Here is a 57,671-nt window from a genome sequence, read left to right as displayed (position 1 = left end):
AAACCTGACGTGGAGCAGATTAAACCGCCATCTTCAATATCAGAGAAGTTACTTCCTGACGCAAGTTTGATGACCATCAACGCTACTCCGGACGGAAAATTTTATTTCCAGCCAGTAGAGAATGCATCAGAGAGATTACAGCTTTTAGACAAAATGGGCCAAAAGTATAATATTACTTTTGACAACAAACAAAAAGCATCATTTCAGAAAGTACAAGCTATTGGGGTTCCTATGAACCAACTGAAAAGCTATCTCGATTTGTCAGATGAGGAACAGAAAAATTTCAAGAGTCCTAAAGGGATTCCTATGGATAGTACAAATAAGCAGTTAGTTGACTGGGTACAGCAGAGTTTGAGCGTAAATCCTGATTACAAATTAGCAATCAAGGGTGATGTTACGACTCAGTATCCTAAAGTTAAAAGCCTATTTGAAGGTTTAAGAGATATTGATTTTCTTAAATTCTGGTTGATTACATCACAAGAGGGTAAACAATAATATATCATTAGAAATGGCAGAAGTACAAGTACAGGAAAAAGGCGGCAAAGGCGGCAAGGTACGTTCCAAGAAGCAGAATACCAGAGTCGATATGACTCCTATGGTGGACTTGGGTTTTCTATTGATTACCTTCTTTATGTTCACAACCACATTTAGCAAACCGAATGTAATGGATTTGGGTCTTCCGGCTAAACCGAAAGATGAAAAACAAAAACCACCTCCAACAGAGATTAAACTTTCTAACTCAATTTCTTTATTATTGGGTAAAGACAATAGGATTTTTTGGCATCAGCAGGATAATACTTCTTTAACTGATCAGAATCTTAATGAAACTTCTTTCGATAGAGAAGGGATTAGAAAAGTAATTGAGCAGGCAAAAGCAAACGCGGCAGATAAAACTAAATTTACTGTTATTATCAAACCGACTGACGATGCTGTATATAAGAACTTTGTAGATATTCTTGACGAAATGGCAATTACTAAAAGTGAGCAATACGGGGTAACCGATGTGAAGCCTTGGGAACAAGCTATTTATAATAAGAAGGTTGGTAACTCTGGAGCTCCTGCAGCACCAGCAACAAAGTAATTTAACCATAAAATTGTAAAAATCTATGGCAGATGAAAATGTATACAATCAAAATCTTACTTTAGACGAGATTGTATTTGAAAATAGAAACAAGGAATATGGTGCCTACGATCTTAGACATCAGTATCCGAGACTTCTGACAAAATCATTTATTGTTGGAACGGCATTATTCCTGGTTGCGGCATTGTCTCCTTTTATTTATCTTACCATTAAGAGACTTACTGAACCGCCTAAGCAAGAAGTGAAGGCAGACTTGGTAGAAATTCTTCAGGAAGATAAAATTATTGAGCAGCCAAAAGAAGAAGAACCACCTCCACCACCTCCACCTCCAAAAGAAGAGGAGAAAATTGAGGTCATCCAGAACGTGGTTCCTGAGCCTGTAAAAGCTCCGAAAATTGAAACTCCACCACCACCGATTTCTAAGCAGTTGGAAACAACAACTGGTTTGAACAATCAGGAGGGGGTTAAAGCTCCGGCTTATACGCCACCGCCGCCACCACCATCTACAGGTACTAAAGCTAGTACTGTGGAAGTAAAAGCGAATAATCCTAACGAGATCTACAAAGATGTAGACCAGTCTGCAGAATATCCTGGAGGTATGGGTGCATTAAGAAAGTTCTTAGGAGATAACTTCGATACTTCTCTAATGGAAGGAGGTGAAGGTACGCTTAAAGCTAAGCTTAAGTTCGTTGTAGAAAAAGACGGAACTGTTTCTGGAGTTACCATTGAAGAGAAATCTCCAAATGGCGACTTCAACAGTGAAGCGATTCGTGTAGTTAAGAAACTTAAAAAGTGGACTCCAGCGAAAAGAAATGGAGAAAGCGTTAGATCTTACTATAGCGTTCCATTTACTATGAACTTTGAATAATTAGACTTATTTATTCATAATATAAATAAAAAGAGAGGCATATGCTTCTCTTTTTATTTTTTTTGTATTTTTGTTACATGATGTTCAATTGGTTATCCCTGGTTACGGGATTGTTTTATATCGTTTTAGGAATTGTAGTCATTATCTATAAATTCTTTTTTACAATTTTGGAACCTGCTATTGCCTATGCAATGGGAACTGTTCTGATTATTTATGGAATATTCAGGATCTACAGGGCGCTTTCAAAAATTAAAAAATCAAAGAATGAAGAATAGTTTTAAGATTGTAGTTGTTTTTATTCTGAGTATAATGCTCATCAACTGCAAAAAGGAAGAGAAATCTCCGTCTTACAATAAAGGTGACCTTACAATTTATACTGACGAATCTTTTCAAAGTGTTACAGAAGCATTAGCCGACGGCTACATGATCAACTACCCGGAAACACGTATTAAAGTGGCTACACAAAAAGAGGATTTAGGACTTCTTGACCTCCTGAATGGGAAGGCAAAGGTTATTGTAATGTCTAGAAACCTGACTACAGAAGAAGTGAAAACTTACGAAGAAAGAACCGATTTAAAGTTTTTACCTTCAAAGTTTGCTGCTGATGCTGTTGTCTTTGTGGTTCCTAAAAACTCTCCAAAAGAAAATATTTCAATGAATGAGATTAATGAGGGAATGCTATCTGAGAACAAGAATTTTATTTTTGATGGTACGAATTCCAGTAACTTGAATTTTGTTGCTGAAAAGCTGAAAAAACAGCCGAAAGATCTTAAGTTTTCAATTATTCCCGGGAATAAGAAAATCATAGAAGAATTAGCTCAGTATCCGGATAAAATTGGAGTAGTGGGGTTAAATACCTTTAGCCGTCCCTACGACAAAGCCTCTGAAAAGTTAAGAGAAATGGTTAAGGTGCTTCCTGTTGTACAAAATGGAAAACAATATACGCCTGATTTTGAAAATCTTCGTTCAATGGAATACCCATTTACAAGAGTTCTTTATTTTCTGGCTAACGAAGGTAATTTTAACATTGCTAATGGCTTTATGAGATTTTCATGTACTCATTTAGGACAGAAAATTGTTCAGAAAGAAGGTTTACAGCCTTACAACGTATACCGTAGAGAGGTGCAGATGCGTTAAAAATTATTAAATTCGCAATATAGCTTCGCAAAAAGTGTTATTTTGGTCTGAAAATTGTGTATAATATAACTCAAATATTAGAAATTTAAAATGAAAGATATAATGAATATGAATGTAAAGAAGATTGCTTTTGGAGCAGCTGTGGTATTTTTTGCCGGTTTTACCTCTGCACAAACACTGCAGGATGGTATCAACAGTATAGACAGTGATAAATTTGCTCAGGCAAAAACTAATTTCACTGATATGATCACTAAAGAGCCTACTGCTGAGAACTACTTCTATTTAGGAAATACTTTCTTAAGACAGGGTGAGCCAGATTATGCTAAAGCTATTGAAAGCTTTAATAAAGGGATTGCTGCTGACGGAAAGAGTTATCTTAACAAGATTGGTTTAGCTGCTGTAAAATTAAGTAAAGGTGATAAAAGTGCTATCGCTGAAATCCAAAAAGCAGTTACTGATTCCAGAGAAAAAGATGCTGAAGTTCTATTCAGAGCTGCTGAAGCATTAACTTTATTTGAAAAAAACAGTTCTCCGGATCTTGCTATTCAGTTCCTGACCAAGGCTATTGAAAAAGCAGAGAGAAAGGGTGTGCCTGCACATTATTATTATACATTAGGAGATGCCTACAGATTGAAGAGAATGCCGGGAGAAGCAATGTCAGCGTATGATAAAGCTTTACCATTAGCTAAAAATAAGGCATCTGTTTATACAAGAATGGCAACTTTATGGATGGCCGCTCAACAATGGCAGCAGGCTAAGCAGAATATTGATAAAGCTATTGCTGTAGATGCTACTTATGCTCCTGCTTATAAAGCATTAGCTTCTTACGATATCAGATATCAGCAAAATGCTAAGGCTACGCAAGACCTTATCAACTATACAAAATATGCTGATGAAGATCCATATACTCAATTGGAAATTGCTAAATTATATTTCACTAATGAAGATTATGTAAACTCTAAAACAGTATTGGATAAAATCTTTGATAAAATTGAAGATCCTATCAAATTCAAATTAAGAGCGTATCAGTCTTATGCTGATGGAAATTATGCTGAAGCAAAACAGAATATGGATACTTTTGTTTCTCAGGCAGAAAAAACCAGAGTATTACCTGCAGATCAAGGTTTACAGGGACTTATTGCTGCAGGATTGGCAAAAACAGAAACTGATGCTGCTAAAAAAGCTGCTTTAACTACTGAATCTCAGCAAAAAATTGCAATTGCAAAAGCTGCTAAAGATGAGACCATGAAGTGGGATCTTGAATTAGCTAACATTGCCGGAGGTGGAGGTGCTTCACAGGCAGAAGCGGATAAAGGACCAACTAATCCAACTATTGAAGGCTTGAAAAAGCAAGTTGCAGCTAATGCTCAGGATTCTGATGCTTTATTTAAATTAGCGACCGCTTATCAGGATGCTAAAAACTGGAATGGAGCAATTCTTACTTGGCAAAAAATGAGTGCACTTCTTCCGGATTGGGCACCAGCTTACTACAGCCAGGGGTATTCTTACCAACAGGCAGGAAATAATGAAGCGGCAAAAATTGCTTATGAGAAATTTATTTCTACTGTAAAACCTGCTGACCAGGAAGCTAACAAGCAGACTCTGGCTTATGCTTACTTTGCTGTAGCTTATATGAATAAAGATACTGATCTGGCAAAAGCTAAAGATTATGTAGCAAAATCTTTACAGCTGGATCCTACTTACCAGGATGCTGTAAAATTAAATGCAGAAATCAATAAGTAATTTAAAATTTAAATTATAGATATTAAAACTTCCCATTCGTAATGTTTGGGGAGTTTTTGTTTTAAACCTTATATTTGGAGATATGAAAACTGATATACTTGCTTTTGGAGCACATCCTGATGATGTAGAATTAGGATGTGGCGGAACTATTGCTAAAATGGTTTCTGAAGGAAAAAAATGTGTTGTCGTAGATCTTACAAGAGGAGAACTCGGAACAAGAGGTACAGATGAAACAAGAAAAGCGGAAGCTGCAGATGCTGCCAATATTTTAGGTCTTTCCGCCAGAGAGAATCTCGGAATGAAAGATGGCTTTCTTGTCAATTCTGAAGAATATCAGATGAGGATTGTAAAAATGATCCGCAAATACCGCCCGGAAATCGTCTTAGCGAATGCAATTGATGACAGACATCCGGACCATGCAAAAGGAGCAAAATTAGTGTCGGATGCGTGCTTTTTGTCTGGGCTTAGAAAAATTGAAACAGTAGAGGAGGGTGAGATTCAGGAAGTATGGAGACCCAAGCATATTTTTCATTATATTCAATGGAAAGATATCAAACCGGAATTTGTAATTGATATCTCAGAACATCTTGATAAAAAACTGGCAGCCTGTATGGCATATAAAACCCAGTTTTATGATCCCGCTTCCAAGGAGCCTGAAACTCCAATTACGACAAAGGACTTTTATGAGAGTTTAACTTACCGTGCACAGGATTTAGGGCGTTTATCGGGAGTGGCTTATGCTGAGGGATTTACGTCTGAGAAGTTAATTGCAATGAAAAATTTTGAAGGAATTGTTTGGTAATTAAAAAATCTTTCCTATATTTGCACTCACAAAACGGTGATTGTAGCTCAGTTGGTTAGAGCGTCGGATTGTGGTTCCGAAGGTCGGGGGTTCGAGACCCCTCATTCACCCAAGAAAAGTACACTTTTTAAAAGTGTACTTTTTTATTTTATACCTGTTTCTAAGGTTCAATGAGAGTGTTTTTTTCTTTTTTCTTAGAATATTTTTCCCACAATTCCTTCATATTCTTCACATCAGCGCTTAAAAAGGGTATTACTGTTATGGAGTCGCTGCTTTTAGCGGGCTAATAATATAAGTAAGTAATAGATCAGGTGCAAAAGTTGGGGGTAATATAAACTTACATCAATACCCTTCTCTTTGATGTAAAGTTCTATTTTTATTACGCTTGATTTTAAGTGAGCCAAGAATGAATCGATTAAAAATCGATTTGACGAAGCTAACTTTTTTATATCGTTTATTCAGCGACAAAAGCAGCCTTTCATTATTACTCCTTTGTGTAAATAAAGGTTATAAAGCAATCCGCATTTAAAAATTTCCCTCTGCTTTTCTTGATATTCATCATAAAATCTCAAATTGATCCAATAGCACTACAAAATTTCCCTATATTTATTCACACTAAGTTCAAATATGGAAATAAAGGTCACTGTAAAGCAGTTGGGGAAAAAACACCCTGTTCTTTCGGAACAAAAAATTGAGATCAGCTACAAAGATTCAAATATTACATTAGAGCATTTATTACAACTGATTGTTCAGCAGCAAGTGGAGGCATTCAATGCAAAATCATTTGAGCTGGAAGATCAAGATGATACTAAAATTCCTCGGGATAATTATCTCAATATTCTTACAGATACCGGAAAAGCAGGTTTTGGAAGTATTTATAACTTAAAAAAGGCTGATGTATACAAAGCCCAGGAAAATGCTATTCAGGCTTTTGAGGATGGAATGTTTGCTGTATTTTATAATGATAAGCAGCTCGAAGACCTTTCTCAAACCATAGACTTAAGCACACCTTATACCTTTACTTTCATCAGACTTACATTTCTGGCGGGAAGTTACTGGTAATCTATTATACTAAAACATCAAAAACATGGAAATCAACGAAAAGTTAGAATCGAAAAAGGTTATAACAAATTATTATGAAAAAGTAAGAAAAGACCTGATAGAACAGTCAGAGAATGGCGTGTCTACTCACATTTTTCCGGATAGACCGTTACTTAAGAAGGAAGTAGCCGAATTAGGCTTATTGCTGAGTGGAAAACCTAATTCTTATGAGATTGTAACTTTAGGCTCTAAAACTGCCGAAAAACTTAAAGGACATATAAAATCGGATCTCTGGGAAGATCAGGACTATTATAATTTATTGGTTTATTTCTTTGGGGATAATGCAGACCTTGTGAAGCATGTATGGAATAAAATGCCCTATAAAATGTATCAGACGGGGTATTACCGCCGTTCGTTTCGGGCACCTCATCGTGAAGAATATATAGTACTGAATCAGATCAATTTAATAAGAGGGCTTTTACGTCTTCCGCAGCGGAATGCTTATGATCATGAATTTTATGACCTTTCATTAGAAGAACAGATTATATATGACAATGAAGTATCTAATAACAGCAGTCAGTTCTATATATGGTCGGCAGCTATTGATACAGGAAATACGGATATTTATCAACTGATTGAAGATATTATATTCAATAAACACACTCAGGGAAAAGTATCTTTGAATATGATCAAGGCTTTGCTCAACAGCGAGCAGAAACAGTGTTGGGAACTGGTGGAAAAACTTTTACTTGCTGCCCAACGTCAAGAAGGATTACGCCAGACGATATTAGAAGCCCTGGATGAAACAAGTGTTGGTGCTTTGGAATATATGACCCGTGTCATTGTAGAGCATAAACTTACTCGTTTTTCATCGGTTGTCCGGGCGGTAGATACCTGGACGGGCTTAGGATGGGAAGCTGAGAAAGAATCTGTAGTGAAGAATATTGTATCATTGGCTCATACCTATTTTAAAAATCCTGAGTTGATTCCCGAAGCCATAAAAAGTAAGAATAATACTGAGGTTTATATGGCGCTTTGGGTACAGGCTGTATGGGATGTGGAAAAAACAGTACCTTATCTGCATCAGTTGTTTGACAAAGGTAATACCGAAAAAAAGTGTTTAGCGATAAAATTTGCAACAGAAACGCAGAATCCTTACATTCAGATGCCTCTGTATTATAAAGCTGTGCTGGAAGGAGATATACAGGTATTGGCATTCGCAGGTCATTCAATATCCGAATTATTAAGTGTCAATACAAAATCTAAATTTTTTATCAATAATAAAGATTATCCGGACTTTTTTGAAAAACTGCATGAGCTGACTCAAAAAATACAGATAAAAGAGAAGAAATTTGAGGGAAAAGTATTCTCATGGCTTACTACTATTTTTAAAAAGAGTGATTTATATGCTTCTATGTTTTATCTGGTAGGAGAAGACAGTCATAAGCTGGATACTGTACTTTCTTATTTTGATCAGTTTGATCTTTCTTTACGGGAGCTGCTTACCCGAAATATTTTAGGTGATTTTTACTGTTATTCTTTATCTTATAATATTGGGAAACAAAAGAAGAATACGGTAGCCCCTTTTCAAAAAGAGTTTGCCTTTAAGGTTATAAAAGACAGAGGTGAATCTCTGATCGCATCAGGAATCAACGTTCTGCATCAGAATCCTTTACATAAAGAGGAAATAATGATTTTCTTTGATATGTTTAAAAGAAAAGGGGGAACTCTCCGTAAGACGCTTATAGAGCTGGTGCTTGCGCAGGATGACACCGAAATTACCCCATTGATTGATGAACTTACCACTAAAGGTGATATAGAGCAACGGGCTGCTTCTTTGGATATGATGCTTCAACTTCAAAAAAACAAGAGGCTGCCTGTTCAAATTACTCGCTGGACACAGCAGTATGCCGAAAAGACAAAAGTGTCGGAAAGAGAACAGAGTCTGCTGGACCAGCTTCATCCTTCCGATGATAAGAAAATACTTTCTGCTGAAAACGGATTCGGATTTTATGATCCTTCGGTGATCTCAAAATATGCATTACCAGCAGTGGAAGCCAGTTCGGTGTATGCACAGGCTGTTAAAAAAGATAAATATGGATTTTCACAACCTCTTGCCCAGGTAAAAGAAGAATTAAGAAAGCTTAATGATATATTTCTGCAGCATAAGGATTATGAATATGAATCCGAAGACTGGAACGGCTCTGTAACAGTAGAATTGATGGGAAATACTTTCCGTCAGATAAAAAATAATACCGATGGGTTTACTCCTCAGCAGCTCGCTGAAAATTATCCTTTGTCTGAAGTCTGGGAACAATGGTATAAAGATTCTGGGCTACAACCCAGAGATCTGTTTTTGCTGACCTTTGCGGATACTTGTGACCGGAAAGTATTCAGGGACTTTTTAGAAGATTATGTATTCTATAACCAGGGTGTTATTCCTAATCCTACGAAAGGAAACTATCATTGGGATAATGCGATTAATAAAATCCTTTATTTACTGCAGTATAAGTTTGTATTCGAGGAAAAAGTTGATTTCTTACTGGATGCCTGCAGTACGCTGTTTGCCAATCTTCCTGAAGATATTATTAACTATAAAGGAAAGGATAGTAAAGACTATTATTATTCGTATAAAGGGAATGGCTGGCAACAACTGAGCTTTTTTGATGCGTTTTTAAGGGCTGTACCGTTGAAAAATCTTACCGAAGAACAATATCTTAAACAATGGAATTTATACCGATGGATGCAGTATAATGGGTTGCCGGAAAATATAACAAATAGTGTTCCTCCCTTCCATGTATTCTGCAAAGCCTATGAATTGAAAGCCATTACCCAGGAAGAGCTTTATGAGGGAATTCTCACTGCAGATTCTGCGATCAGGGATCTTACCATCACCAAATTCTATCATCATAATGAAAAATATCTTGAGGTATTTCCATTCCTGAAACCGATGATTGAAGAAATACAGGATAAATTTCTGGATATAGAGCTTATTCGTGGTGATGCCAACACCTCTGTTTCTCATTTTGTACAGCAGTTTCAGACGATATATGGTACGCGCCGTTTTATTCAGCTTCTGAAAGGATTAGGAAAATCCGGGTTATATGCCAATTATATATACAGTTATAGTGGAGAAAATATAACGAAGCAGAAACTCTTTTCCTGGCTTATTTCGAATTGCTATCCGTTGGAGAGTGATACGCAGGAAGCATTTAACGAGATGGCGAAAAAAGAAAAAATTGCAGAACTTCGTCTGATACAGGCTGCAGTATATGCACCGCAATGGCAAAAGCTGATAAGTAATTATTTAGGCTGGAAAGGATTGGATTCAGCGATCTGGTGGATGCATGCCCATACAAAAACAGGAGCTTATGAAGCACAGAATGCAAAACTGGAAAGTGAAGTTGCAAAATATTCATCAGTAGATATTCAGGAGTTTAAGGATGGAGCCGTGGATAAAGATTGGTTTACAAAAGCTTACAGAGAACTTGGTAAAGCCCGGTGGGAAATGCTTTATGAATCTGCAAAATATATATCTGATGGTAACGGACACCGACGGGCGAGGCTTTATTCCGACACGCTGGCTGGAAGTTTAAAAATAAAAGAAGTAACAACAAAAGTAAAAGACAAACGTGATCAGGATTATCTCCGTGTATATGGACTGGTACCATTGAGTAAAACTAACCCTGAGAAAGATGTCCTGAACCGGTACGAATACATCCAGCAGTTCAAAAAAGAAAGCAAGGAATTTGGCTCTATGAAACAGTCGAGTGAGGCACTTGCTATTCGGGTAGCACTAGAAAACTTAGCCCGAAATGCAGGGTATACTGATCCGATAAGGCTAACATGGGCTATGGAAACCAAGCAAATTCAGAATCTTTTATCAAAAGAAACGCAGGTTACCATTGACGGCGTTACAGTAGGTTTACTTATAGAAGACAATGGTAAAGCAGAACTTGTTGTATTCAGAGATGATAAACAGCTAAAATCTATTCCGCCAAAGATTAAAAAAGATAAAGCGATCATAGAACTTGGGAACTACCGTAAAATTATGCGTGAGCAATGGACGCGTTCCCGAAAAGGGCTAGAGGAAGCGATGATCAGGGGAGATGAGTTCTTTTTTGCTGAAATCAAAAAACTTTTTGAACATCCTGTTATTGTAAAGCATTTAGAGAAACTGGTGTTCATTTCCAGTGATGATAAAATTGGATTTTTCCACGACGGAAACCTGATCAATACAGATGGTGAAATCCAGGAATTAAATGAGAATCATACGCTGCGTATTGCCCATTGTGTAGACTTTCATCAGCATTCAGTCTGGAATGATTACCAGCATTATTGCTTTAAAGAAAAGCTTATTCAGCCGTTCAAACAGATATTCAGAGAACTGTATGTTCCTACTCCTGATGAATTGAAAGAAAAGTCTGTATCCCGTCGGTATGCAGGACATCAGATTCAGCCAAAGCAGACATTAGCTTTGCTTAAAACACGTGGATGGAAAGTAGATTATGAAGAAGGTTTACAAAAAGTGTATCACAAGGAAGGGTTCCAGGTGAAGCTTTATGCGATGGCCGATTGGTTTTCACCTGCCGATATAGAAAGCCCCACATTGGAAACGATAGAATTTCATTCTTTAAAAGATGCTAAGAATATTCCTTTTGAAGAGATCAATCCAAGACTGTTCTCAGAAGTGATGCGTGATGTGGACCTGGTGGTATCGGTAGCCCATGTGGGAGGTGTGGATCCGGAAGCCAGTCAGTCTTCTATTGAAATGCGGACTGTACTGATGAAAGAAACTGCCCGTTTATTTAAACTTGAGAATATAAAGATTGAAGGTTCACATGTATTGATAAAAGGAAATATGGCAGAATATAGTGTTCATTTGGGAAGTGCTGTGGTCCATCAGGTGCCGGGACATTATCTCTCCATACTTCCTGTTCACTCTCAGCATAGAGGGCGACTGTTTTTACCTTTTACAGATGATGACCCGAAATCTGCTGAAGTATTGTCTAAAGTACTGTTATTATCTAAAGACAATGAAATACAGGACCCAACGATACTCTCACAAATAAAACGTGAGTACGTATAAAATACAGAAAGTACACTTTTCAAAGGTGTACTTTTTTATTTTTCAAATCTTAAATTTGCTAAGCCATAAGCCATAAGCCATAAGCCATAAGCCATAAGCCATAAGCCATAAGCCAGATTTTTACACAAAAAAAAAGCATCCTTTTTCAGATGCTTGTGTTTTTAGATATTCTTTTTTTTAAACTTCGTCGTCAGAATCAATCGTGAAAGATTTGCTTTTGAAGTCTTTGTCATGTTTTTCAGAAATTACATCCTCCCCCTTTTCATTAATGATGAAATCTGTGGACTCATTAAACATCTCCTGAAAACTTTTAAAATCTTCCTTATATAGGTAAATTTTATGCTTCTCGAATGTAGCTTCCCCATTCTCTCCGAAATTTTTCTTACTCTCAGTGATTGTAAGATAATAATCTCCTGCTTTCGTCTCGCGCACATCAAAGAAATAAGTTCTTCTCCCTGCTTTTAACACCTTAGTGAAAATTTCATTTTCATGGCGTTCCTTGTATTCACTCATTGTTAGATATTTTTTAATCTTGTTAAGAACAAATATAAAAGAATTCTTTTAATCACAAAATTTTTTTTATGATTTATTTAACAATTGAGAACGAAATGGCTAAGCAGTTACAGAATTGGCAATTTCCGTAAGGTTAATGATTTTGTCTGCTTTTTGAGCGCTAGACTCTCTGTGTGTGATAATTATGGAAGTCGCATTGCCTATTTTTTTATCAATATTTTCAAGAATATTCTGCTCGGTCTCCGTATCCAAAGCCGATAAAGAATCGTCAAAAATAATGATATTTGGGTCCTTAATTAAAGCCCGTGCAATACAGATCCTTTGCTTTTGACCTCCCGAAAGCATGACTCCACGTTCACCCACAAGTGTTTTATATTGCTCTTTAAACTCGGCAATATTTTTGTGAACATCGGCAATCTGAGCATACTCTACCACTTTTTCGTGAGAAGGGTGATCAATAGCAAAACCAATGTTGTTTTCGATGGAATCAGAGAATAAATAGCTTTCCTGAGGAATGTACCCTATAAAATTCCTATAGTTGCTGAGATTGTGTTCTTTAAGGTTTTTACCGTCAATAAGAATTTCACCTTCCGTAGGATCAATCAGTCTGCACAGAAGAAGAGCTATGGTAGATTTTCCACTTCCTGTTTTCCCCATAATAGCTAAGGATTCGCCGGCATTGATGGTAAAACTTAGATTATCCAGTGCTTTGATTCCCGTATTTGGATATACATAAGAAACATTTCTAAACTCTATATTGCCCCGGATAGGGTAATTCTCAAAGTTTGAATTTACAATTTCAGACTCCTTATCCATAAATTCATTAATCCTCTGCATCGATGCTTCAGCTCTCTGATTCACAGAAGTAACCCAGCCTACCATTGAGAATGGAAAAATTAAGGTATTTATATACATGAAGAAATCGGCAATTTTACCTATGCTCAATTCTCCTGCAATATATTTCTGACCACCAATCCAGATAACGGCAACATTCAGTAATCCGATTACAAATAAAATAATGGTAAAGAAATAGGCTTCAGTTTTAGCAAGATCTAATGCTTTGTTCTGATAATCTGTTACTTTGATCCCGTAATTCTTTTTGATGTATTTTTCTTTTGCAAAAAACTTTACCACCCGGATTCCCGAAAAGCTATCCTGAACAAAAGTTGAAATAGCAGACTGGCTTTTCTGCATGACCTTAGACTTTTTATTGATAATGGAACTTACCTTATAAATAGCATAAGATAGAATAGGAAGCGGCAGCAATGTCCATAAAGTCATGGAAGCATCTGTTTTCACCATATAAATAGAAGTGATGACAACAAGGACGATAAGGTTCGCCACATACATTACACCTGGTCCCAGATACATTCTTACGGCCACAACATCTTCACTTAACCGGTTCATTAAGTCTCCAATAGTGGTTTGCTTATAATCTGTTAAAGACAAATCCTGATAATGCCGGTAGATTTTATTTTTAAGTTCATATTCAATTCTTCTGGAGGCAACAATAATAGTCTGCCTCATCATGAAGGTGAAAAATCCGGTCAGCAGTGAGCATCCTACAATGATAGCAACATAAATAAGAACCTGGTTATTGAAGCCAAGATTCCCGTTTTTAGTGAGTTCATCCACGGATTTACCTACATACTGAACTTTATAAATATTAAAAAAGTTACTGGCAATGATAAATAGTACTCCCCAAAACAATAGTATTTTGTGTTTCCAAAAATAAGGGTTTAAGGTTTTTAGAGCTTTCATATAGTTTTACAAAATTACAAAAATGTCATCACACTACGAATTTCATCAATTTTAAATTTTGTATCTTTGCAGGCATAAAAAAGCTCTTTGAATGTTAGGAAGACGACAAATCCGTGAAAAATTAGTACAAACAGTGTATTCGTACTATCAGAACCCTGTAAAGTTTGATGTTTTAGAGAAAAACATGTTTGCTGGAATAGAGAAAATCTATCATCTTTACATCTATCAGCTGAATTTTTTGGTGGCACTAAAAGATTTGGCAGAGCATCAGATCGAAATCGGGAAAAATAAGTATCTGAAAACAGATGCTGATATTAATCCTAACCAAAAATTCATCAACAATCAAGTATTAAAGAAGCTGGAAGAAAATCCTGAGAGATTATTTTTCACAGGCCAGCACAAGCAATTGAAGTGGGATATGCACGATGATTTGTTGGTGAAAACTTTCCAAAGAATTACAGCAGGAAAACGTTATCAGGATTTCATGAAAGAAGATGGATATTCTTTTGAAGATGATCAGAAGTTTATCGGTAAATTATTCCTTAGATATATTGCTGAAAATGATGATTTTCATGATTATTTAGGAGATAAAGAACTTTCATGGTATGATGATATTCATATTGCCAACTCCATGGTACAGAAAACCATCGGTTTCCTGAAAGAAGATGAAGAAAGCAGAACTTTAATCAAGATGATTAAAGATGAAGAAGATAAAAGCTTCGCGGCTAAGTTATTGAGAGATACTTTGAACAACTGGGAAAACAACGAAAAAAAGCTGGAAGAGAGACTTGAAAACTGGGATTTGGAAAGGGTTTCTTTAATGGATAAAGTTATTTTATCAACAGCAATTTCAGAGCTTGATAATTTTCCGTTTACGCCTTCAAGAGTTATTATTAATGAATATATTGAAATTGCAAAAGTATTTGCCACAGACCGTTCCAATATTTTCGTTAATGGTATTTTAGATAAATATTGTAAAGATCAAAATAGAATATAAAATGAAAAAGACGTTATCAATTATCGCCTTATCTATCATAGGCTTGGGATTAGTTTCTTGTAAAAAAGAAAACAAAGAAATTCAAAGTGCTGAAACAGTAGCTGCTGACTCTACAGCAATAACAGCTCCTGCTACAGCAGATTCTACAGCAACTCCTGTAACAGGTGAAGCTCCTGCTGCTCCTGCTTCTAACGAACCTTCTACTTCTATTGCTTTATCTGAAAGCAACTTCGATTTTGGAAAAATCAAAAAAGGAGATAAAGTAGAGCACGTTTATGAAGTAACGAACACCGGAAAAAATCCATTGATTATTTCTGAAGTTAAGCCTGGATGCGGATGTACAGCTCCTGACTTCACAAAAGAACCTATCATGCCAGGTAAAAAAGGGAAAATTACACTACATTTTGACTCTTCAAACTTCGACGGAAATGTTCAGAAGTATGCAGATGTTTTTGCAAACGTAGAGAAAGCTCCAATCAAATTAACGTTCACTGCGAACATCCAACCATAATTTTAAAAATATGTTGACATTATTTTTACAGGCACAACCACAGGGATCTTCATCTATGATGCTGATCATGATGGGGGTGATGTTTGTAGGGTTTTATTTCTTAATGATAAGACCTCAGATGAGAAAACAAAAACAGGAGAAGAATTTCCAGGAAAATCTAAAAGTAGGAACAAGAGTTGTACTTACTTCAGGACTTCACGGAAGAATTGCTCAGGTTCAGGATGATGGTTTTGTTATCGAAACATTATCAGGAAAACTGAAATTTGAAAAAGCAGCTATCTCAAGAGAAATGACAGAAACCCGTTTCGGAGATAAAGCAAAAGCTGCTGATAAAACAGCAGACAAAAAGGAAACAGAAACTGAAGAAAAGAAATAATTCAGCCTGAAAATAGACTGAATCGGCGGGTGAACGAAGTTCACCCGCCGATTCTTTTTTATAAAATACACTAAGCAGTTGATACAATGTAATAGTTATTCAAATAACCATTAATTTTCATTTTGAAAAAAGAAATTATCTTTGCCGGATGGATCATAAAGCAAATAAAACTGTTCTTATTTTAGGAGCCAATTCAGATGTCGCCAAGCAATGTCTCAAGCAATATGTTGAAAAAGGACTTTCTGTAATGGCGGCTTCCAGGAATACCCAATCTCTTAAAGACTTTGTCTCTGAGAATAATTTGGATCAAAATAAAATTACAGTTTTATCTTTTGATGCCGCCGATTTTAATTCTCATCAGAAATTTTACGATCAACTCCCAATGAAACCCCATATTGTAGTATATGCTGCCGGCTTTTTAGTAGATAATGAAAAAGCATTGGCTTATTTTAATAGGGCTAAACAAATGATGGAAGTCAATTATATGGGAGCCGTATCTATTCTCAGTATTATTGCAATGGATCAAAGCAATAATCATCTGGAAAGAATTGTAGGACTCTCCTCATTATCCGGTGTAAGAGGACGAAAAAGCAATTTTGTATATGGAAGTACAAAAGCTGCCTTTACCCAATATCTGGCAGGGTTAAGACAGGAACTGGCTTCCAGGAAAATTATTGTCAATGCTTTGGTAATTGGATATATCAGAACAAAGATCAATGCTGGATTAGAGCTTAATGAATCCTTGATGATGGAACCGGATTATGTAGCCGGATTTATTGTCAATGCCGGTAATTCCTTTACTATTGTTCCAAATTTTAAATGGAAGATTATTTATCATATTTTGAGACTTCTGCCGGAAGGCTTAGTCGCGAAATTACCGTAATGTTTTGAATATTAGGATTTAAAATAATCTGTGTAATGAATATTTTTATCATTTTCTTTGCTTGTTATATATAATAATAACAACCTTATTTCTTTAAAAAGGGAGTTCGGTACCCTCTTTGCTATTATAAAAACCAAAATTATTTCTTCGTACTAAGATTCAATTTTTGAAATGATCATTGAGTAAGCTGAACCATTCTGTTTCGCAATCAATTTATTTTCATGGATAATACTTCTACTTTAACCTAAAAAACAGTTAAGGCTTGCTTCTTTTTGGAACCTGGTTATGCTATGGCTCATTTTCATTTTAAATCTTGTACAGGAGTCAATAACAGATATACAAATATTAAAATAAGCAGCAGAAAAATGAACGATTTAGAATTAAACAACATTCAGAAACACTGGGACTCTTTAGTATCTTCAGCAATTTCATGGACGCCAAGAATTATCACAGCAGTAATTTCTGCAGTACTGATCTACCTGATTGGTTCATGGATGATAAGAATGATTAAAAAGCTGGTTGCAAAAGCGTTTAAAAAGCGTAATATGGAAGCTTCTTTACAGCTTTTCCTTTTAAATATTATTAATTGGGGGCTTAATATTCTTCTTTTTATTGTTGTGGTTACCCAGTTGGGAGTGCAGACTTCAGCTTTTGTAGCAATGATTGGTGCTGCCGGTCTGGCGATAGGTTTAGCATTACAGGGATCACTGACTAATTTTGCAGGTGGAATTCTTATTTTACTGCTAAAACCATTTAAAATAGGCGATTTTATTTCTACCAATTCCGGTGTTTCAGGAACCGTTCAGGCTATTGATATTTTTCATACAAAATTAATCACTCCCCAAAACCAACTTATCGTTATCCCAAATGGAGTAGTATCCAATAACAGCATTACCAATTTTACTCAATTAGGTTCCCGAAGAACTTCTCTGGATATAGGTGTGGCTTATGATGCGGATCTTAAACAGACCAAAGAAATATTAATGAGAGTAATCAATAGTAACCAGTATGCCTTTACAGAACCTGCACCACAGGTAATGGTAACAGAACTTGGAGACAGTGCTGTAAACTTATCTGTACGGGTGACCACCTCAAATGAAAATTTCTGGAAAATGAATGAAGAGCTGATCATCAACTGTAAAGAAGCTCTTGATAAAGCCGGAATAGGAATCCCTTTTCCACAAAGAGATATTCATGTTTACAATAAATAATTATATTTGAAAATGATAAAAAAAATCCTGCGTTAGCCAATAATGCAGGATTTTTATTAAGCTATTGCTCAACTTTCTTTTGGGAATATTGCTGAATAAAATCTTTTAAAACTTGATAATCATTTTCTTTAAACTCAGCTTCTGTAAAAATAAAACATAGCCTGTCATTTAAAATATTTAAAATGAGGTATTCATCAACAAATTGATAACTTGTTTTATCCCAGATAGATCTTATGGTATTAAAAGGATTTTCAATAGTAATATTATTCTTATCAAGACTTATGGAATTGGGTTCTCTATCTTTTTGTATAAAATCATCAATCTGTTCTTCAATTAATCTGTAAGTCTTCTTTTTACTTTTAAAATATTGAATAATAAGTAAAAGAAAAAATCCAACATATAAAAAACCTATGTATTTGAAAATATAAGGAATAGGGCTTGTATCAAATTCCTCCAAAGGTAAAAAGCCGATCCCTAAAAATAGAAGCCCTAAAAATATTGTTTTCTTCAATTTTGAAAATGACTTTTTCCAAACATATTGAAAGAAGAATTGCTGGCCTTTTCTTTCCAGCTTTTCATTGAATTCAAGTTCAATCTTTATAAATTCATTCATGGGATAGAAGTAAAATTGTAGCAAAAATATAGAAATTAATCCACATTCTGCAGCAACTCCAGAGCCTTCATCATATCAATACCCTTACCCAGGGTGGGTTTAAACAAATCTCCTTTTTCCTTTATTCTTTCCAGGCTATTATCAATAGTAAAATCAGTAGGCTTCAATCCCGGTCTCAGCTCATCCCATTCCACTGGCATGGAAACAGATGCTCCCTGTTTTGGCCTCAGGCTATATGCGCTAGCCAGAGTTTGTCCAGTTCGGTTTTGGAGATAGTCCAGATAAATTTTTTTATGATCCCTTTTTTGAAGGCTTCTTTCTAAAGTAGTAATCTTCGGTAACCTGTCATTCACCTGTTTCATGAGTAGATGTGCGAAATCTTTTACCTGGTCAAACTCGTACTTGCCACCCATCGGAATATAAATGTGAATCCCTGTACTCCCTGAAGTTTTGCAATAGCCTTTTATTTTGATGGTTTGTAAAACTTCATTCACCTGAAGTGCTGTCTCAATAACCTCATCAAACGTGTTTTTTGCTGAAGGATCGAGATCCAAAACCAGATAATCAGGGTGTTCCAGATCCGGCAGAGAGCTATTCCACGGATTGAGGTCTATGCATCCTAAATTATTGAGATAAGCTAACGTTGCCTTGTCGTTACAGTACATATAATCAATGTACTTATCATTCGATTCGGAGTATACTTTTGTAGTTTTTATCCAGTCGGGAATATGATCCCCGGCGTCTTTTTGATAAAAGCCCTGTTCTTCAATTCCATTGGGAAAACGGTTGAGGGATAATGGTCTGTTTTTTAAGTAAGGTAAAATATAATCTGCTACCGATTGATAATAATCGATCACATCACCTTTAGTAATACCATCTTTTGGAAAATAGATCTTATCCTGATTAGTGAGTTTTACATGATGCTTGTTCAGTATCATCTCAGTTTCTTTTTCAGAAGGTTTATTTCTTTTAGAAGTGGCTTTTGCTTTCATTCCTTTAGGTTTTTCGTTTTGACTGTTAAGGCTTTTAATTTCTTCAGGTTCTTTATCTTCACGAATGGCAATAAAAACCGGATGCCGGAAGATTCCGTCTTTAGTAATTTCAGAATATTTAATCTCACCTACCAGTTCGGGTCTTATCCATGTTACTGGCATATTCGTTTTAGGGACACTTTCAAAGGGTGAAGATTTTATGATCAATTTCTGAAGCCTTCCGTAAAGTTCTTTTAAAGAATTTTGGTTGAATCCCGTTCCTGTATGGCCGCAATAGGTAAGCTTATGGTCAATATATTTTCCTAAAATTAAGGCTCCAAAACCCTTGCGTGAGCCTCTTGGTTCCGTAAAACCGCAGATAATAGCTTCATCAGTATTAGTGAATTTTATTTTAAGCCAGTCACTGGTTCTTTGATTTTCTATATATTGGCTGCTGGCCCTTTTAGCGATCATCCCTTCCAGTTTCAATTTTTTCATCTGATCAAAAAACTCAATCCCTTTTTCAGGGATATGATCACAGTATTTAATGGTTTCAGTTTCAATCAGGGCTTCTTTTAAAAGCTCCTTTCGCTGGATAAGAGGGAGTTCCTCTGTTGAGTGGCCATTGAGCCATAGGATGTCAAAAACCTGATAAGCAAGAGCTAAATTGGGATTATCGCCAATTTGCTGTAAAAGTTGAAAACTGGGCTTTCCCTGATCGTCATAGGCTACAATTTCCCCGTCCAGAATCATAGGATGCTTTTGCTTTTTGAAATCACGGGCTACGCTTACAAATTTTGATAAAAATGAAATTCCGTTTCTGGAATAGAAGAGAGGTTCTTCATGGCTGAGATCTGCTATCGCTCTGTAGCCGTCCCATTTTATTTCAAAAACCCAGTCCTTATCATTAAAAGCTTCTTCAGAAAGCTTTGCCAGCATAGGCCTGATAAAGGTTTTTAATTTTTTTTCGTTGGTTAAAGAGTTAAAGCTTTTGAAAGGTTTTTCTGAAGTTATGACTTCTTTTTTGCGTTTATTTTCAGGCTTTTTTTTTCCTCTAAAAATTGGGTGACTAAAGATTTTGAGGAAGTATTTTCTTCAGCATCATAAGGACTTTCAGCAAATTCGTCTTTATGTTTAATTAATAGCCATGCATTATTTTCTGCATTTTTCATCTTAACTAAAGCAAACTCACCTTTCAGCTTTTTACCGTGTAAGATAAACTTTAATGACCCGGAATGGAGTTCTTTCAACAGTTCCTTTTCATCAGAAAGCTTAGTGTTTTCTTCCAAAGGTTCATAAGTTCCGCTGTCCCATACTTCCACTTGCCCCGCTCCGTAATTTCCTTCGGGAATATTTCCTTCAAAATCTTTGTAGTCATAAGGATGATCTTCCACCATCATAGCCAGGCGTTTATCCTGTGGATCTAATGATGGGCCTTTAGGCACTGCCCAGCTTTTCAGAACACCTTCCATCTCCAACCGGAAATCATAGTGAAGCCTTGATGCTGCATGTCTCTGAATCACAAAAATCAATTTGTTTTTGCTCTTCTTTGTTTTTCCCTTAGGTTCACTGGTTTCATCGAACCTTCGTTTTTTATGATAATCTTTGAGAGCCATTATGATGCAGATTTAGATTTAGAATTATTCAGACTGGCCTTCAACTGGGCCATCAGGTCAATCACTTTGCCTTCTTTAGCAGGCTGAGCTTTGTGAGCTTTTATATTTTTACCTTTCGCTTTCTGCTTAATAATCTTCATCAGATCATCAGAATACGTATCTTTATACATAGCAGGATCAAAATCCTGTGAAAGCTGTTTGATAAGGCTTACCGCCATTTTTAGCTCTGCTGGTTTCGGAGCTTTATGAGCAGGAATTTTTAAATCGGAATAGCTTCTTATCTCCTGATCGAATCTCAGGCGGTTCAGAACCAGAATATCATCATTATATGGGCGTATCATTCCGATTGTTTCGCTTTCGCGGAGAACGAAAGTTCCTATTCCGACCATTTTTGTTTCTTCAAGTGCTTTTAGCAATAACCTGTATGCATTTTCACCATTTTTCTGAGGTTCCAGATAATAGGGAGTTTCAAAATAGACACTGTCTACTTCCACTTCCTTTACAAACTGGTCAATAGAAAGTATTTTTGTCTTTTCGGGACTTGCAGCTTCATAATCTTCTTCATCCAGAATGATGTATTTGTCATCCATGAGATAGCCTTTGACAATATTTTCCCATTTGACTTCTTTTCCCGTATTTTCGTTCACTCTTTTAAATCTAATATTGGAAAAATCAGATTTATCGAGCATATCAAGGTCCAATTTGCTGGTTTCCGTGGCAGAGTAAATCTTAACGGGGATGTTTACTAAACCGAATCCAATGGCGCCATTCCAAATTGCTTTCATTGTCTTACGTTTTTAAAAATCAAGCAATTAATATGCCGTTGAAAGCTCATGTGGTATATGTTTGTATGCTTTTTGTCAAATGACAATTGTTTTACAGATATACTTTTATACCTTTATATTTTCCAATTTGTGGGCAAATAATCATGGATGAACTTTTTAATTACATCAAAAAATTTGGCGTACTGAGTGATCAGGAAGAACTTCTCATCGCTGAAGGAGTCCAGGAGATTACCGTAAAGAAAGGTGACAGTTTTGTAGAAGCAGGAAAAGTAAGTAAAAAGATTGCTTTTGTGAAGGAAGGAGTCTTCAGGTCTTTGTATTATAATAAGCAGGGTGATGATTTTACCCGGTATTTTATCTATGAAGGACGGTTCATTGGAGATTTCCAGGGTTTTACAGACCAGGTTTCTTCTCACGAATATATTGAAGCGGTAACCGATGCTGTACTGTTTGTGATTGATTGGGATCATTTTAAAATCCTGGAAAAAGAAATTGCAATATGGCCTGTCCTATTTGCGAGAATTCATGTCTTTGTAGCGGAAAATAAACTTAAGGTAGCGAGTATCATGCTGAACCAGGATGCCAAAGCCCGCTACATTCATTTTTTAAACCATTATCCCGGCCTGGCTAACAGAGTTCCTCAATCTATGCTGGCTTCTTACCTCGGGATTACACCCTCTTCCTTAAGCCGGATCAGAAGAAATATTTTATAGTATTTAAGCAGATAATACCTATTTCCATAGGAAGCAGAACATAGGTCGTCTCCTACAATGATCAATCACTAGACTTTATTTAAAACAGACGTACATTATACATTATACAATTTAAAATCCACGCTTTTTGCCAAATGACAATGGCCTTGCTGTCCGGCTGGTCTAATTTTGCAGTATAAAATTAAAAATATGGATATTGTATTAGGATTACAGTGGGGTGATGAAGGAAAGGGAAAGTTTATTGACCTTATCAGTGAAAACTATGATATTACAGCACGTTTTAATGGAGGTTCCAATGCTGGACACAGCATACAGCGAAACGGAAAAAGAATTACCCTTAAAATGATTCCTTCGGGGATCTTTATGAAAACAGTACAGAATGTTATTGGAACTGGAACCGTTCTGGATCCTGTAAGTTTTAAAAAAGAAATACTGAATCTTCAGGTATTTGACCAAACCTTACAGCCGGAGAAAAATATAATTATTTCCAGAAAAGCTCATTTGGTATTACCCACTCATAAATTTCTGGATATTTTTATGGAGGAAAGCCCGGAATATACCATGATAGGTACAACAAAAAATGGAATTGCGCAGGCTTATTCCAATAAAATACTGAGACAAAATCTTAGGGTAGGGGATGTGTTTTCATCAGATTTCCAAACGAGAATAATACATATTTTAGAGAGAGACTATAAAATGCTGACAGGCAATGGGATGGTTTTACCTTCTTTTGAGGAGATGAGCAAAGAGTTCTTTGAAGCGGTAGATTTTCTTAAGAGATTCAACTGTACAGAAACTGAAATCTATTTAAATACCGCTTTAAATGAAGGGAAAAGTGTATTGGCAGAAGGGTCTCAGGCATCCATGCTGGATATCGATCACGGTACTTATCCATACGTAACCTCTTCGTCTACTACGGCGGCGGGAGCCTGCAGCGGATTAGGTATTTCACCGAAAAAAATGGGGGAGATCTATGGGATTGCAAAAGCCTACTGTACAAGGGTAGGAAATGGAATGTTTCCTACAGAGCTTTTTGATGAATTGGGGGAAGAGATCAGGATAAAAGGAAATGAATTCGGTTCTAATACAGGAAGGCCACGTAGAATAGGCTGGTTAGATTTACCTGCTTTACAATATGCTGTAATGATCAATGGAGTTACCCAACTGGTGTTGACGAAAGCTGATGTTTTAAGTGGATTAAAATCAGTAGCTATTTGTACACACTATGAACTGGAAGACGGAACAACAGAAAAGGTTTCCGCAATACTTCCGGATAATGCAAAACCGGTACTGAAATGGATGGAAGGATGGAATGCAGATTTTCACAATATGCAAAATACCTCCGAACTGCCCAAAGAATTAAATGATTTTGTATCGTTTTTAGAGGCAGAATTGGGTATTCCGGTAGCGTATCTTTCTATAGGCCCGGGAAGAGAGCAGATTTTGAAAATGAAATAAACTGGACTAAGATTTTAATTTAATGCAATGATTTTCAAAGTGTTTGTAATTTTGACTTATCCCTGAGATAGCTAATGGTTCTATCATAATTATTTCCGGGAATATTTGCTTTATCTAAAATGAAATTCAGTTGATAAGGATTTGATGTTATATAAATATATTGGTCATCCAGAATGCAATAGGTTATCATTTCCCAGTTGAATATAAATTCAGCTTTATAATTTTGAAATCTGAAATATGTTTCAGTAAATTCCCATAGTACATCTTTGGAATTTAGATTAAGATCCTTCGTTTCTTTATCTAATATTTGGCTGAAAGTCTTTTTGTGTTTCCGGTACGTTACAATATAGTTGATACACGAGAAAATATAAAACAAACCAAAACCAAGAAATAGAAATCCGAAAAAATCTTTGCGGAAGAGCATAAATGAAGCCAATATTGTGAAGAAAATTCCCCAGATAAGATTCCTGTTATTTTTAGATAAGTTTTTTTTCCAAATTCTTGCGAATTCATACTGATTAATTTGTTGTAGAATTTCTTCAGAATTAGGTGTGTTATAGCTAAGAGTTTCTTTCATTATTATGAGTCTTTGTACGAGATAAAAAAAGCGGGGCATTTACCCCGCTTTATATTTATGCTTTTAAATTCAATTTAATTTCAAGCTCATCGAGCTGTGCATCAGCAATGGACGCCGGTGCGTCTATCATCACATCACGTCCTGAGTTATTCTTAGGAAAGGCGATATAATCTCTGATCACCTCATTTCCGTCAAGGATAGCCACTAAACGGTCAAACCCGAATGCCAGGCCACCATGTGGAGGTGCTCCGTACTTGAATGCGTTCATCAGGAATCCAAACTGAGCTTCAGCTTCTTCTTTTGTGAACCCTAACAGATCAAACATTTTAGACTGTAAATCTCTGTCAAAAATTCTGATTGATCCACCCCCGATTTCATTTCCGTTCAATACCATGTCATAAGCATTGGCTCTTGCTTTACCAGGATCAGTTTCCAATAAGTGGATATCTTCCGGTTTTGGAGAGGTAAACGGATGGTGCATTGCATGGAATCTTTCAGTGTCTTCATCCCATTCCAATAGAGGGAAGTCAACCACCCAAAGAGGAGCAAATACATTTCCTTTTCTTAACCCTAAACGGTTTCCAAGTTCCATTCTTAAAGCAGAAAGTTGCGCTCTTACTTTATTTTCATTTCCGGAAAGGATTAACATTAAGTCCCCTTCCTTAGCTCCGAACTTTTCAATGATCTTCGCAAGATCTTCCTCATTGTAGAATTTGTTCACGGATGAGGTCTTCACACCATCATTCTGGAATTTTGCCCACACCATTCCTGAAGCACCAACCTGTGGACGCTTTACCCAGTCTACAAGCTCATCAATCTGTTTTCTTGTATAGTCTGCACATCCTTCTACATTAATTCCCACAACCAGCTCAGCTTCATCAAATATTTTGAAATCTTTTCCTTTTACCAGCTCATTCAGTTCTACGAACTCCATCCCGAAACGGATGTCCGGTTTGTCGTTTCCATATTTTCTCATCGCATCTGCGAAAGTCATTCTTGGGAAATTTCCAAATTCCTGACCGGTAATATCTTTTATAAGAGTTTTAGTCATTCCTTCAAAAACATTCATTATGTCTTCCTGTTCTACGAAAGCCATTTCGCAGTCTATCTGTGTAAATTCCGGCTGTCTGTCTGCTCTTAAATCCTCATCACGGAAACATTTTACAATCTGGAAATATTTATCCATTCCACCTACCATCAAAAGCTGTTTGAAAGTTTGTGGAGACTGTGGTAATGCATAAAACTGCCCCGGATTCATTCTGCTTGGAACCACAAAGTCTCTGGCCCCTTCCGGAGTAGATTTAATTAAAACAGGAGTTTCCACTTCAATAAAACCTTCATCAGATAAATAATTTCTTACTTTCTGTGCCATTTTGTGACGGAAGATCAGCTTTTCTTTTACCGGATTTCTTCTGATATCCAGGTAACGGTATTTCATTCTTAGCTCTTCTCCACCATCTGTTTCATCTTCAATCGTAAAAGGCGGAAGTTGTGAATTATTAAGAATCGTCAGCGTTTCTACTAAAAGTTCAATTTCTCCTGTTGGAATATTGGGATTCTTACTTACTCTTTCAATGACTTTTCCGGAAACCTGAATTACAAATTCGCGGCCTAATTTCTTAGCTTCTTCCATTAATTGTGCTGAAGAGCGATCCTGGTCAAAAACCAGCTGAGTAATGCCGTAACGATCTCGAAGATCTATCCAAATCATAAATCCTTTATCACGGATAGTCTGTACCCATCCTGATAGTGTAACTTGTTCATTCAGATTTTTTAGAGATAGTTCTCCATTGGTGTGTGATCGAAACATAATTATTTGTTTAAAGTTCAATGTTTAAGGTTCCTATCCGAACCTTGTTTTTTTCGAGGGCAAAGATAAGGTTTTTACAGGTTTTATAAACAAAAAAACTTCCTTTCGGAAGTCTTGTATATTTTTAATGAATGTTAATTTTTTACTGCCCCATGCTCTATCAGGAGTTTGGCTGTTTCTTCAGTTTTTCCTATTTCTGCTAATTCCAGTGGAGTTTTGTCTTTACATTTCTTATTGATATTTACTTTATTGTCCAGTAGAAACTTGACAAGAGTTCTGCTTCCATATAATGAACTGAATCCAAGTGGGCTATATGCTTCCTGGCCAATTGTAAAACACTTATTGTAATCTCCGGGAGCAAACTGTTTTTTAAATGCAGCTATATTATCAGAATTGATTGCTCTCATTTTCGCTTGGGAAAGTTGTTGTGCAGAAAGCATACCTGCAGATAATGATATTCCAAATAGAAAGAGTGTAGAGATTATTTTTTTCATAAGAACTATTTTTAAGAATATACAAATCTAACTAAATTTTATTATCAATTGCTAAGTTTTATTAATAATTATACTGTCTTATATAGCGTATTGATTAGAAAATAATAAAAATATTTATGTAAAAAAACCTTTCTTTATTGTCACCTGGAAATGTTGAATAAAAAGAAAACTTTCCCTATGCTAAGTCTTAATTGTTTTTGAATTGATATTTTTGTCAGGTAAACCCAAAATATAATGACAAAATATGTCAATTTCATAAAAAAAGCCCTGAGCGGAGAAGAAGTAGACTATACTAAAGTAAGTATAAGAAATGCCGTGCTTTTTTTAGCGATACCTATGATGCTGGAAATGGCAATGGAATCTGTATTCGCTTTAGTTGATCTGTATTTTGTAGGACATTTGAAAGAGAGCGGTTTTGCCATTCAGACGGTAGGCCTTACAGAATCTGTACTTTCTGTAATGTATTCTATTGCTATCGGAATGAGTATGGCAGCAACAGCACTGGTGGCGAGACGAATTGGAGAAAAAAATCCGGAGCAGGCTTCCAGAAGTGCTGCACAGGTTTTATTGGTTTCATTTGTTATAACATTTGTTTTAAGCCTGCTAGGTGTTATCTATGCAGAAGAAATTTTAATCCTGATGGGCTCGAAACCTGAAGCAGCTGCTTATGGTAAAGACTTTACGAGAATTATGATGGGAAGCAGTACAGTCATTATGCTCTTGTTTTTAATTAACGGGATTTTCAGAGGGGCAGGAAATGCTATGATTGCCATGAAAAGTTTATGGATCGCCAATATAGCCAACATTATCCTTTGTCCTATTTTAATTAAGGGATTGGGGCCGGTTCCGGCAATGGGACTTACCGGAGCTGCATTGGCCACAACAATAGGGCGAACTATCGGAGTACTGTACCAGCTGTATCATCTTTTGATTGCAGATACCCAGATCAGGATTAGGATGCATTATTTTAAACCGGATCTGGCTTCTATAAAATCTATTATAAAAATTGCAACACCTGGGATTTTTCAATTTGTGATTGCTTCATGCAGCTGGATTTTTCTTGCAGAGCTGGTAGCCACCACGGGAGGGGAAAATGCTTCCGCAGGCTATCAGACAGCACTAAGGCTGATGATGTTTTTTATGCTTCCGGCCTGGGGGCTAAGTAATGCTGCTTCTACTCTGGTAGGGCAAAATATGGGAGCCAATGAAATGGTAAGAGCAGAGCAGGCGGTCATGAAAACGGTGAAGTATAATGTAATTTTCATGTTAGCCGTCAGCTTGATATTCCTTTTAATGGGTAATTTTTTGGTGAGTTTCTTTACTCAGGAAACCGAGATCATGGAATTTGCAAAGAATGCCCTTCACATTATGAGTATAGGATTTATTTTTTACGGAATAGGTATGGTGATGATCAATGCCTTTAATGGAGCCGGAGATACCTGGACACCCACATGGGTTAATCTTTTTGGATTCTGGCTGTTTCAGATTCCTTTGGCTTATTTTCTTGCCAAGCATTTTGGAATGGGACCAAAAGGAGTTTTTATTTCAATTCCGGCAGCAGAAACGCTTATTACCATTGTAGCCTTTATTTTATTTAGAAGAGGAAAATGGAAAAACGTTAAAGTATAATAAACATGAAGGAATATAGCTGGATTTTGGAATGAACGAAATCCGGTTTTATCAGTTTTTAACATTGTAACCGATTGGAATTTAATAGTATATTCCCTATATTCGTAGAACAACAAATATTTAATACTATGGGAAAAGGAGACAAAAAATCTAGAAGAGGTAAAATTAATTCAGGAAGTTATGGGAAAAAGAGACCTAGGAAAGCTTCAAGATCTATTGTAGCCTCTGAAGAAAAAGCTAAGAAATAGTATAAGTAAAAAAGACCGGAGAAATTAATCTCCGGTCTTTTTTTATAACAAATTAAACTAATTATTTTCCAAAAATATTTCCAAGAATACTTCCCAGGCCTCCTTGCTGTTGTTGGTTATTACCTCCGCCACCAAGTACACTTCCCAGTATATCATTCAATGGATTTCCTGATGATTGAGATTGTCCGCCATTCCCCAGTACGCTGCCAAGAATGTCATTTAAAGGACTTGATTGCTGAGTCTGCGCCTGGTTGGATGCATTTCCAAGAATTCCACCCAGAAGATCACCTAAACCTCCGGCACCTACATTGTTTTGTTGCTTTTGTTGGCCAATATATCCCATTACTACAGGAGCTAGCATTGCCAGGATTGGTCCCAGTTTGTCTATTGAAATTCCGGTATTTTGGGAAAGCTGATTTTCTACAGTACTTTTTTGTCCTCCAAAAATGTGATCAAGAATAGACCCACCTTCAGCCTGTCTTGCTTCAACCTGTGAGGCATCATCTAAAATACTTCCATTATGATCTTTATCAAGAGCATTGTTTAAAGCTTCCGCTTCCTTAGCATCCTGAGATTTATTTCTTAAATAAGAAATGATAAGAGGAGTGGCTACTGCCAATAAGGCGATGACCTGATTTTTGCTGATTCCAAATTTGTTTTCAGCCTGTTCAGCAACCTGGTTGCTGGTGTTCCCTGTAAGTAGGTCGATTAAGCTCATTTTTTGTGTTTGTTTAAAGTATTAACTATCTCAAAGTTATCAAAAAATATGGTTCATAAAATTTCTTAAGGTCATAATTATTGTTAAAGTTTTCTGATCTCTTTTTCAGTAAAACCTTTGCTTTTTAGAAGCTCAATATATATTTCGGCTTCTTCGGTCATCCAGAACATGATGTCGGGAGCTTTTCTCCGATCTATTGTGAATTCCAGAATCCCCACATTATTATTCATCCATGGAAACATATAATATTTCAGTCCGCCTTTATAGTTTTTATAGTTACCAAAATCCTGTCCTTTTTCAGTTGATGAAACAATCTGAAGAGCTACTACATAGAAAAGAGGAATGAAAAGACATACCCATGAAAGTTTTTTCACCCACGGATATTGTACCTGAGATAATCCATAGCCTATGGATAATGCAAAAATCATGTTGAAAGGGATAAAGAAAACGTAATTATCCGTGACAGCATAAAATGTTGCAAAACCATACACGCATAGCGACGCAGTAAAGAAAACAAAAAACATTTTCTTATTTGACCGGTATAAAAAATAGATCCCGGCAATACCGAAAAGTGCAAACACATTAAAATTATAAACGATGTAGACTACAGACTTGATGAGGTCCTGAAGGTATTCTATAAAAGTTTTTTTAAATGAATTGGAAAGCCAATCGCCACGTTCAGAAAAATAAGGTGAACTTAAAGATAGCCCCTGAGAAACATTCAGAACGGTAATAGAGCCGAAAATCAGTAAAAAAATCAATAAAGATGAATAAACATACTTACTTTCTTTTCTGAAATAATAGAGAAATAATATAAAAGCAGGAATAAGCAGGATATTCTGAATATGCACCCAAAGACTGATAGCAAAAAAGAATCCCGCTAAAATGATGTGTACTTTCTTTTGCTCTATAAAACTTTTGACCAGGGAGAAAAAGAAAAGACTTAGCCACAGTGAATTATAGGTATACACCTCTACAATTTCTGCATTTTTCCAAAACGTAAAACTAAAACCAAAAATAAATGCCGCCGCAACAGAGGCCCATTCCAGTTTTGTAATACTTTTTACGGTAAGATAGATCACTGAAACAGTAAGTGCTCCTGAAGTAATAATTAAAAGCCGGCTGGCTTCTATAGCATTAAGCCCTGTAATATTCTTAATGAAAATAGCGGTATTGAGATAGAGAAAATGAGTGGTAGCCGTAGCCGTTGTCTCAAAATCACCCTGTTCTACAGGAAGAACAAAACCAATAGCATCAGCAAAAGGTATTCTCGTAAAACTGCCGAGATAGTAAATAAGTAAAAAAATGAAAAATATAAAACCTGCAGATAAATATTTATTCATGCTTAGTTCTTTACAATAGGGACATTAGAGCATGCTTCTCCAAACATCAGTGATTTTACAAGTGGCTTTAGCTGTTCTACCAGCTCGATATAGGCATTTTCCGGAATTTCTTTATCTGAGCATCCTTTTACTAAGACTCTTTTTCCTCTCATATCCTCAAAATCATAAGTCTGAATAGCATTGTGCATCAGAATTACTTCCAGGTCCTCACGGTTCCCGAAAACTATTTTTTTAGCAACATCTGTAATCCTGGCTGTCAATACAAAATAAGCCCAGAGAGGAATAATTGTATCTACAGAATTATAGATGTAAATGTAAGCATCCTTGTATTCTTCAACATTGATGAGTTCTACTTTTTCACGGAAATCTTTTTCTTTCAGGATCATTTCCTGGAACAAAAAATCTTTAAGATCAATGCCCTTTCTCTGTCCTTTTGGAACCAAGGTACTAAGGTCAAAATTGACAAGGCCGCTTTCCGCAACTTTATTTCGGATTTCAAATTCTTCTGACATTTTTATCATTATCTTTGAACAAATTTACAAATTAAGATCAATATATATTTTAATTTGTTCTCTATCCTTACCATAGAAACCGCCCATGATTCATAATGATCCGATAATGGAAGGGGTATCGTGAGGTATTAAAAAACAAATAATAAAGATTTCGGAAGAAATGAAATATTACATTATTGCAGGAGAAGCTTCCGGTGATCTGCATGGGAGCAATTTGATGAAAGCTTTAAAACAAAAAGATCCGGATGCGGAATTTCGGTTTTGGGGCGGAGATCTGATGGAAGCTCAGGGTGGAACACTGGTTAAACATTACCGTGATCTTGCTTTTATGGGTTTCCTGGAGGTGGTTATGAATTTAAGGACCATCCTGAATAATATTGCATTCTGCAAAGAAGATATCAGAAACAACAGACCGGATGTTTTAATATTGGTAGACTATCCAGGTTTCAATTTAAGAATTGCCAGATTTGCCAAGGAATTGGGAATCAAAGTGATCTATTATATTTCTCCACAACTTTGGGCCTGGAAGGAAGGTCGTGTAGAAACCATCAAAAAATATGTAGATGAAATGATGGTTATTCTTCCGTTTGAAGAGGATTTTTACAGAAAACATGGTGTTCATTCCCATTTTGTAGGACATCCTTTGCTTGATGCTATTTCCGATCTTAAAGAAATCAGTACTGAACAGTTTAAGAAGGAAAACGGATTGAATGACAAAGAAATTATAGCCCTTCTACCGGGTTCCAGAAAACAGGAGGTGGAAAAAATGCTTGAAATAATGCTTTCAGTAAGGCCTCATTTCAAAAACTACCAGTTTGTGATCGCCGGAGCGCCAAGTCTTCCGAAAGAGTTTTATCAAAAATATGTGGATGACAATGTTCATTTTGTCTCTAACAGAACTTATGACGTATTGAGGTGTTCAAAAGCTGCTCTTGTAACTTCCGGAACGGCTACCCTGGAAACAGCCCTGCTGAATATTCCTGAAGTAGTCTGCTACCGGGGCAGTACAATTTCTTATGCCATCGCCAAAAGATTAGTGAAAAATATCAATTACATTTCTTTAGTCAACCTGATTATGGACAGGGAAGTGGTAAAAGAACTGATCCAAAATGACCTGAACACTAAAAATCTAGTGAACGAACTTACCAAAGTTTTAGAAGGAGAAAAAAGAGAGCAGGTCCTGAATGATTATAGTCTTTTAAGAGAAAAGCTGGGAGGTAAAGGAGCCAGTGACCATGCGGCTGAGGTGATTTTGAAAATCTGAAACTTCATATAACGAATTCTTTTGAGAATTTAAATTACTTTGTGAAAATGAATCATTTTAAAAACTTTTTCTTACTTTTTGTATGTACATTTTTGTTCTCAAAAAGCTTTGCTCAGGAGAATATTCCAAGAGATAAAGTTCAGATATTCTATTATGGCTGGTATGGAAATCAGGTAGCAGATGGTGGCCTTCAGCATTGGAACCATGAAATTATCCCTCATTGGAGTAACCCCAAATGGAATAATCTGGGACATTATAAAGGAGGTGATGATATTGGAGCCAATTTTTATCCTGCTTTAGGAAACTACAGCTCTAATGATGTCAAGATCATTGAAAAACATATGAAAATGATCAAAGAATCCGGTGCTGGTGTTGTGGTTATCAGTTGGTTGGGTAAGGATTCTTTTACCGATAAAAGTGTCTCAAAATATTTAGATATTGCAGATCGTTTTAATCTGAAAATAGCATTTCACATAGAGCCATTTTATAAAACAATTACGGAGCTCAGAGATCAGCTTTCGTACCTTGTTGAAACCTATTCTCCCCATCATGCCTTTTATAAAAAAGACGGTAAACCGATGTTTTACGTTTATGACAGTTATAAAATAGCTCCGGAAGAATGGGCAAAGCTTCTTTCTAAGAATGGAGAAAAAACAGTACGTGATACGGATCTTGATGCTCTTTATATAGGGTTATGGGTAGAGGAAAAGGATGCTGCTTTTTTTGAAACTTCCGGATTTGATGGTTTTTATACTTACTTTGCGAGTGAAGGTTTTGTATATGGAAGCACTACTTCAAACTGGGATTTTCTTTCCAGATTTGCCAAAGACCATAAGCTGATTTTTATACCCTGTGTAGGACCGGGATATTCTGACACCAGAATAAGACCATGGAATGAAGCTAATTTTAAAAGCCGTGGAAATGGAAAATATTATGAAAATATGTTTGATGCTGCCATAAAAGTAAAGCCTGAGTTGATAGGAATTACATCTTTTAACGAGTGGCATGAAGGCACACAAATAGAACCTGCGATTCCTAAAAAGACCGGAAATTTCAAATATGAAGATTATGGTAAAGATCCATGGTTGTACATTAAGGAAACAAAGCGTTTAACGGATAAATTTTTAAAAGAAAAATAAAAAACTTTTTATATAAAGACGGTTTTATAGCAAAAAAACAAGCGCTCTGTTAATCTCTTTAATGAGATATAGAGCGTTTTTCAGTGATCACAGAGTTGATGTTCAATTGATTTAATTCCCTACTTTGGTAATACAATTGATTGAAAAATGTGAACAAACAGCCTCTTCTCATTGTAACATTATGTTTTATCCTTGGAATTCTTTTTCAGGATAATTTCCCGTTAGGCAGTATTGCAGTTTATTACGGCATTGTTCTTTGCGTTGGAATTTTAATTTCCCTGTTTTTTTATTCCTATTTTTTGAACAAATCTAAACCGGTTTTGCTGTGCTTGCTGTTTTTTGGACTGGGAATCATTTTTCATTTTTTCAATACCTTTTCTCCTGTTACAGAATTAGCTGTCAAGGAAAAGGAAACCGTTATTTTCAATATTTCCCAGAAATTAAATACTACAGCGAAGTATAAAAAGTATGAAGGAATAGCAATAGTAGGGAAAAACAGCTTCAATACCATTTTATATATTCCAAAAGACACTCACGAGCTTGATTTTAAACATTATTACAAAGCTGAAGCTTACCTGGCAAGAATAAAACCTCCGAAGTATGATTTTCAGTTCAATTACGCACGGTACCTCAAGCGGAAAAATATTGAATATCAGTGCTATCTTTCAAAAGGTATTTCTTCAGCTGAAAAAAAAGACGTAAGTTTTTTTGATGCAGTAAAGCAACAGAGACTCGAGATCCTGCAAAGAATTGATAACACCGGAATGTCTGAGAAAGCAAAAACTTTTTTAAAAGGGATTATCCTTGCAGACCGCACAGAAATTGATGCCGGAACAGTCCGGGATTTCAACAGGTCCGGCCTGATTCATTTACTGGCTATTTCAGGAACTCATATTGTGGTGATCTTTGGGATGTTTTATTTTTTACAGGTCCGGTGTATACCTTTGCGTTTAAGAAGATATGCTATAATTTTCAGTTTGGTTTTTATCTGGCTTTTTGCAGGCTTTATAGGCTTTGGAAACTCTGTTTTACGGTCCTGTATGATGCTGACGATATATTTTATTTACGTTTTGCTTCAGAGAAAACCGGATCTGCTGCATGCTTTGGGGTTATCGGCATTTATTATTCTTGTTTTTGATACCCGGCAGTTTTTCGATATAGGATTTCAGCTTAGCTTTTTGGCTGTTTTAGGAATTTTTTGGTTAAATCAGCCTCTTTTGAATAGATTTCCAAAGCAGGATCAATATTGGAAAAAACTAATTTTTAATACGGTTACAATTTCTATTGCTGCACAGCTTGCCACACTTCCTTTGGTCTTATATTATTTTCATCAGTTTTCCCTTATTTCGGTCATTGCCAATTTTATTATTGTTCCTTTTTCGGAAGTCATTATTGTATTTTCATTTTTAATGACGGTTCTTATTGCTTTTAAGGTTGATTTTATGTTCATTAATACGGTGTATGACAATGGTATATTGCTGTTACTAAAAGTGATCCATTGGTTTGCAGAAGTAGATGTATTGTTTTTCGAAAATATACCTGTGAATTTGATGGAAGTAGTGTCAATGTTGGGAATGGTATATTTGCTAAGAGCTGTGATTTTACATTGTAATTTTAAAAGTTTTATGAGGCTTTCAATGTCTGTTTTAGTCTTTTTCATAATAAGAACGGGGAGCAATGTGTTTGAAAACCAGAGAGAAGAAGTGTTGTTTCACGATTTTAATACTAATAAAGTGTTTCTGGTGAAGAAAGGAAATAAGGCCTGTTTTTGGATTTCGGATGTATCTGATCAGGAAAAGATGATCCGATATTTTATCAATCCTTACTGTTCATCAAGGAGGATCGTACATTTTGAGATAAAAAGCCTGCCTCCATCTGTCAGGAAAATTGTTTTTCAGGATCATATTTATGAAATAAAATAGGATGGTGTCTTCATGTTTTCATTATGCTCTGTTTATCGTTGCGTGCTCTTATTTAGAAAGATTACAAACTGGTTATATGTGAGATTTCTCACTTTTCAATATTGTTAACATTCCTTAATTTTGTGGGAAATTCAAATTTAAACTTATATGGCAGGTTTAACGAGTTCTACGATAGGTAGAAAATATGCTATGGCATTATCAGCTATGTTTTTGCTGATTTTTCTTATACTGCATTTGACGACCAATTTGTTATCAGTTCTTAATAAGGACGCCTTTAACACGGCATCTGACTTTATGGGCTATAATCCTTTTGTGCAGTTCTTAATGCAGCCTATTCTTGGTTTTGCAGTAATTTTCCATTTTGCGATGGGGTTTGTACTGGAAATTAAGAATAATAAAGCGCGTCCGGTAAAGTACGCAGCAAACAATGCTTCTGTGAATTCTTCATGGATGTCCAGAAATATGATTATTTCCGGTGCTGTTATTTTAGCTTTCCTGGCGCTTCACTTGTATGATTTCTGGCTTCATGAAATTAATTACAAGTATGTGGAAGGAATAGCTCCTGATGCAGAACGTTTCTGGCCTGAACTTCATGAGAAGTTTGCTGACCTTTGGAGAGTGGCTCTGTATGTGATCTCTTTTGTACTATTAGGATTACACTTAGCTCACGGATTTCAGTCTTCATTCCAGTCTGTGGGAGCAAGACATCCAAAGTATACGCCGGTAATTAAAGCTTTCGGGAAATGGTATTCAATTCTTATTCCTGCAGGGTTTATTTTAGTGGCTGTTTTTCATTTTATAACTCAATAATATCAATATACTAGTATGAGTAAATTAGATTCAAGAATTCCAGCGGGTCCTCTTAAAGACAAATGGAAAAATCATAAAGACCATATGAACCTTGTTGCACCAAACAACAGAGATAAGATTGATATTATTGTTGTAGGTACAGGTTTGGCGGGAGGTTCCGCTGCTGCCACTTTAGCTGAGCAAGGGTACAATGTGAAAGCATTTTGCTATCAGGATTCTCCGAGGAGAGCGCACTCTATTGCGGCTCAGGGAGGGATCAATGCTGCTAAAAACTATCAGGGTGATGGTGACTCTACCTATAGATTGTTCTATGATACAATCAAAGGAGGTGACTATAGAGCAAGAGAAGCTAACGTTTACAGATTAGCTGAAGTTTCTGCCAATATTATTGACCAGTGTGTTTCTCAGGGAGTTCCTTTTGGTAGAGACTACGGTGGCCAGTTAGATAACCGTTCATTTGGTGGGGTTCAGGTAAAAAGAACCTTCTATGCAAAAGGACAGACGGGACAACAGTTGTTATTAGGTGCATATTCTGCAATGAGCCGTCAGATCGGTAAAGGAAGAATTAAAATGTACAACCGTCATGAAATGCTGGACCTTGTTATTGTTGACGGAAAAGCAAGAGGTATCATTGCAAGAAACCTGGTAACAGGTGAAGTTGAAAGACATTCTGCACACGCTGTAGTAATTGCTTCAGGAGGTTACGGAAACGTATATTTCCTTTCTACCAACGCTATGGGATCAAACGTTTCTGCAGCATGGAAGATCCACAAAAAAGGAGCTTACTTTGCAAACCCTTGTTATGTACAGATTCACCCGACTTGTATTCCTGTTCACGGAACACAGCAGTCTAAACTGACGTTGATGTCTGAATCATTAAGAAACTCCGGAAGAATCTGGGTTCCTAAAAAACTTGAAGATTCAGTAGCGATCAGAGAAGGTAAATTAAAACCTGAAAATATTAAAGAAGAAGATAGAGATTATTATTTGGAAAGAAGATACCCTGCATTCGGTAACCTTGTGCCTAGAGACGTTGCGTCAAGAGCGGCTAAGGAAAGATGTGATGCTGGTTTCGGAATCGAAAACAATGATACTAAAGAAGGTGTTTACCTGGATTTCTCCACAGAAATCATGAAGAAAGGTAAAGAAGCCGCTATCGAAAAACATATTCATAACCCAACTGACCAGCAGCTTTATGATTTGGGTAAAAGCTGGGTTGAGGAGAAATACGGTAACCTATTCGTAATGTACGAAAAGATTACGGCTGATGATCCTTACAAAACTCCAATGAAAATTTATCCGGCAGTTCACTATACAATGGGAGGTGTTTGGGTTGATTATAACCTTCAGTCTACCATTCCTGGATGTTTCGTAATCGGTGAAGCTAACTTCTCTGACCACGGAGCCAACAGACTGGGAGCTTCTGCTTTGATGCAGGGTCTTGCTGATGGATATTTCGTGCTTCCTTATACTATTGCAGATTATCTTTCTGCAGATATCAGAACAGGAGAAATCCCTACCAATTCAGGAGCATTTGATGAAGCTGAAAAGGGAATTAAAGAAAAAATTAATTTCTTCCTGAACAATAAAGGAACGCATTCAGTAGATCACTTCCATAAACAATTAGGACACATTATGTGGAATAAAGTAGGTATGGGAAGAACTCCTGAAGGATTAAGAGAAGCAATCAAAGAAATTGAAGAAGTAAGAAAAGACTTCTGGAAAAATGTAAAAGTTCCTGGTGAAGGAGAAGGGATGAACACTGAGCTTGAAAAGGCATTCAGAGTAGCAGACTTCCTTGAATTAGGACAATTAATGGCTATCGATGCACTACACAGAAATGAATCTTGTGGTGGACATTTCCGTGAGGATCACTCAACTCCAGATGGAGAAGCGGAAAGAGATGACGTAAATTACAAATACGTCGGAGCTTGGGAATATCAGGGAGAAGATATCAACGCGGAAGTGTTGCATAAAGAAGACCTGATATATGACAACATCGAGGTTAAAACTAGAAGTTACAAATAATCTCCAACCTATAAATAAAAAATTATGAGTGCAAAAAAAGGCTTACATCTTACGCTGAAAATTTGGAGACAAAAAAATAGTAAAACTAAAGGTCAGTTTGAGACCTATAAAATATCAGATGTTTCCACAGATTCTTCATTTCTGGAGATGCTGGACATCCTGAACGAGAATTTAATTAACGAAGGAAAAGAGCCTATCGCTTTTGACCACGACTGTCGTGAGGGGATTTGCGGAATGTGTTCTCTTTACATCAATGGTAGAGCACACGGCCCGGACACGGGGATCACTACCTGCCAGCTTCACATGAGAATGTTCAAAGACGGTGAGACCATCGTTATTGAACCGTGGAGAAGTGCTGCTTTCCCGGTTATTAAAGACTTAATGGTAGACAGAAGTGCATTTGACAGAGTAATGGCTGCAGGTGGTTTCGTTTCTGTAAACACTTCAGGAAATACATTGGATGCGAATGCTATTCCGGTTCCTAAAGAAGATGCAGACAGAGCTATGGATGCTGCTGCCTGTATCGGATGTGGAGCTTGTGTAGCAACATGTAAAAACGGATCTGCAATGTTATTCGTGGGAGCTAAAGTCTCTCAGTTTGCTTTACTTCCTCAAGGTAGAGTAGAAGCGAAAAGAAGAGTGCTGAACATGGTGAAAGCTATGGATGAAGAAGGGTTCGGAAACTGTTCAAATACCGGCGCATGTGAAATAGAATGTCCTAAAGGTATTTCTCTTGAGAATATCGCAAGAATGAACAGAGAATATATGGCTGCTCTTGTAGACCAGGGATAGAATTGATTCAAATACATAAAAGTCGTCTCCATCCGGGGACGACTTTTTTTATGCCGGATATTTCTGCTGTTAAAGTTTGTTAACTTATTAATATGCTTTGGTATTCTTTGTTTAATAAGTCTATATTTGGTGGGTAATAGAATTGCTTAATAAACAATTCTGAGACATTGTAAAGAGATTAATTGTGCCTGAAACAGAATCTGAAAAGCCTGTTTTTATAGGGCGTAAGAAAATTTCTAAAAAAAAATAGTAGTGTTAATTAAGAAGCCTTAAAAAGCGTATTTTTGTGTAAAATTTAAAAATTGAAATGAAAAAATATCTTTTATTGTTTATCATCGCGATTTTCGTGATGTCTTGTTCAAAAAAAGTAGAAGTAAAAGGGAAAATTACCGGTGGTGCTCCATTAGAGAGAATTGAATTTGTAGAAGCTTCAGGAGTAGGAACCCTACCTTTAATTAATATAGGTTTAGATAAAGACGGAAATTTTTCAGGAAGCTTCGAAGCTCCTAAAGATGGAATGTATGTTATTAATTATGCTAACAGACAAAACCTGATCTATCTTGAAGGAGGACAAAATGTAAATATCTCAGGAAATGGAATGACTTTCCCAAATGAATTTGTTATAACCGGAGATGCTAAAAAGAACAATGATTTTCTTCAGGCTACCCAAAAATTTTTAGGTGAGTATGGAAGTAAGCTAAACCTAAACCAATTAATGGCTGGTGATGAAGCTTCATTTTTGAAAGGAATCCATAAAGTAGAAGCTGATATCAACAAAAATGTAGATGACCTGGCTAAGAAAAATAATCCTAGTAAAGGGCTTATCACCTGGAAGAAAAATGATATTAAAGTAACGATCCTTAATTTATTGGCTAATTACGAAATGTCACATGGTCCAATGGCTGGGAATATGTCATATAAAGCTTCAAAGGCTTTTAAAGACTATGAAGTAAAGCTAGAAGATGATAAAGAAGCAATGGTAAAAACAATACCGCTTTACAGACAGTATTTACTTGTAAAAATGACACCTGATTTCCAAAAGTATGCGGAAGCTAACAGTAAAGGAAAAACTGATATTACCACTTCAGAATTGTTTGCTCAGTATCTGAAGACTAAAAAGGATATCTCTCAGACTGCAAAAGACTACCTTTTAGCTTTTGTAATGGCTCAGACTGATATTCATCCGACGACTCCTGCCAAGAGAATCGATAAAATCAAAAAAATTATTGATTCAGATATTAAAGATGCTACCATTAAAAGTGATCTTCTTAAAATGCAGATGGCTATTACAGGACTTAAAATTGGAGATGCAGCTCCGGAAGCTCCTTTGGTAAAACAGGACGGAAAGTCTTATAAACTTTCTGAAAATAAAGGAAAACCTTATATGCTATTCTTTTATGCATCATGGAATCCTTACATCAGCGAAGCTACAGTACCTGTACTGAAAGAAGTTGTAAATTTTTATAAATCTAAAATGAACTTTGTATTTGTGAATGTAGATGATACAAAAGATCAGTTTGTAAAAACCAGCAATTCTCTATTGAAAGGTATTCAGGGAGTAAATGTTTACGGAGAAAAAGGAATGGAATCTGAGATCGCTAAAAAATATGGCGTATATGGATTTAAGTTACCTTGTTTTGTAATCATAGACAAAGATGGTAAAATTGCCAGCAGATCTTTTGTTAACCTGGGAGAGCAGGAATTGGTAACTATTTTGGATAAATTGACAGGTCTTGCAGCGCCAAGAGTAGATCAGGCTCCACAGCAAATGCCACAAGGATTACAAGTGGATCCGTCTGCACAGCAACAGGCTCCGCAACCGGCAAATCCACAGCCAGCTCAGACGAAATAATAAACTTTAACATAGATGGAAACCTTATCTTCGGATAAGGTTTTTTTTTATTGTATTTTTGCAGAATTAAACCGGAATTTTTCTTCCGGCTGTATTAGAAAAAATAGAAATAGAATGTAGGAATGAAACCTTCCGGTTTTGTCCTGCCATTAAAAGAAATTGAGTTTACGGATGAAAAAGAAGAAAGATATAATTCTTGAAAATATTAAGTTATTCGGAGCAGGGGCAAAAGGTGTCGCAATTGGAAAAACGGAAGAAGGAAAAACAGTGCTGATCTCGGGAGCGGTCCCGGGAGACGTAGTCAATGCAAGAGTGAAAAAATCCAAGTCCAAATACTATGAGGCAGAAACTGTAGAAGTGGTGGAGCCTTCAGCCTTCAGAGTAGAACCTAAATGTATTCATTTTGGAACATGTGGGGGATGTAAGTGGCAGAATATGAGCTACGAAAAACAACTGGACTTCAAGCAGGAAGAAGTATATAATAATATTAAAAGAATCGGGGGTATTGACGACTTTGAAACCGTTCCGATCTTAGGTGCTGAAGAACAGTATTTTTACAGAAATAAAATGGAGTTTTCTTTCTCCAATGCGAGATGGCTTACTCAGTATGAAATAAGCTCTGAAGAAAACTTTGGCAGTAAAGATGCCCTGGGCTTCCATATTCCGGGGATGTGGAGTAAAATTCTCGATCTTAAAGAATGTTTTCTTCAGGAAGATCCTTCCAATGCAATAAGACTTGCCGTAAAACAATATGGTGTCAATAACGGACTGGATTTCTTTGATGTGAGAAATCAGGAAGGTTTCTTAAGAACCTTAATGATGAGACAAAACTCTAAAGGGGAATGGATGGTATTATTCCAGCTTTACAGAGAAGAAAAAGAAAACAGAGAAAAGCTTTTCGAATTTTTATTGGAGAAGTTTCCGCAGATCAAAACTCTGGTATATGCTATTAATCCAAAACAGAATGATTCAATCTATGATTTAAATATCAATGTTTATTTCGGAGAGGGATATCTGATGGAAGAAATGGACGGGCTGAAGTTTAAGATCGGGCCGAAATCATTTTTTCAAACCAACTATAAACAGGCTTTAGAGCTATATAGAAAAACATTGGAATTTGCTGATCTGAAAGGACATGAAGTGGTTTATGACCTTTATACAGGAACAGGAACTATAGCACAGTATGTAGCAAGAAATGCAAAACAGGTTATAGGAATAGAATCTGTGCAGGAAGCTATAGATGCGGCCATAGAGCATGCTGAATTAAATGGTCTTACCAACTGTACCTTCTATTGTGGTGATATGAAAAATGTTTTTAATGATGAATTTATGGAAAATCATCCTAAAGCAGATGTTTTAATCACGGATCCGCCAAGAGATGGAATGCATCAGAAAGTAGTAGAGCAAATCTTAAAGCTTGCTCCGGAAAAAGTAGTCTATGTAAGCTGTAACTCAGCAACACAGGCGAGAGATCTTGCACTGATGAAAGATCATTATACGTTGGTAAAGATATTACCGGTAGATATGTTCCCACAAACTCATCATGTGGAAAACATTGCTTTATTGGTTAAAAAATAAATTTATTTAAATTTGAATCTCAAATCTTAATATGAAGTATTTTAAAATTCTCATAATGACCTGTTTTCTGACAATGCTTTGGTCCTGTGGTGGAGATGATGATATCTGTGAAAGCGGAGAGGGGACACCAAGAATGAAGGTGGCATTTAAGTCGATGGAATCTGGAAAAGCAAGAACATTAGATTCCCTAAGTGTGGCTGTAGACTATGGATCCGGTAAAGTAGATCTGGGATGGCAGACAAAAATAGAATCAAGGCTTATTCCATTGAGAGTAGATGATTCTCCTTATACGGATGTGTATTTTAAGGTATCTGCCAAAGGAGCGGAATCTAAAGTTAGGATCAAATATACGACCCAATCTACCTATGTATCTCCAGGATGTGGGATCAAAAAAGCATATGAGAATTTAACCTCAGAATTAATAACTCCCAATCCTGTTCAAAATCTGGAAGCCGGACAAAATCAAATAGAGAATGAAGACAAGACTAATCTTTACCTTCTTTTTTAGTATACTAGGAATACTGAGTTGGGCACAGGATAAGAAAGAGACAAAGAAGGAACACCTAAAATACGAACCTAATTTTATGATTGGTTTTGATGTTCTGAATACAGGGGCTGCTTTCTTTTCGGACAGAAAATTATATCAGGGATTTATTTCTTCAAAAGTAAGAGGTAATGTTCATGCTGTTGCTGAAGCAGGATTTGAGAAAAATATATATCAGAAAAATGGATATGATGCTAAAGTAAGTGGCCCCTTTGTGAAATTGGGTGCATTTTATATGTTGGCGAAAGATGCAGAAAACGAATTTAACGGCTTCTATGCGGGAGGAAAAGTAGGCGGATCATTTTATAAACAGGAATATATGGCCATACCGGTGCGTGGATTTGGGGGAAGTAGTTCTTCAGTAGCGTTTCCTTCTTCATCACAGTCTTCTTTCTGGCTGGAAGGAACATTGGGAGGCAGGGTACAGCTCTTTGAGTCTAATTTCTATATTGATGTGAATCTGCAGCCCCGCTATTTAGTATATACTACAAAACAGGACGATATATCCCCCATGATTATCCCCGGATTTGGAAGAAGTTCTTCTAAATTTAATATGGGATTTGCCTGGAATATAGCATACAAATTTTAAAAGGAGCGTTAAGCTCCTTTTTTTGTGATTACATTTTATCAGGCAGTAAAATAGACTGTGCCCGGATTAATTTTAAGAAGAAGTGAATTATGATATCACGATAATATATTCGGTCGAAGTACTATGTTTATTGTGAAAATTTTTATTTTTTGTCTATATTATAAAACTAAATATTTAAATTATTTTTGTGTTATTATAACGTATTTTACTTTTGATTATGGTATTTGTTTTAAATAATGATTAAAATTTAATAATTAGTAGTATAAAATAATTATATTTGGAAAAAAATATAATTAACTTTTTATGAAAAGACTACTTACTACTTTGATGTGTGCTTTAGTAGGGGGGACAGCGTTCGGACAGTGGACGCCCGCTACTATTAAGGTAGACAGCAAAAAAAGAGCAGTGGATATGAAGGCCACTAACGTAGGATCTAATTTCAAATTGGACTTGAATCAGCTAAGAGCTCAGTTAAAAGGTGCTCAGGAAATGGGAGCTAATGCTAGGCCTGTTGTTATTTCCATCCCAACCTTAAGTGGTAAAATCGAGAGATTTAATGTGTACAGTTTTCCTGTGGTTGTAAAAGAACTTGCAGATCAGTATGAGCTTGGTTCATACATAGGAACTTCTGTTGAGGACCCTACTCAGCAAATCAGATTCTCTGTAGCTCCAAATGATTTCCAGTCTATGTTATTTAAAGATGGAAATTATGAGTTCGTTGAACCTGTTGACAAAGCAAACGGAATATATTCTCTACAGCTTAAAAAGAACAAAACAGGAGACAAGCCTTTTGTATGTAGCACAATGGAAGAACCAGGTGCTGTAAAAGACCTTGAGAATTTATACAATAGCGGAAAATCATTTGCCCACAATCCAGGGGCTTTCAATAAAAATTCTGACAGAAAATACCGTACAATGAGAGTAGCAATCTCAACTACTTCTGAGTATACGGCCTATTTTGGAGGAGTTCCGGGTGCATTAGCACAGGTTAACGCTACCCTTACCCGTGTGAATGCTGTTTTTGAAAAAGATTTTGCACTGCATTTAAATCTACAGGCTTATCCAAGTTTGATTTATACGAATGCTGCAACAGATCCATATTCTCCGGCTGCACAAATGAACAACTGGAACGTTCAGCTACAGCAAACGCTTACCAGTGAGGTAGGAAATGAAAACTATGATATCGGACATTTATTTGGAGCTACCGGTGGTGGTGGAAATGCCGGATGTATCGGTTGCGTATGTATAGATCCTGCTACTCCAACTTCTAAAGCAAAAGGATCAGGATTTACATCTCCTGCAGATGGTATTCCAATGGGTAATAATTTTGATATAGATTATGTAGCTCACGAAATGGGACACCAGTTGGGTGGTAATCATACATTCTCTCATGGGATTGAAGGATCTGGGGTAAATGTTGAGCCGGGATCAGGATCTACTATTATGGGATATGCAGGGATTACAGGAGCAACTACAGATGTACAGGCGCATTCCGATCCTTATTTCCACAGAGCAAGTATTGGCCAGATTCAAACCAACCTAATCAGTAAAACGTGTGACGTTGAAACCAGTGTTGCGAATAATACTCCTGTAATCGCAGCGCTTTCACCTTATACAATTCCTAAGAAAACAGCATTTGTACTTACAGCTAACGTTACGGATGCTGACGGGGATCCAATGACATATACATGGGAAGAAATGGATAGTGGTATGACTGCTGCCCAGACTATTGATAAAAATAACTTGGGACAAACAACCTATGGAGCATCGTTCAGATCGCTTTCTCCTTCTACTACTCCAACCAGATATTTCCCTAAGTTCTCTTCAGTACTTGCAGGAGCTTTAGATAATTCATTAAATACTTGGGAATCTACTTCACAGGTAGCCAGAACTTCTAAATTTGCCATTACAGCCAGAGATAACAATGCTGATGTAACACAGCAGCAGACTAATTCTGCACAACAGACTATTACAGTTGGAAATGACGGGCCATTCCAGATTACTCAGAATTTCCTTTTTGCCAATGCGCCTTCAGATTTAACTTGGGATGTTGCCAATACATCATCAGCTCCTTATAACGTTGCTAATGTTAAAATTGACTATTCTACAGATAATGGAGTAAACTGGACAGTTCTTTCTGCTTCAACTCCTAATGACGGTTCAGAATCTTTTACAATACCTTCGTCTTTAAACGGACAAACTATTGTGGTAAGAGTTTCTTCTATTGGAAACGTTTTCTATACTCTTAAGAAAATTCCTGTAACCAACCAGGTAGCATGTGGTGGCGCTCCTATTGGTTTGGTAGCTCAAAATATTACACTGAATGGTGCTTCTGTTTCCTGGAGCCCTGTTGCAGGAGCTGCTTCTTATGCTGTAAGATATAGATTGGCATCTGCTACTCCATGGACTCAGCTTCCGGACAGTAGTACGAACTCCGCAACATTATCAGGATTAACAGACTGTACGGCATATCAGGTTCAGGTAGCTGCTATCTGTGGAGGGGTAACGGGCCCTTATTCTGCAACAACTGCTTTCTCATCTGCATGTACATCGTATTGTCCGTCAGCAAGCAGCAGTGGACAGTATAACTATATCTCCAATGTAACGCTGGGAACAGTAAACAATACAACCGGAGGAACAACATATTCTAACTTTACAGGCAATACAGCATTACAGCCTGTCTTGTTAGTAAACAGCTCAAATACAATTAATGTTTCTCTTACTACAAATAATGCAGGTGCATTAGTGAATGGAATGGCTGCATGGATTGATTATAATAAAAATGGAATATTTGAAGCCTCTGAAAGAGTTCTGGATATGCCAATAACTTCTTTGATACTTGGAACTACTCCTAATACAGCAACATTTACAGTGCCATCCACTGCGGTAACCAATACCCCGGTAAGGATGAGAATTGTTACAGTGTTAATAAATCCGGATTATATTGGCGAGAGTCTTCCTGATGATTTTGCATGTGATGATTTCCCTAATGGAGAAGTTGAAGACTATAATGTAATTATTGCAACCAATCTTGGAACTTCTGAGACCGGTATTAAAAACGATGGTATTCAAATCTATCCAAATCCTGTAAATGATGTTTTAAATGTAACTAAAGTTTCAGATAAAGCAGCTTACAAAATTTACAGTGCAGCGGGTCAACTGATAGACAGCGGAAATATCAACAGTGGAAAAATTAATGTTTCAGCATTAATTAAAGGTGGATATGTAATTACAATTGAAGATAAAGGTCAGGATCAGTTTAGATCTAAGTTTATCAAAAAGTAATATAAATCTTTATAACATTAAATCCCCAAGTTTCTTGGGGATTTTTTTATTCTAAACCATATTGGGGATTATTGTGAAATTTTTTCAAAAAAATATTTTAATAGATGTGTAATAGTGAAAAAATTATTAGATTTGTGTAATTATTTAAATATTAACATATGGAATGAAAATTACTTTTTTAATACAGTTTATCTGTAAAATGAGATGTTTCGAAAAATATGTTTGAACATCTTACCTAGGAAAACCTTATAATTCTTGACTATTCTTATCACTATTAAATTTAAAAAAATATGAGTGTACTTTTACTCTGTAAAATGAGCAGTCCCAGAAGGACTCTCATAACATTACTTTGTATGGTCTTCGGTCTATTCCTGCAAGCACAAACAATTACGATTGGTACAGGAACATCAACCCAAAGATATCCTTTGAGTTGTTATTATGGATTTGAAAGATCATCTTCACTTTATACAGCAGCGGAAATAAATACAGCTGCGGGGGGAACTGTCCTTTCCGTAGGCTGGAATGTTACAGCTGCTTCCACTGCCACAATGCCGGTAAAGATTTATTTAAAATCTGTACCCAGTACAACAACAACTCTTACTGCACAAAACTGGGTGAATGCAACCGCAGGAGCTACTTTAGTGTATGATGCGAGTTTAACTAATTTACCCACAGGATGGAATACCATTACATTACAAACCCCTTTTTACTATAATGGGACAGATAACCTGGTAGTTTTAGTTGAGACAAACTATGGTGGAAGCGGAACAGGGTCTTCATCAGGAAGTGCAGTTACTTACAGTACTGCTACCTCTAAGCATATGTATATTCAGGGAGATACCAATGCTCCTACAGGTACAGGAACCGTAACGTCCAGCAGACCAAATATTCAGATTACTTTTGGTCCGCCACCTGCATGTATCCCTCCTGGTGCTCTAAGCTTAGGAACAATCACAGCTACAAGTGCCGTGGTAAACTGGTCTGCATCTACACCCGCACCTGCTGGTGGATATGAAGTATATTACAGTACTACCAATACCGCACCAACAGCAGGAACTCCTCCTTCACAAACGGTGACAGGACCAACAGCTACGCTTTCTCCATTGGTGCCGGATACCAATTATTATGTTTGGGTACGGGCAAAATGTAGTGGAACCAATCAAAGCTGGTGGGTAGGGCCAATCGCTTTAACTACGCCGCCTACCTGTCCTCCGATGCCTTCTACGGGATCATTATCTATGGGAATGATTACTCCTACTAGTGCAGTACTGAACTGGACAACTTTTGGGTATACACCTGCTGGTGGATATGATGTATATTACAGTACTACGAATACTGCACCAACAGCCGCAACGGTTCCTTCACAAAACGTGTCAGGATTAACTGCAACACTTTCTCCATTGGTAGCTAATACAACTTATTATGCCTGGGTAAGAGCAAGATGTAGTGCAACAGATCAAAGTTCATGGAGTACCCCTATTTCCTTTTATACAGGATATTGTGTGCCAACGGGAGGTACGGGCTCAACTTCATATTACCTGAATAATATTACCAGTACAGGAGGTATTTCTAATTTAAATTATACTGCTGCTGCCTATCAGGCATATGTTAATAGTACAGCGACTACTTTTTCAGCAATACCTACAAATACGATTACATTGAACCTGGCTTCTGCCGGAAATAATACATATCATTATTATGTCTGGATTGACTGGAATAATGATATGAGCTTTACCGGTACAGGTGAGCTTATTTTTGCATCCACATCTTATAATGCTACTGAATCTGTAACCATTCCTATACCGGCAACTCAGGCTCCCGGAAACTATAGACTAAGAGTGGGTACAACATATTCCGGTACAATGGTTCCATGTGGACCGGTATCCAGTGGTAACTATGTAGATTTCAATTTAAACGTGATTGCTTTACAGCCATGTAATACCTTGCCTCCAAGTAATATTGCCGTTTCAAATATCACAGCAAGTACCGCTCTTGTAAGTTGGGTTCCTGCTACGGGAGCAACATACAAATTGCAGTATAGAAGAACAGGAACTTTACCTTGGACTGTAGTGGATTTAACTGCTGCATTATCAAATAGCTATACTATTCCTAACCTGATTGATGCCACTCAGTATGAATTTCAGATAGCTACTATATGTAGTGGAACTCAGGGAGCGTTCTCTCCTGTAGCAAATTTCACAACTTTAGCTCTTACGTATTGTGACCCGAGTCCTGTGAATACAACATCGGATGGTTACATCAATAAGGTAACTGTTACCCCTACGAATGCACCACTTATGGTGAATGATTCAGGATATGATGTATATAAAGACTATACAACAGATGTTACCAAAACAATTATATTGGTAAGAGGATCAACCGGAAACAAAATTAGTGTTAATAAATATTGGCCGGGATCTACATCTTCTTACGGTGTAGTGGCATGGATTGATTATAATAGAAACGGATTATTTGAAACCTGGGAGAAAGTACTGGATACTTCAAGCAGTACGACTACTCCGGTAAACAATACTTTTTCATTAGCTGCTTTACCGGCTGGAGCTGTTTACAGTGGAGCTCAGCCTACACGTATGCGTGTTGCAATGAAGCAGTATGATGTTCCTATTCCATGTGGTGCATTTGATTCATTTGATTATGGAGAAGTAGAAGACTATCCGGTAAGATTTATTGATCAGCCTGTATGTTCAACTACACCTCCAACGAATGTTACAGTTTCAAACCTTACGGCTACCAGTGCAACTTTCTCATGGGTGGCTGCTACAGGAGCAACGTATAATTTGAGATACAGAAGAACAAACCCGATTGGTGCTTATACAACAGTAACCGGTATTACAGGAAATACCTATACCATTCCTGGTACGGCACCTCTAACTGAGCAGACGGACTATGAAGTTCAGGTGGCTACGGTATGTAACGGTAGTACAGGTTCATACTCAACGGCTGTACCATTTAAAACACCACCTTTATCTTATTGCCAGATGGTAGGTAGTGGAAGTAATGACCATATTTCAAATGTAACGGTTACTTCTTCAAACCTTGGTGTACCGGCTATGAGTAATACTTCTGTACAGACTAACTATATCAGCTATACAACTGCACCAACATTGATTACTCTTGATATTGAATCTACAGGTAATAAAATATCAGTAGCAAAAGGTTGGACAGGTGCTACAAACAATGATGCTGTTGCAGTATGGATTGATTTCAACAGAGACGGACAGTTTACTGATGCAGAAAGAATCCTTAATTCTGCAGCCAGTACAACAACTCCTATTACAGCTACATTTAGTGTTCCTGCCGGATCTTATCCCGGACCACTAACTACTACAATGAGAGTGGTATTAAAACGTTCAAGTGCTCCGGTGATGTGCCAGAATGCGGTGAACGGAGAAGTGGAAGACTACAGAGTAATGTTGAGACCATGTAGCAGTGCTACTCCGGGAACTCCTACTATTGTACCTACCCATAATAGTGCTACAATTACCTGGACACCAACAACAGCCAATGTAAGTTATCTTGTACGATATAGAGTACAGGGAACCACAACATGGACTGAAGTATATGCTTCTGCAGCTTTAGGTAATATGCCGCTTGTTATCAATGGTTTAACTCCGGCTACAATTTATGAAGTTGATGTTGCTGCGGTTTGTGGAGGTACTATTGGTACTCCAACCCCTATAAAAACATTTACAACGAGATGTGATCCTACACCTCCGAATGTTACAATCAGCAGTATTACGGCTACCACAGCTTTAATTACATGGGCACCGCTTGCTGCAAGCTCTACTTATGTGATGAGATACAGAGTAGTAGGATCCGGTGCTACAGGATGGGTTGAAGTAAACTTACCAGCTGCTCCTGCAAATACATATGTACTAGGTAGCACCACTCCGCTGGTACCTTATACTACCTATGAAGTTCAAATTGCCAATAAGTGTGTAGGAGAAAATACCCTGAATCCTTATTCAAATCCTAAAGTATTTACTACAGAAAGAGTTTGTGAGATTCCTCCTCCGGGATTAACTATTACACAATTGTTGCCAACAATGGCTGAAGTTAAATGGGATCCTTTCCCAGGAGCAACATACGTGTTGAGATATAGAAAGGTAGGTATTCCTAGCTGGACAGAAGTTCCAACACCTGTTAATAATGTAGTACTGTCAGGACTGACGGAACTTACAAAATATGAAATGCAGGTAGTGAATATCTGTAACGGTACACCGGGTAATTATACCCCTCTGTACTACTTTACAACACCTACTGTAATTTATTGTAATATGGGCTCAGAGAATTCTACTGGTGAGCATATTGCTAAAGTTACTGTTACTCCAAACGGAAAACCTGTCATGGAAAATGCATCCGGTGCATCTTCTTATACAGATTATACAGGAGTTACTGCTAAGTTTATAGAGTTGATTCAAGGATCAACAGACAATGAAATTATTATTGAGAAAAAATGGACAGGAACCAATCATAACGAAGGAATTGCGGTATGGATCGATTTCAACAGAAATGGAGAATTCGATATCAATGAGAGAGTGTTTACTTCACCTCCGAATACCACAACTCCGGTATCAGGAAAATTCAGTGTGCCAGCAGATGCATTTGTAAGTATGACAGACTACAAATATGTAGTGATGAGAGTAGCAATGCAAAGGGATGGTGTTCCTGTAAGCTGTGTTAACTTTGCTAACGGTGAAGTGGAAGACTATACAGTAAGAATTTCCAAGAAAGCAGTTTTAAATCCTATAGATCAAACTGAGATCATGATTTATCCGAACCCTGTAAGTTCAGTATTATATGTGAAGAATATTAGCAAAAGAGCTAAGTATAAAATTTATAATGCTGCGGGACAAGTGATCACTGATGGTATTCTGTTGAATAACCAGATCAATGTAAGCAAATTAATCAACGGTGTTTATGTAATAGATATCGAAGATAATGGCAATACGGTTCAAAAGAAATTTATCAAAGAATAATGAGTTGAAATTTCTATAGTATAAGCCTCCAGCAATGGAGGCTTATTTTTTTATATACAACATGAATTTTAGATTTTGAATATTATATATCTATTTTTTGTGATTTATTAATTTTTTTCTTTTAAATATATGTTTTTGTTTATTTTATTAATTAATATGAAGTTTTGTTGTTGTATTCGTAATTTATGTACATTATATTATTGTTAATTCACAAAAAAAGGCTTAGGTTTGTGAGATTAATATAAAGTTTTATAAATTATGAAGAAAACTTTTACTTCCTTCTTTTTCTTTTGTTTATTTGTAATGATTCAGGCCCAATGGTCTCCATCAGTTTATAATGGAAAAGAAACCGGCGAGGTCTCCAAAACCAATAGCTACTATTCTTTAGACCTTCCCCTGTTAAAATCTCAGCTTTCAAAAGCGCAGGAAACAGGAAAAAATGCTAACTCTGTAGTAATTTCTTTACCAACTTTACATGGAAAGATTGAACAGTTTGCTGTATATAGTTTCCCTGTTGTGGTGAAAGAATTGGCTGATCAGTATCAATTAGGTTCTTATGTAGGTGTAGGAATAGATGATCCTACAAAATACTTAAGATTTAGTTTAGCCCCTAATGATTTTCAATCCATGATCATCACCAGTGAAGGTTCTGAATTTATAGAACCGGCTAATGCTGCTAAAACAGTTTATAGTGTTCATCCGAAAACTCAGGGAGGTAAAAACGGTTTTATGTGCTCAACTAGGGAAGGAGAAGTTGATCACCAAGAAATAAAAAATCTTTATCAACAGGGAAAATCTTTTACTAATCAACCTACAGATTTTAGAAGGTCTTCTGACCGAAAATATAGGACGTTGAGATTGGCTCTTTCCGTATGTGGAGAATATACTCAATTTCATGGAGGTACTGTTGCAGGAGCATTGGCTGCAATAAATGCAACCCTAACCCGTATAAATGGAGTTTACGAAAAGGATTTTGGATTACATTTGAATTTACAGAATTATCCTGGACTTATTTACACCAATGCAAATACTGACCCTTATTCTTCTACGGAAGGAGGAACAGTTAATGGTATATCAGGATGGAACGCGCAGGTACAGACAGTAATCACAGCTGGTGTAGGAAACGGTAATTACGATGTTGGGCATCTATTTTCTCCACCTGGTGCAGGGGGAAATGCCGGTTGTGTTGGATGTATTTGTAGAGATAATACTGTACCTGGAGCATTGGATAAAGGTTCCGGATGGACTTCTCCGGGAGGAGGTCCTCCGGTAGGAGATAATTTTGATATAGATTTTGTAGCCCATGAGATTGGGCATCAATTGGGTGGAGTTCATAGTTTCTCTTACTCACCTGGCCAATTGGGTTCCCCTACAAGTGTTGAACCTGCGTCAGGATCTTCTATTATGGGATATGCAGGGGTTGTAAATTCGGGGAACCCTATTAACAATGTTCAGCCTCACTCTGATCCATATTTTAACACCATAAATATCAAAGATATTCAGGCCAATCTGATAAGCAAAACATGTGATGTAGAAACAACAGTTAGTAATACACCACCCGTAATTGCTGCTCTGTCTACCTATAATATTCCAAAAGGAACAGCTTTTGTTTTAACAGCTTCCGCTACTGATGCTGAAAATGATCCGATGACCTATAATTGGGAAGAAATAGATATAGCAAATGAAGTGATTGATGCCAATAATTTAGGAAACACTTTATCTGGACCATCTTTTAGATCTGTAATGCATACAGCAAATCCTACCCGTTATTTTCCTAGACTGTCTTCTGTATTGGGTGGAGTTTTAAATAATTCTAATAATCTTTGGGAAGCTGTATCCACAGTTGCGAGAACAACAAAATTTACTGTTACAGTAAGGGATAATCATCCACTTGCCAACCAGCAACAGACTCAGTCTGCTGTTCAGACCATTATCGTAGGAAATAACGGGCCATTTAAGGTCAATGCAACAACTGTTTATAATAATGGACCAACAACTGTAACCTGGGATGTGGTGAATACCAACGCAGCTCCTTATAATGCAGCTAATGTTAAAATAGATTTTACAACAGATAACGGGCTAACCTGGAATGTAGTGGCTGCTTCCACGCCTAATGACGGAACTGAATCTCTTGATTTCAGTTCTTTCCCACTTACCGTAGGAGGAATAGCAAAGATCAGAATAAGTGCAATTAATAATGTATTTTATGCTGTCGGTAACGCTCCTATTGAAACCCTGCCTATTTGCAGTACAACCATTCCTCCGGGTGGAGTTTTGGTGCCGGCTACTACACAAACATCTGCAACCATTACCTGGAATGCATCATTTAATGCTACTTATGTAGTGCGGTACAGGGTAGTAGGAGCGGCAACCTGGATAACATATACCCCAACCCCTATTACAAATACGGTAACCCTTACCGGCTTAACTGCAGGAACGCATTATGAGGTTCAGATAGCCAATATATGTTCAGGAGTAACAGGTCCTTTTTCGGCAGTTACTGTTTTTATGACACCATACTGTACTGCTACTTCCAGCAACACTGATAATGGATATATTTCAAATGTTACCGTTACAGGAACCAACTCTTATACCATGAGTAATGATTCCGGAGCCAATAATTATACGGATTACTCGACAATTGCCGCAAAATTAATAACACTGGTGAGGGGAACAGCTAACAATACTATTTCTGTTTCTAAATCATGGCCGGCTGCTATGAGTAATAAGGCGGTAAGTGTTTGGATAGATTTTGATAAAAATGGAACATTTGATACTGCTGAAAGAATTTTAAATAATTTTAATAACCAGACTACTCCGGTAACAGCAACATTTCAGGTACCTGCCACAGCTTATGCCGGAACACTTACTACCCGTATGCGCGTAGTGTTGAGAGATCAGAGCAGCCCTGCTGCCTGCGCTTCATTTGCGAACGGGGAAGTGGAGGATTATGCTGTAAAGATTATTGATATGCCAGGATGTACCACTGCTGCACCCTCTAATATCTCCATTACTAACCTTACGCCTACTTCTGCGAATGTATCATGGGTTGCAGCTACCGGAGCAACTTATGTGCTGAGATACAGAAAAGTGGGTACTTTTACGTGGACAACAGTAAATCCTGTGCCGGCTCCTGTAAATAATTATACCATCCAAGGTTTAACAGAGCAAACTCAATATGAGGTGCAGGTAGCAACCAAATGTAATAACAGCCAGGGGAATTATTCCGGCTCACAACAATTTACGACTCCTGCAGTATCGTACTGCCCAATGACAGGGACAGGGACCAATAACCATATTTCTAATGTAACGGTTACCTCAATTAATCCCGGATTGCCGGTTATGAATAATAATTCCGTACAAACAAACTATATTAGCTATACAACTCCATCCACGTCGATTACATTGGAGATAGGATCTACAAATAATAAAATTTCTGTGGCAAAAGGATGGACGGGAGTAACAGGAAGTGCAGCGGTTACAGCATGGATTGACTTTAACAGAAACGGACAGTTTGAAAATACTGAAAGAATTCTAATTTCTTCAGCAAGTACCACTACACCGGTTTCTGCAACGTTTGATGTGCCTTCAGGTGCCTATTCGGGTCCACTGAAAACTACCATGAGAGTTGTTTTAAGTGGAAATACTCCTGTAATGTGTCAAAATGCAATAAACGGAGAGGTAGAGGACTACGCTGTACAGCTGAAACCATGCAGCACCAGTACGCCAACCGGACTTACATTCAATACCATAGCTCATAACTCTGCGATCATTAACTGGACTGCAGCGACCAATAACTTTACCTATCTTTTACAATATAGAGTACAGGGAACAACAGCCTGGACGGATGTATATGTTACAAGTATTCCACATACATTAAATAACCTTATGCCTTCTACTACTTATGAGGTACAGGTTGCTGCCAATTGTGGTATTACAAATGGTACATTTACACCCATAGGTACATTCTCTACCCGATGCGATCCTACGCCTCCTAATATTACAATCAGCAATATCACTGCAAGTTCGGCGCTGATTACATGGAATCCTGTAGTAGCGGGAGTATCCTATATGATGAGATGGAGAAAAGTAGGAACCACAGGCTGGCCAAATCCGGATATTCCGTTGCCAGCAGCTCCCGCCAGTACCTATACCCTTGGTAATTTGGAGCCATATACCCATTATGAAGTACAGATTGCCAACAGATGTGCAGGGGAAACCACATGGAATCCGTATTCAAATCCGGCTGTATTTACGACAGAAAGAATTTGTGAACTGCCACCTCCCGGGCTTACCATAACACAGTTATTCCCAACATCAGCATACATCAGATGGGATTCTTTTCCCGGAGCAACCTATGTGCTGAGATATAGAAAAGTAGGGATCCCAAGTTGGAGTACTGTTCAGGTACCAACGAATACCTACACACTAACAGGCCTTCTGGAGCTTACAAAATATGAAATGCAGGTCGCTAATGTTTGTAACGGAACTCCTGCTGCATTTACTCCATTGTATTATTTTACGACTCCTACGGTGATCTATTGTAAGATGGCTTCAGGAAGTTCAGCAGGCGAGCATATTGCTAAGGTTACCGTTAAACCTAATGGGAAGCCTGTCATGGAAAATGCTTCAGGAGCTTCAAGTTATACAGATTATTCCGGAGTTTCAGGTACATTTATAGAACTTATCCAGGGATCTGCAGACAATGAAATTACCATTGAAAAAAAATGGACCGGCCAGAACTATAATGAAGGAATTGCAGTGTGGATCGATTTCAACAGAAACGGTGAATTTGATATCAATGAACGCGTGTTTAGTTCACCGCCCAATACCACCACGCCAGTTTCCGGAACATTCAGTGTACCCGCAGATGCATTTGTAAGCATGACAGATTATAAATATGTATTGATGAGAGTGGCAATGCAAAGAGGCGGAGTTCCGGTGAACTGTATCAATTTTGATAACGGGGAAGTGGAGGATTATTCGGTAAGGATCTCCAGAAAAGTAATTCCCAACCCTTTAAACCAAACTGATATTTTGATTTATCCTAATCCTGTAAGTTCAGTATTATATGTGAAAAACGTAAGCAAGAGAGCTAAATATAAATTTTACAATGCTGTTGGGCAGGTAGTAGGAGAGGGTATTTTGCTAAACAATCAGGTCAATGTAAGTAAGCTGATCAATGGAGTGTATGTAATTGATATTGATGATAACGGAACAACCATACAGAAGAAGTTTATCAAAAAATAGATTTTAAATTGACTAGTCCTGAAATAACGATACAAATTAAAGGATAAAAGTAAATAATTAAACCAGAGTAAATTTATTTTTGCTTTGGTTTTTTATTTTATAAGTTTTCATTTTTAAT

Annotated in this window: 43 protein-coding genes and 1 tRNA gene (1 of these 44 running past the window's edge); 32 read left to right on the top strand and 12 right to left on the bottom strand. The window is 36.9% G+C overall.

Going from position 1 to position 57,671, the window contains the following annotated elements; translation table 11 throughout:
- From MP478_RS20585 to MP478_RS20540, 10 genes are all read left to right on the top strand, one after another.
- Window positions 1-495, top strand: the 3' portion of a protein-coding gene (locus MP478_RS20585; RefSeq protein ID WP_230037486.1) for a biopolymer transporter ExbD. Its footprint begins 108 nt before the window's first position; 495 of the gene's 603 nt are visible here — the last part of the coding sequence; its start codon lies off the left edge, out of view; its stop codon occupies window positions 493-495.
- A 13-nt stretch (window positions 496-508) separates the two neighbouring features.
- Window positions 509-1,081 carry a biopolymer transporter ExbD gene (locus MP478_RS20580; protein WP_230037488.1) on the top strand — a complete coding sequence of 191 codons (573 nt, stop codon included), beginning with the start codon at window positions 509-511 and terminating at the stop codon, window positions 1,079-1,081.
- 25 nt (window positions 1,082-1,106) lie between these two features.
- Window positions 1,107-1,949, top strand: a complete 843-nt coding sequence (locus MP478_RS20575) for an energy transducer TonB (RefSeq protein WP_230037490.1) — start codon at window positions 1,107-1,109, stop codon at window positions 1,947-1,949.
- 77 nt (window positions 1,950-2,026) lie between these two features.
- Window positions 2,027-2,224: a DUF308 domain-containing protein gene (locus MP478_RS20570; RefSeq protein ID WP_230037492.1), complete on the top strand. Its 198-nt coding sequence runs from the start codon at window positions 2,027-2,029 to the stop codon at window positions 2,222-2,224.
- A complete protein-coding gene (locus MP478_RS20565; RefSeq protein ID WP_230037493.1) occupies window positions 2,214-3,086 on the top strand; it encodes a PstS family phosphate ABC transporter substrate-binding protein in 873 nt (290 codons plus the stop codon). The genes MP478_RS20570 and MP478_RS20565 overlap by 11 nt, the downstream gene beginning before the upstream one ends.
- 90 nt (window positions 3,087-3,176) lie before the next feature.
- Window positions 3,177-4,829: a tetratricopeptide repeat protein gene (locus tag MP478_RS20560; protein ID WP_257201516.1), complete on the top strand. Its 1,653-nt coding sequence runs from the start codon at window positions 3,177-3,179 to the stop codon at window positions 4,827-4,829.
- 82 nt (window positions 4,830-4,911) lie between these two features.
- A complete protein-coding gene (bshB1, locus tag MP478_RS20555) occupies window positions 4,912-5,631 on the top strand; it encodes a bacillithiol biosynthesis deacetylase BshB1 (protein WP_257201515.1) in 720 nt (239 codons plus the stop codon).
- Window positions 5,632-5,666: 35 nt separating this feature from the next.
- Window positions 5,667-5,742: transfer RNA gene (locus MP478_RS20550), tRNA-His, on the top strand.
- Between the two features lie 516 nt (window positions 5,743-6,258).
- Window positions 6,259-6,693: a hypothetical protein gene (locus tag MP478_RS20545; protein ID WP_257201514.1), complete on the top strand. Its 435-nt coding sequence runs from the start codon at window positions 6,259-6,261 to the stop codon at window positions 6,691-6,693.
- A gap of 25 nt (window positions 6,694-6,718) precedes the next feature.
- Window positions 6,719-11,761 (top strand): DUF4132 domain-containing protein, encoded by a 5,043-nt coding sequence (locus tag MP478_RS20540; protein ID WP_257201513.1) that lies wholly within the window; start codon window positions 6,719-6,721, stop codon window positions 11,759-11,761.
- 177 nt (window positions 11,762-11,938) lie between these two features.
- On the opposite strand, the gene MP478_RS20535 is transcribed toward MP478_RS20540, so the two are convergent.
- Both MP478_RS20535 and MP478_RS20530 read right to left on the bottom strand, forming a co-directional pair.
- Window positions 11,939-12,274 (bottom strand): DUF3276 family protein, encoded by a 336-nt coding sequence (locus MP478_RS20535; protein WP_034701927.1) that lies wholly within the window; start codon window positions 12,272-12,274, stop codon window positions 11,939-11,941.
- Window positions 12,275-12,373: 99 nt separating this feature from the next.
- The gene (locus MP478_RS20530) at window positions 12,374-14,035 is read right to left on the bottom strand and encodes an ABC transporter ATP-binding protein (RefSeq protein ID WP_257201512.1); all 1,662 of its coding nucleotides are present in this window, start codon (window positions 14,033-14,035) and stop codon (window positions 12,374-12,376) included.
- Between the two features lie 91 nt (window positions 14,036-14,126).
- Here MP478_RS20530 and nusB point away from each other — a divergent pair, with 91 nt between their 5' ends.
- The 5 genes from nusB (at window position 14,127) to MP478_RS20505 (ending at window position 18,013) form a co-directional block, all read left to right on the top strand.
- Window positions 14,127-15,032 carry a transcription antitermination factor NusB gene (nusB, locus tag MP478_RS20525; RefSeq protein WP_257189949.1) on the top strand — a complete coding sequence of 302 codons (906 nt, stop codon included), beginning with the start codon at window positions 14,127-14,129 and terminating at the stop codon, window positions 15,030-15,032.
- A 1-nt stretch (window position 15,033) separates the two neighbouring features.
- Window positions 15,034-15,543: a DUF1573 domain-containing protein gene (locus tag MP478_RS20520; RefSeq protein ID WP_257189948.1), complete on the top strand. Its 510-nt coding sequence runs from the start codon at window positions 15,034-15,036 to the stop codon at window positions 15,541-15,543.
- A gap of 10 nt (window positions 15,544-15,553) precedes the next feature.
- Entirely contained in the window at window positions 15,554-15,919 is a 366-nt protein-coding gene (gene yajC / locus MP478_RS20515) for a preprotein translocase subunit YajC (protein WP_257201511.1), read from the top strand.
- 148 nt (window positions 15,920-16,067) lie between these two features.
- Entirely contained in the window at window positions 16,068-16,802 is a 735-nt protein-coding gene (locus MP478_RS20510; protein ID WP_257201510.1) for an SDR family NAD(P)-dependent oxidoreductase, read from the top strand.
- Between the two features lie 365 nt (window positions 16,803-17,167).
- A complete protein-coding gene (locus MP478_RS20505) occupies window positions 17,168-18,013 on the top strand; it encodes a mechanosensitive ion channel family protein (RefSeq protein WP_257201509.1) in 846 nt (281 codons plus the stop codon).
- A 61-nt stretch (window positions 18,014-18,074) separates the two neighbouring features.
- Here MP478_RS20505 and MP478_RS20500 read toward each other — a convergent pair whose 3' ends face one another.
- The 4 genes from MP478_RS20500 to MP478_RS20485 form a co-directional block, all read right to left on the bottom strand.
- Window positions 18,075-18,626 carry a hypothetical protein gene (locus MP478_RS20500; protein ID WP_257201508.1) on the bottom strand — a complete coding sequence of 184 codons (552 nt, stop codon included), beginning with the start codon at window positions 18,624-18,626 and terminating at the stop codon, window positions 18,075-18,077.
- A gap of 35 nt (window positions 18,627-18,661) precedes the next feature.
- Entirely contained in the window at window positions 18,662-20,536 is a 1,875-nt protein-coding gene (gene ligD, locus MP478_RS20495) for a DNA ligase D (RefSeq protein ID WP_257201507.1), read from the bottom strand.
- A gap of 71 nt (window positions 20,537-20,607) precedes the next feature.
- On the bottom strand, window positions 20,608-21,213 hold the full coding sequence (locus MP478_RS20490) for a DNA polymerase ligase N-terminal domain-containing protein (protein ID WP_257189941.1): 606 nt from the start codon (window positions 21,211-21,213) through the stop codon (window positions 20,608-20,610).
- Complete coding sequence (locus MP478_RS20485) at window positions 21,213-21,998, bottom strand: Ku protein (RefSeq protein WP_257201506.1); 786 nt, start codon at window positions 21,996-21,998, stop codon at window positions 21,213-21,215. The genes MP478_RS20490 and MP478_RS20485 overlap by 1 nt, the downstream gene beginning before the upstream one ends.
- Window positions 21,999-22,141: 143 nt before the next feature.
- Between MP478_RS20485 and MP478_RS20480 the strand changes: the two genes are divergently transcribed.
- Complete coding sequence (locus tag MP478_RS20480) at window positions 22,142-22,711, top strand: Crp/Fnr family transcriptional regulator (protein WP_230037513.1); 570 nt, start codon at window positions 22,142-22,144, stop codon at window positions 22,709-22,711.
- A 189-nt stretch (window positions 22,712-22,900) separates the two neighbouring features.
- A complete protein-coding gene (locus MP478_RS20475; protein WP_257201504.1) occupies window positions 22,901-24,169 on the top strand; it encodes an adenylosuccinate synthase in 1,269 nt (422 codons plus the stop codon).
- 34 nt (window positions 24,170-24,203) lie between these two features.
- On the opposite strand, the gene MP478_RS20470 is transcribed toward MP478_RS20475, so the two are convergent.
- The 3 genes from MP478_RS20470 to MP478_RS20460 all read right to left on the bottom strand — a co-directional run bounded on the left by MP478_RS20470 (window position 24,204) and on the right by MP478_RS20460 (window position 27,050).
- Window positions 24,204-24,746 (bottom strand): hypothetical protein, encoded by a 543-nt coding sequence (locus tag MP478_RS20470; RefSeq protein WP_257189936.1) that lies wholly within the window; start codon window positions 24,744-24,746, stop codon window positions 24,204-24,206.
- Between the two features lie 55 nt (window positions 24,747-24,801).
- Complete coding sequence (gene aspS / locus MP478_RS20465; RefSeq protein WP_257201503.1) at window positions 24,802-26,556, bottom strand: aspartate--tRNA ligase; 1,755 nt, start codon at window positions 26,554-26,556, stop codon at window positions 24,802-24,804.
- 134 nt (window positions 26,557-26,690) lie between these two features.
- The gene (locus MP478_RS20460; protein ID WP_230037533.1) at window positions 26,691-27,050 is read right to left on the bottom strand and encodes an ankyrin repeat domain-containing protein; all 360 of its coding nucleotides are present in this window, start codon (window positions 27,048-27,050) and stop codon (window positions 26,691-26,693) included.
- 234 nt (window positions 27,051-27,284) lie between these two features.
- Between MP478_RS20460 and MP478_RS20455 the strand changes: the two genes are divergently transcribed.
- Together MP478_RS20455 and MP478_RS20450 are read left to right on the top strand one after the other, a co-directional pair.
- Window positions 27,285-28,679 (top strand): MATE family efflux transporter, encoded by a 1,395-nt coding sequence (locus tag MP478_RS20455; RefSeq protein ID WP_257201502.1) that lies wholly within the window; start codon window positions 27,285-27,287, stop codon window positions 28,677-28,679.
- Between the two features lie 128 nt (window positions 28,680-28,807).
- Window positions 28,808-28,927 (top strand): 30S ribosomal protein THX, encoded by a 120-nt coding sequence (locus MP478_RS20450; RefSeq protein WP_230037537.1) that lies wholly within the window; start codon window positions 28,808-28,810, stop codon window positions 28,925-28,927.
- Window positions 28,928-28,988: 61 nt separating this feature from the next.
- Here the strand turns inward: MP478_RS20450 and MP478_RS20445 are convergent, their stop codons facing one another.
- The 3 genes from MP478_RS20445 to MP478_RS20435 all read right to left on the bottom strand — a co-directional run bounded on the left by MP478_RS20445 (window position 28,989) and on the right by MP478_RS20435 (window position 31,500).
- Window positions 28,989-29,645: a DUF937 domain-containing protein gene (locus MP478_RS20445; RefSeq protein WP_230037539.1), complete on the bottom strand. Its 657-nt coding sequence runs from the start codon at window positions 29,643-29,645 to the stop codon at window positions 28,989-28,991.
- An 83-nt stretch (window positions 29,646-29,728) separates the two neighbouring features.
- Window positions 29,729-30,988, bottom strand: coding sequence for a DUF2723 domain-containing protein (locus tag MP478_RS20440; RefSeq protein ID WP_257201501.1), 1,260 nt, complete (start codon window positions 30,986-30,988; stop codon window positions 29,729-29,731).
- Between the two features lie 2 nt (window positions 30,989-30,990).
- The gene (locus MP478_RS20435; RefSeq protein ID WP_230037543.1) at window positions 30,991-31,500 is read right to left on the bottom strand and encodes a DUF2480 family protein; all 510 of its coding nucleotides are present in this window, start codon (window positions 31,498-31,500) and stop codon (window positions 30,991-30,993) included.
- A gap of 160 nt (window positions 31,501-31,660) precedes the next feature.
- On the opposite strand from MP478_RS20435, the gene lpxB reads away from it, so the two are divergent.
- The 13 genes from lpxB (at window position 31,661) to MP478_RS20370 (ending at window position 57,553) form a co-directional block, all read left to right on the top strand.
- The gene (gene lpxB, locus MP478_RS20430) at window positions 31,661-32,764 is read left to right on the top strand and encodes a lipid-A-disaccharide synthase (protein WP_257201500.1); all 1,104 of its coding nucleotides are present in this window, start codon (window positions 31,661-31,663) and stop codon (window positions 32,762-32,764) included.
- A 47-nt stretch (window positions 32,765-32,811) separates the two neighbouring features.
- Complete coding sequence (locus MP478_RS20425; protein ID WP_257201498.1) at window positions 32,812-33,903, top strand: glycoside hydrolase family 99 protein; 1,092 nt, start codon at window positions 32,812-32,814, stop codon at window positions 33,901-33,903.
- Between the two features lie 149 nt (window positions 33,904-34,052).
- Window positions 34,053-35,825 (top strand): ComEC/Rec2 family competence protein, encoded by a 1,773-nt coding sequence (locus MP478_RS20420; RefSeq protein ID WP_257201497.1) that lies wholly within the window; start codon window positions 34,053-34,055, stop codon window positions 35,823-35,825.
- Window positions 35,826-35,972: 147 nt separating this feature from the next.
- The gene (locus MP478_RS20415) at window positions 35,973-36,635 is read left to right on the top strand and encodes a succinate dehydrogenase cytochrome b subunit (protein WP_047488924.1); all 663 of its coding nucleotides are present in this window, start codon (window positions 35,973-35,975) and stop codon (window positions 36,633-36,635) included.
- Between the two features lie 15 nt (window positions 36,636-36,650).
- Entirely contained in the window at window positions 36,651-38,663 is a 2,013-nt protein-coding gene (locus MP478_RS20410) for a fumarate reductase/succinate dehydrogenase flavoprotein subunit (protein WP_257189923.1), read from the top strand.
- Between the two features lie 24 nt (window positions 38,664-38,687).
- Window positions 38,688-39,455 (top strand): succinate dehydrogenase/fumarate reductase iron-sulfur subunit, encoded by a 768-nt coding sequence (locus MP478_RS20405; RefSeq protein WP_047488931.1) that lies wholly within the window; start codon window positions 38,688-38,690, stop codon window positions 39,453-39,455.
- 307 nt (window positions 39,456-39,762) lie between these two features.
- Window positions 39,763-41,307 (top strand): TlpA disulfide reductase family protein, encoded by a 1,545-nt coding sequence (locus tag MP478_RS20400; protein ID WP_257201496.1) that lies wholly within the window; start codon window positions 39,763-39,765, stop codon window positions 41,305-41,307.
- Window positions 41,308-41,478: 171 nt separating this feature from the next.
- Complete coding sequence (rlmD, locus tag MP478_RS20395; protein ID WP_257201495.1) at window positions 41,479-42,885, top strand: 23S rRNA (uracil(1939)-C(5))-methyltransferase RlmD; 1,407 nt, start codon at window positions 41,479-41,481, stop codon at window positions 42,883-42,885.
- 55 nt (window positions 42,886-42,940) lie between these two features.
- A complete protein-coding gene (locus MP478_RS20390) occupies window positions 42,941-43,393 on the top strand; it encodes a DUF6452 family protein (RefSeq protein ID WP_230037556.1) in 453 nt (150 codons plus the stop codon).
- The gene (locus MP478_RS20385) at window positions 43,359-44,018 is read left to right on the top strand and encodes a DUF6048 family protein (RefSeq protein WP_257201494.1); all 660 of its coding nucleotides are present in this window, start codon (window positions 43,359-43,361) and stop codon (window positions 44,016-44,018) included. Before MP478_RS20390 ends, MP478_RS20385 begins: the two co-directional genes overlap by 35 nt.
- 303 nt (window positions 44,019-44,321) lie before the next feature.
- Window positions 44,322-47,303 carry a reprolysin-like metallopeptidase gene (locus MP478_RS20380; protein WP_257201493.1) on the top strand — a complete coding sequence of 994 codons (2,982 nt, stop codon included), beginning with the start codon at window positions 44,322-44,324 and terminating at the stop codon, window positions 47,301-47,303.
- A gap of 290 nt (window positions 47,304-47,593) precedes the next feature.
- Window positions 47,594-52,303, top strand: a complete 4,710-nt coding sequence (locus MP478_RS20375) for a GEVED domain-containing protein (protein ID WP_257201492.1) — start codon at window positions 47,594-47,596, stop codon at window positions 52,301-52,303.
- 258 nt (window positions 52,304-52,561) lie between these two features.
- Entirely contained in the window at window positions 52,562-57,553 is a 4,992-nt protein-coding gene (locus MP478_RS20370; protein ID WP_257201491.1) for a GEVED domain-containing protein, read from the top strand.
- Window positions 57,554-57,671 lie beyond the last annotated feature (118 nt).

Source organism: Chryseobacterium sp. WG14, assembly GCF_024586945.1.
Lineage (GTDB): Bacteria > Bacteroidota > Bacteroidia > Flavobacteriales > Weeksellaceae > Chryseobacterium.
The sequence above is the reverse complement of the archived record's forward strand: the minus strand, read 5'-3'. Positions and strand labels throughout refer to the sequence as shown.

Bases quoted from the DNA above. Each gene is read 5' to 3' on its own strand.
- MP478_RS20580 (WP_230037488.1), top strand. From the start codon at position 509: ATGGCAGAAGTACAAGTACAGGAAAAAGGCGGCAAAGGCGGCAAGGTA.
- MP478_RS20575 (WP_230037490.1), top strand. From the start codon at position 1,107: ATGGCAGATGAAAATGTATACAATCAAAATCTTACTTTAGACGAGATT.
- MP478_RS20570 (WP_230037492.1), top strand. From the start codon at position 2,027: ATGATGTTCAATTGGTTATCCCTGGTTACGGGATTGTTTTATATCGTT.
- MP478_RS20565 (WP_230037493.1), top strand. From the start codon at position 2,214: ATGAAGAATAGTTTTAAGATTGTAGTTGTTTTTATTCTGAGTATAATG.
- MP478_RS20560 (WP_257201516.1), top strand. From the start codon at position 3,177: ATGAAAGATATAATGAATATGAATGTAAAGAAGATTGCTTTTGGAGCA.
- bshB1 (WP_257201515.1), top strand. From the start codon at position 4,912: ATGAAAACTGATATACTTGCTTTTGGAGCACATCCTGATGATGTAGAA.
- MP478_RS20545 (WP_257201514.1), top strand. From the start codon at position 6,259: ATGGAAATAAAGGTCACTGTAAAGCAGTTGGGGAAAAAACACCCTGTT.
- MP478_RS20540 (WP_257201513.1), top strand. From the start codon at position 6,719: ATGGAAATCAACGAAAAGTTAGAATCGAAAAAGGTTATAACAAATTAT.
- MP478_RS20535 (WP_034701927.1), bottom strand. From the start codon at position 12,274: ATGAGTGAATACAAGGAACGCCATGAAAATGAAATTTTCACTAAGGTG.
- MP478_RS20530 (WP_257201512.1), bottom strand. From the start codon at position 14,035: ATGAAAGCTCTAAAAACCTTAAACCCTTATTTTTGGAAACACAAAATA.
- nusB (WP_257189949.1), top strand. From the start codon at position 14,127: ATGTTAGGAAGACGACAAATCCGTGAAAAATTAGTACAAACAGTGTAT.
- MP478_RS20520 (WP_257189948.1), top strand. From the start codon at position 15,034: ATGAAAAAGACGTTATCAATTATCGCCTTATCTATCATAGGCTTGGGA.
- yajC (WP_257201511.1), top strand. From the start codon at position 15,554: ATGTTGACATTATTTTTACAGGCACAACCACAGGGATCTTCATCTATG.
- MP478_RS20510 (WP_257201510.1), top strand. From the start codon at position 16,068: ATGGATCATAAAGCAAATAAAACTGTTCTTATTTTAGGAGCCAATTCA.
- MP478_RS20505 (WP_257201509.1), top strand. From the start codon at position 17,168: ATGAACGATTTAGAATTAAACAACATTCAGAAACACTGGGACTCTTTA.
- MP478_RS20500 (WP_257201508.1), bottom strand. From the start codon at position 18,626: ATGAATGAATTTATAAAGATTGAACTTGAATTCAATGAAAAGCTGGAA.
- ligD (WP_257201507.1), bottom strand. From the start codon at position 20,536: ATGCTGGCAAAGCTTTCTGAAGAAGCTTTTAATGATAAGGACTGGGTT.
- MP478_RS20490 (WP_257189941.1), bottom strand. From the start codon at position 21,213: ATGGCTCTCAAAGATTATCATAAAAAACGAAGGTTCGATGAAACCAGT.
- MP478_RS20485 (WP_257201506.1), bottom strand. From the start codon at position 21,998: ATGAAAGCAATTTGGAATGGCGCCATTGGATTCGGTTTAGTAAACATC.
- MP478_RS20480 (WP_230037513.1), top strand. From the start codon at position 22,142: ATGGATGAACTTTTTAATTACATCAAAAAATTTGGCGTACTGAGTGAT.
- MP478_RS20475 (WP_257201504.1), top strand. From the start codon at position 22,901: ATGGATATTGTATTAGGATTACAGTGGGGTGATGAAGGAAAGGGAAAG.
- MP478_RS20470 (WP_257189936.1), bottom strand. From the start codon at position 24,746: ATGAAAGAAACTCTTAGCTATAACACACCTAATTCTGAAGAAATTCTA.
- aspS (WP_257201503.1), bottom strand. From the start codon at position 26,556: ATGTTTCGATCACACACCAATGGAGAACTATCTCTAAAAAATCTGAAT.
- MP478_RS20460 (WP_230037533.1), bottom strand. From the start codon at position 27,050: ATGAAAAAAATAATCTCTACACTCTTTCTATTTGGAATATCATTATCT.
- MP478_RS20455 (WP_257201502.1), top strand. From the start codon at position 27,285: ATGACAAAATATGTCAATTTCATAAAAAAAGCCCTGAGCGGAGAAGAA.
- MP478_RS20450 (WP_230037537.1), top strand. From the start codon at position 28,808: ATGGGAAAAGGAGACAAAAAATCTAGAAGAGGTAAAATTAATTCAGGA.
- MP478_RS20445 (WP_230037539.1), bottom strand. From the start codon at position 29,645: ATGAGCTTAATCGACCTACTTACAGGGAACACCAGCAACCAGGTTGCT.
- MP478_RS20440 (WP_257201501.1), bottom strand. From the start codon at position 30,988: ATGAATAAATATTTATCTGCAGGTTTTATATTTTTCATTTTTTTACTT.
- MP478_RS20435 (WP_230037543.1), bottom strand. From the start codon at position 31,500: ATGTCAGAAGAATTTGAAATCCGAAATAAAGTTGCGGAAAGCGGCCTT.
- lpxB (WP_257201500.1), top strand. From the start codon at position 31,661: ATGAAATATTACATTATTGCAGGAGAAGCTTCCGGTGATCTGCATGGG.
- MP478_RS20425 (WP_257201498.1), top strand. From the start codon at position 32,812: ATGAATCATTTTAAAAACTTTTTCTTACTTTTTGTATGTACATTTTTG.
- MP478_RS20415 (WP_047488924.1), top strand. From the start codon at position 35,973: ATGGCAGGTTTAACGAGTTCTACGATAGGTAGAAAATATGCTATGGCA.
- MP478_RS20410 (WP_257189923.1), top strand. From the start codon at position 36,651: ATGAGTAAATTAGATTCAAGAATTCCAGCGGGTCCTCTTAAAGACAAA.
- MP478_RS20405 (WP_047488931.1), top strand. From the start codon at position 38,688: ATGAGTGCAAAAAAAGGCTTACATCTTACGCTGAAAATTTGGAGACAA.
- MP478_RS20400 (WP_257201496.1), top strand. From the start codon at position 39,763: ATGAAAAAATATCTTTTATTGTTTATCATCGCGATTTTCGTGATGTCT.
- rlmD (WP_257201495.1), top strand. From the start codon at position 41,479: ATGAAAAAGAAGAAAGATATAATTCTTGAAAATATTAAGTTATTCGGA.
- MP478_RS20390 (WP_230037556.1), top strand. From the start codon at position 42,941: ATGACCTGTTTTCTGACAATGCTTTGGTCCTGTGGTGGAGATGATGAT.
- MP478_RS20385 (WP_257201494.1), top strand. From the start codon at position 43,359: ATGAAGACAAGACTAATCTTTACCTTCTTTTTTAGTATACTAGGAATA.
- MP478_RS20380 (WP_257201493.1), top strand. From the start codon at position 44,322: ATGAAAAGACTACTTACTACTTTGATGTGTGCTTTAGTAGGGGGGACA.
- MP478_RS20375 (WP_257201492.1), top strand. From the start codon at position 47,594: ATGAGTGTACTTTTACTCTGTAAAATGAGCAGTCCCAGAAGGACTCTC.
- MP478_RS20370 (WP_257201491.1), top strand. From the start codon at position 52,562: ATGAAGAAAACTTTTACTTCCTTCTTTTTCTTTTGTTTATTTGTAATG.